Below are 57,245 nucleotides of genomic sequence, written 5' to 3' on the forward strand. Positions count from 1 at the left end.
TAATAAAAAATTTTCAAGGTCTTCAACTTTTGATTTATCTATTGTAATGCTGATAACCTGAGCAGTTCTTCCTACCATTTGAAGTTCAGATTCAGCAATGGGTACGATTCTTTCTTCAGACATCAGGTACTGAACTTCAGCGAACAGATTAACTTGTTTATTGTTTACCGTAACCAATTCCTCTTCCGCCAGCACTTTTTGTTTCGCAAGTTGTTCGCATTCTAGTTTAAGACTCACGTAGCCAACAATGACAAATCCTGTAACAACGAGAACAAATAATGAAAATACTATTGTTGGTTTTACACTTTTTTTCACACAGCCTCTGCAACTCGTAATTTTGCGCTTCGTGCTCGTCTGTTTTTTTGAATTTCAGAAATACCAGGAGTAATCGGTTTCCTAGTAATTATTTTTAACCTTGGCGTTTTTTCGCATTTGCATATCGGATATTCTTTTGGACAAATGCAGTCAAGAGTCTCATACTTAAAAACTTCTTTTACAATCCGGTCTTCAAGGGAATGATATGTGAGAATTGCTATTCTACCGCCTGATCTGAGCAAGGTAATTGACTTGTCGAGAAACGATTTGAGTTTGCCCAATTCATCATTAACATAAATTCTTAAAGCCTGGAATACTCTTGATAAAGTTTTGCTCAAATAATTCGGCGGAGTCAATTTTTCAATTATAGAACTGAGTTCAATGGTTGTTTCAATTTTTTTCTCTGCACGTGCTTCACAAATTTTTTTTGCGATCTGTCTTGATTTTTTTTCCTCACCGAATTCAAATAATATTTTAGAGATACTCTCTTCGCTAAAAGTATTAACTATATCAGAAGCATTTAGTTTTTTCGTTTTGTCCATTCGCAAATCAAGTTGCGCGGATGATCGGTAAGTAAATCCTGATGATGCATTATCAAGTTGAAAAGAAGAGACACCTAGATCAGCGAAGATTCCATCGAATTTATCGATTGACTCTATCTTCGAAATTGTATCTATTTCTGAAAAATTATAGTTGTACAATTTTACTCTTTTATCATCTTTAAATTTGTTATAAGAAAAATTGAAGGCATCCGTATCAACATCCGTTGCAATTAAAACTCCGTTAGTGCTTAAATGTTTCAGAATACCTTCCGTGTGACTTCCGAATCCTACCGTGCCATCAAAATAAAAACCATCACTTCTGGTTATCAGATGAGTTATACTTTCATCCAACAGTACAGGAGTATGATGATCACTCATTTAATTGTCATAACCTTTGCAGCTATTTGCTCATAGCTTTCTTTAGTTTGACTTATATAATTCTGGTAAATCTGCGGGTTCCAGATTTCAATTTTTTTCAACACACCAAGTATCAAAACATCTTTATCAATTTTAGCGTACTCTATTAATGGTTGAGGGATTAGGATCCTCGATTGTGAGTCCATAGTATCTTCAGTAGCATGCTGAAGCATCATCCGGATAAAAAGAGAATCATCAGGTGTGAATGAATTTAATTTCAACAGTCTTTCTTCAATTTGCTGCCATTCATTTAACGGGTAAATATCGATGCAAGTACCCGTGCCTTGAGTTATAACAAACGAATCATTTGCCTCAGGAGATATCTGCTTGCGGAGCTTAGCTGGTATGCTAATTCTGCCTTTAGTATCTATTGAATATGTAAATTGTCCTCTAAACAAATTGACCTCTTTGGGTTTTTCCTCCACTATTCCCCACTGCTACCCAAAATAATGGATTTTTTTCTGAAATGTCAAGAAAAATCTATAGGTATTCCCACAATTTTTTTGAGCCGACGGGATTAAGAAGTCTGATTAGTAAGTGGATTTAAAATGGAAAGAGCCAACTGCCGGAATCGAACCGGCGACCTACTCATTACGAATGAGTTGCTCTACCAGCTGAGCTAAGTTGGCTTCTTGTAGAAATGATTTAATTAGAAAAAACTACTATCTAAGTTTCTTTTTATGACGGTTCTTTCTTAGTCTTTTCTTTCTTTTATGTGTAGACATTTTATGTCTTTTGCGTTTTTTTCCGCAAGGCATTTTTATCTCCTTGTTAATTAATTATTTAATGTGACTTTAATAATTCCTGCGCTCTCTTACCTACTTCATTATTAGGATTTAGGTTGAATGCTTTTGTCAGCCATTCCTTTGATTTAGCAAGATTTCCCGCGCTTAAATTTACAATACCAAGATTGAGATGTGCTATTTGATGATCAGGCTTATAAGATAAAGCTTTTGTCATTTCTGAAATTGCATTTTCATAATCCTGCAGATTGTAATAACAGACTCCCATATCAACTCTTGCATCAGCATCATCTGGTTTTACTGTTAAATATTTTTTGTAATTACTGATTGCCTTTTCAAACATCCGGGAGTCATTTTGTAAATGAGCTAATTCCAGTAAAGATGCAAGATCAGTTGAATCGGCATCAACCTTTTTCTGTAATTCATTAATCAGATTTAATGAAGTAAGGTCAACACCCTGTGACTGTGTCGAAAAATTATTGCTTAATGTTACCGCAGCAGGTTCAGTTTGAAAAGCCCCGGTCAAAATTAAAATCACTAAGAGTATGATTACAACCCCGGCTGTGGCTAATAAAAAATTATTTGCACCAAGTGATTTCGGAGAATCATTAATTTGTTTACCGGATTTATTTTGATGCTGCAGATTTACTTTATTCGATGTCTGCTTTTTGGTTTCTTTGATCTTCGGTTGATCACGTCTAGCTGTTGTAGTGGAAATACCTTTGCTGCCTTCTAATTTTACTCCACAACTTTCACACACTGCATTTTGCTCTGAATTTTCTTCACCGCAATTATCACATATTATAATGTTAGTAGCTTCAACTTGTGGAAGTGTTGATGGCTTTGGTTCTTTTTCTTCTTCAGCTTTCAATTGATAACCACAGAAGGGACAAAACTTAAATTCTCTTTCTAACTTAGAACCACACCCTGGACAAAAATTTGACATCTTAACCTTTCTTTTCCTTCATACCTTTATCAACTAAATCCTTAAAGTCCTTTGAGAATTTGAAGGTCGGAACAAAATGTTCAGGAACGAATACCTGTGCACCTGTTTTAGGATTCCTTGCCTGGCGAGCATTTTTCTTTTTCACTTTATAACTTCCAAATCCGCGAATTTCTATACCATGACCTTCCTTCAGTGCTTCAATCACAGTTTTAAAAAATCCTTCAATAATTGCTTCGGTCTCCAATTTAGTGAGCCCGGTTCCCGATGCAACCTTATCGACTATGTCTGCTTTAGTCATGTTCCACCTTTTCAATCATTAAAAAATTTTATAACTCTTTGTAAATTAAAGGTTTAAATTATCAAACAATGTCCGAAAAAACAAACTTTGCTTTGCGTATTTATGAAAAAGGTTGTAGACTGCCTCTGCATTTTTTAACATCTCTCTTAATCTCAAATTGATAAAATTCTCGGTTTTAGTTTTGTGAATATGCGATCCTATTCAATTATTTAGATTATTTGAATGGTATAATTATTGGAAATTTGTAAATGTTTTCTGCTTAATTGAGGGTGCTATGGAACTATTAGATATTATTATCATTGCTCTAAGTATTGTACTTGTCCTTCTTTTGATATTATTACTATTCTCCTTTATAATCTATAAGGTTAAAGGAAAGGATAGTTATTTGTTACTTAGAGATAATTCTGATTCGTTATTGTTCGGTCAAAAGGAATATCTGCACGAAGTAGTAAAACCGCGCAAACCTCAGCTTTATAAAGTTGTTAATGAAAACACAGAGCTAATAACTGTTAAAGCAACTGATTCCAAAATAAAAATCAATGATAGATTTGTAGTTTATAATTTTTCAGGTAAGGATTTTAATTCTCCTAAAAGACGAAAAAGATTTACAAGCTGGTCTGAATAAATTTAAATTTTGGGCAGCCTTTCTAAATATGAACTGTTGCTTAGAATAGCATATGATTCTGTCCGTCTTAACTCATCAAGATTAATACTGTTCATATAACTCATTGCGCTCCGTAAGCCATCTGAAATTCCATCGATAACATTTTTTACAGCTCCTTTATACGCCACCATTGTTTCTTCACCCTCAATAAATTCGTTTCGCATTTTCACACCAAAAGAAGCTGAACCGCGATATTTTTTCCACAACTGTCCATTGTATTTAATAACCTCCCCGGGTGTTTCCCTGGTTCCGGATAACATTCTGCCAAGCATTACTACATCAGCACCGAGTGAGATTGCCTTTGCAATATCACCTGAACTTTTAATTCCGCCGTCGGCTATTATTTTGATCTTCATTTTTTTATGATTGCGTTGTGATACGACGTTGAGTAAGGACGATACTTGTCCGATTCCTATGCCTGTCTGAATTGACGTGCTGCAGACTGAACCATTTCCGATTCCAACACGCACGGCATCTGCACCAGAATTTTCTAACTGATCAAGCGTTGAGAAATGTGCAATATTTCCAACAATTACTTTCACATTGTACTTCTTCTTAATTGTTTCTGTCTTGTTAAGTACTTCTTTATTATTTGCATTTGCTGTATCTATACAGATCAGATATCCCCGCTCAACTAATTTTTCTATATCTTTTTCCGGAGTGTTAAGTGCGATAGAAACTGCACTGACAAGATTTCCATGACCATTTGAATTCATTATTGAAGATAGTGATGAATCAAACCTGTTAAGTATTCCAATACAGCCAAGCCTTGAAAGTTCTTCTGCCATATCAATTCCTGTTACAGTATCCATTGGACTTGACAGAACCGGTAATAACAATTTCTTTTCCAGAAAATTACATGTTGTATCTGCTTCGGTTCTGGATTTAATCCTGGATATTTCGGTTGGGATAAGACTTATATCATCATAAGTGAGAGACATATGATACTCATTCAATTCTCTCTTGGAATAGATCTTCATTTTTGTGCCTTAGTGTTTTTTTCTTTTTAGAATCGTAAAAATAGTTGGCGTTATAATTCCAGTTCATCAAGTAGCAGGTTCATTTTTGCAGCAACAGCCTGCACCGGTGTACTGGAACTCATATCTACACCAGCATCGCGTAGTATGTTAATTGAATAATCCGAATTACCGGCCTTAAGAAAGTTTAAATACTTTTCAACAGCCTGTTCTCCGCTTAACTTAATTTTATTTGATAAAACTTCAGAAGCTGCGAACCCTGTTGCGTATTGAAAAACATAAAAGTTATAATAGAAATGTGGAATCCTTGCCCAACTGTATGACTCTTCTTCATCAACGACCATTGATTCACCCCAGTATTTTTTAAACAGCCTGCTATAAATGCCACATAAATCCTGAGCCGTTAAAGCTTCGCCTGCTTCAGTTTTTTCATATACGACTTTTTCAAATTCAGCGAACATTACCTGCCTGTAAAATGTTGAAGTAATGTTGTTCAGATATTTTTCAACCAGGAATAATTTTTCGTGTTTTGATTTTGTATTAGTGATTAAATATTCAAGCAGCAAGGCTTCATTAAATGTTGATGCTACTTCAGCAAGAAATATTGAATAGTTTGCGTAGATATAAGGCTGAGTTTGTCCTGTATAGTAAGAATGCATATTGTGACCCATCTCATGCGTAAGTGTAAACACATCATTCAAAAGATCCGTCCAATTAAGTAAAACATAAGGATGAACACCAAACGTGGTGCCGGATGAATAAGCACCGCTTCGCTTGGATGGAGTTTCATACACATCAATCCACCTGTTATTAAATGCTTTTTTGATTGAAGCAAGATAATCATTACCCAAAGGTTTTAAGGATTCCAGTACAATTCCTTTTGCTTCATCAAATGAATATTTTTTTTCTTTGTCAACTGAAAAGAGTGTGACATAAACATCGTAAGGGTGCAATTCATCCAACCCAAGAATTTTCTTTTTTATTTCTGCCCATCGGTGCAGAGGTTTAAGATTTTCATTTACAGTCTTAATAAGATTTTCATATACACTTACCGGAATATTATTCCGGCTGAGAGATGTTTCCAGCGCTGAGCTATAGTTCCTTGCCCGTGCATTAAATACATTCGCTTTAAGGTTGCCATTAAATAACGACATGAAAGTGTTATTGAATTCTGTGTAAGGTTTAAGATAGTTTTTAAATGCGCGTTCCCTGTATTCCCTATCCTTGGAATACATTGCGGCGTAATATCTGCCGTGAGTTATCTCAATATCATTTCCGCAATCATCCTGGATAACAGGGAATTTAAGATCGGCATTGGTCATCATTGAAAACACATTATAAGGTGTCATCGAAAGTTCACCTGATAGTGCCAGAATTTTTTCTCCTTCTTCGCTCAGGGTATGAGCTTTGAATCTTGAAAGATCATCAAGATAATGCGCATAAACATTAAGATCCTGATTTGTTGCAATCATTTCTCTAAGTGTGTCCGAAGGAATATTTAATATCTCAGGTTTTATGAATGAAGATTCGGCTGAGAGTTTTACTGATAGTGATTTAATACGCTCATCCATTGACTGATAAACCGGGACTTTCATATCACTATCTTTGGAAAGCATTGCGTAGAGATAAAGTCGTTCCAGTTTGATTCCTATTGAATCATCAAACTGAAGACACTTCAAGAGATTTTCAGAATCCTGTCCGACTAATCCTTTAAACTTTTTGTATCCTGCGAGATTGTTTTCAACCCATTTAAAATCATTTTCCCAATCAGCATCTGTTTTATAGATATGAGATAAATCCCATTTGTATTTATCATCAATATCACTTCTCTTTAACAATGATGCCTGTTCCGTTTGAATTTCCTGATTACTGTTTAGTATAGAATTATATGACATAAACTTCCTTCTGCCCGGAGCCGGGGATAATTATTTTTTTCTTATTTAAAAATAATAAAATTTTTGTTGATTAAATCTTAGCTTTTCAGAAACCTTAATGTTCGTTAGTTACTAATCCATAACCGTTATCATTTAATAAAGATCATTTTCTTGGTAATGCTGTTGATCCCTCCGGCAGAACTACCTGAATTAATTTCAAGTCTGTAGAAATAAATTCCGCTCGTCAGATTTAGTTCATCTTTTCCATTCTGTAAAGGAAATTCAGTTTCATAAGTACCGGGAGATTTATTTTCATTTACAAGTATCTGTACAAGGTTACCAAGAACATCATACACAGATAACTTAATATCAGAATGATCTGCAACAGTATATTTGATTTTTGTTTTTGGATTAAATGGATTCGGATAATTCTGTTCAAGTTTAAAATCTATTTCATCCGGTAACAACTCAGATACATCAGTCGGCGGAGTTAAAATTTCTGCAGTGTATCCAGGAATTGTAAATACCGAGAAATTAAGTACGGACAAATCAATAACTGTCGATGGAGCAAATTCCTTTACAATCCAGTTTGATGGCGCAATCCAAACGGAATCATTAAAAGATAAAATAGGTACAGCAACAGGTGGAAATGGTGGTATTGTTACAACATAACTTATAACATTACTCATTACAAATTTTTTGCAATTAAATTCCCCGATGGCTGTCTGCAGATTTTCATCGCTTAACCGATTGCCACTGAAAGTAAATCTCAATGGAAGTGTAATTGAATCATATGTTATCGAAGTATCGTATGAAAAAATTGTGTAGCTGGTATTAATGTTTGATCCCATCCTGTATTTTGAATACCATCCTTTGAATGACTGGAACAAATTCACAAAACTGAATGAACTGTCCAATTCAAGTGAATCAAGAAGATTTAAAACACCTGAGAAGCCTCCGTTCCTGTAATATTCAAAAGCTTCTGAGCCTGATAAATTCAGAAAGATTGAATCACTGTATGGCAATGAAGGAAGAATTTGTTCCGCTCCTGTTTTTGAAACAACATATTTCGCTTCCCTGCCGAAATAGTCAGCAGTGGTTGCGAATGAATCCACTTTGAATGTAATAGCAGAAGGAACCGGCTGGTTAAGCGAATCAAGCAGGGTCAGCTTATAATTCCACTTATGACCTGATGAACCGGGGAAATAATCTGATGCCTGTTGTGAATAAATTAATCCTGAACTAAAAATAATTATTAAAAGAAGTAAGATATTTTTTTTCATTTAGAATTCTCCCGTTTCTTTAAAACCATTTTTTCTTTCTGAACACAATGAAAAGACCGACCGCAATAATCACCATCAAAAACATTACGAATACATAACCATACTTCCAGTTCAGTTCCGGCATATTTAAGGGACCGGCATTAGTATTAAAATTCATTCCATAAATTCCTACGATAAATGTAAGCGGGATGAATATCGTCGAAATTATCGTCAGTACTTTTACAACCTGATTCAACTTAAAACTTGAGTTTGAAATATAGATCTCGTGCATACCATTAATTATTTCGCGGTAGTTCTCCAGAGATTCCATAACCTGTTTAACATGGTCATTCAGGTCCCTTAAAAATAACAATGTGGATTTATGTATCATCTCTTTCGGTTCTTTTTCCAGCGAATAAATTATTTCTCTTAACGGCGCTGCAGCACGCCGGATCTTCATCAGGTCTTTTCTTAACTCGTGAATTGATTCAAGAACATTCTGATCAGGGTTATCGAGTAAATTATCTTCAATTGATTCAATTTTTTCATCAAGATGTTCAAGCACTAACATATAATTATCTGTTAAAGCATCTAACAACCGGTACAACAAATAATCTTCGCCTGATTTTCTTACTCTTCCTTTATTTTCACGTATCCTTACTCTAAGGAAATCAAAAACATCATAAGCGTCTTCCTGAAAAGTCAGCAAATAATTTTTACCGAGAATGAAACTTACCTGCTCAATTTTAATGCATTCCTGTTTTTTATCATAATCAATCATCTTGGTAACAATGAACAGATAGTGGTCATAGTCCTCTATTTTGGGACTTTGATTGACATTAACAATATCCTCAAGCACTAAAGGATGAAGATTAAATATCACCCCGATTTTTTCAATAGCAGCTATATCGTGTATACCACTTATGTTTATCCAGTTTACCCGTTTATCAAAACTAAGCTTGTCCAGTTCATCAATATTTTTTATTTCTTTCTCAACAAAATCGGAGGAACTATAATCAAATAAACTGATCCTTATGTTATCAATCTTCTGCCTGCCGGTGAATATGGGCGTCCCCGGAGATGTTCCCTTCTTTTTTCTTATACTGTGCCGTTTGTACATAAGTTGAAAGTTTATGATTGAATATCTTGATTATAATTTGGGAAAGATATTCGAAACAATCAAAACACTTAACAGTTACATCGGCGCAATAGTTCAATAAATAAGCTGAGTTCACTGGTAGCATCAATTGTCAGTTAGTAATTGAACATTGAATTTTTTTCATATAATTTTGGTATGTGAATATGATTATTGTTTTGATTTAGTCTGTTTCATTTTCTGTGATTGAGTTCTGCGCTGAATGATCTTTTACTAACCTTAAAAAATGGGAGAAGTCATGGAAAATGAACCCGCCGTTGTACAAGTTTCATTTCTTATAGTCGCAATAATAATTGCGGCATTCACATTACTGCTGATAATATTTAAATCACTAAAGAGCATTGGTCCTACCGAAATCGGTTTGGTGAATAAGAGATTTTCATTTTCTAAACTTGGCGATGATAACCCGATAGCGTTTAATGGTGAAGCAGGATACCAGGAAGAGCTATTAATGCCGGGCTTACGTTTTAAATTCTGGCCGGTATTTTATATTGAAAAACATCCGTGGGTACAGGTGCCCGCAGGTGAAATAGGTGTTGTTATTGCTCAGGTTGGAAAGCCTCTTCCAATGGGTGCCAAATCCGCGGTGTATAAAAAAGAGTTCGGGAATTTTTTGAATATAAAAGAATTTATTTCACTCGGCGGACAGAAAGGTGTTCAGCGTCCCGTATTGCCTCCCGGTTCACTTGTACCGATTCACCCGGTTGGATTTTTGGTGATAACCAAAAAACAAGTTTACGGATTACCCGTTGCACCGGAGATACGTGACCTTGCAATAAAGCGGAACGGAGTTCTTACACCTGAAGCATTTGGTTTAAAACCAAACCAGCTTGATGTTGTTTATATCGAACCGCAGAATGATTCAGACGGAAGAGTACAGGATGTTGTTGGAATTGTTACGGTGAACGACGGCGATCCGTTATCATCCGGAGATATTGCAAGCAGGCTTGGCGGGTTTGAGGATATTTCGCAGCTTGAAAACACAGCCAACACATCAGACATGCACCTGATGGAAACGATACTCGGAAATAAAAATACAGTTCATAACAACTACCAGGACTTCCAGTCATTCATTGATAACGGCGGAAGAATCGGTCTGCAGCATGATCCATTGCTTTATGGTATGTACAACCTGAATCCATTCCTTGTTAATGTTGAAATAGCACCGATGCTGGTTATTGAACAAGGTGAAGTAGCAGTAATAAAATCTTATGTCGGTCTGCCTTCACAGGATACTTCCGGAACAGAATTTAAGTTTGGTTCCATTGTAAGACCGGGACACAGAGGTATATGGAGAGAAGCTTTACGCACGGGCAAGTATCCTTTAAACCCTCATTGCTACAAAGCTGAAATTGTTCCGACTGCAATATTAAATCTTAACTGGGCAGAAGCTTCGTCACAGGCGCACAATCTTGACCAGAGTCTTAAGCAGATTGTCGCAAAGTCGCGTGAAGGATTTGTGTTCAGGATTGATCTGCAGGTGCAGATACATATTCCGGATACACAGGCATCAAAAGTTATTTCGATGGTCGGTTCGGTGAGAAATCTTGTTAATGAAGTTTTACAGGCGGCAGTGGGAAATCACTTCCGTGATAAACTTCAGTCAATGCCGGCTATTTCGTTTATCGAAAGAAGAAATGAAATACAAACCGCGGCAACAGAATATATTGAAGCAAAGCTAAGAGATTATGTTGTTGAAACACGCGGCGTGTATATACAGGATGTTATTCTTCCTGAAGAGTTAGTGATGGTCCTTACACAAAGGGAAATTGCCAACCAGGAAATACAAACGTATAAGAAAAAAGAAGAAGCACAGCAGCAGAGGATATCAACTGAAAAAGCAAAAGGTACGGCAGATATGCAGGCGGAACTTGCAAAGTCCGCTGTTAATGTTGATATAAAAAAGAATGAAGCGGCGCAGGTAAAGATCCAGGCTGAAGCTTATCAATATAAAAAAGAAGCTGAGGGTCGCGGTGATTCCTTCTATGTAAATGAAACCGGTAGAGCAAAAGGCGCGGAGATTGAAGCTGTGGGACTTGCAAGAGCAAAAGCCGCAGAGGAATTGCGCAAAGCTGTCGGTGAGCAAGGAACGACTCTCGTTAACGTAATTGACGCTGTAATGAAAGGTGATAAAAAGATAATGCCCGATATACTTGTTGCAGGCGGCGGCACCGGCGGCTCACTCGACGGACTTGCAGCAACGTTAATGAAATTTTTACAGACGAAGTAAGAACACTTAACATATCGATTCCCTCAGAGCAATTCCGTTTTGAGGGAATAGATTTTACTGATGATGGATATTGATGCTGGATACTGGATACTGGATGCTTGCTCTCTGATGCCGGATAATTCCTAAATCACAAATCGTTGATCTTCATTCGTTAATCATTCCTAAGTAATCCTATTCGTCTTTACCTCTGTATTCTGCTGCGTAATAGTACACTGAACCGCATTCAATCAACAATTCTTTATGATGATTATGATTTTGACAGATAAACCCACAAAAAAACTACTGACTATTGTTTGAGTTCTTCTGTTTGAACTATTTGTCTATTTATCAGCTACAGGTGGAATCGTTAATCATATATGATAATGGTTCAGTTTGAGTGCATTTCTCATCACGTTTAGCATATTCCCGTTCACATTGAGTACATTCCCGTTCTCGTTTAGTACATTTCTGTTCACGTTAAGTACATTTCTGTTCACGTTGAGTACATTTCTGTTCACGTTTAATACATCCCGATTCACATTAAGTACATTTCAGTTCACATTAAGTACATTTCAGTTCACATTAAGTACACTTCCGTTCAAGTTAAGTACATTTCTATTCACGTTAAGTACATTTCCGTTCACATTAAGTACATTCCTGTTCACGTTTAGTACATTCCTAAGAGAATTTTATTTGTTTTTGTTAAATAAATGAGGAAAAAGGTTGAGTTATGTTAAAGTTTAATTTCAAGTCTGTGTTCGCTGCACGCGGGATTCAGAGTCCAACAGGGTTTTTAAGAAGGGCTGGGTTTTCTCCGCATACTGCTTCTTATATAGCAACGGGTAAGGTTGAGAAGTTGAATTTAAAGTTGTTAGAGAGGTTGTGCATTTTACTTAATTGCACTCCGCACGATTTGCTTGAGTGGGTTCCGGACACTAAGCTGGCTGACCCAGGCAGGTTTGAGTTGAGCAAGTTGGCTGGTGAGAGGAAAGTACATTCGCTGCAGGATGATTTGAGCGAACTGACGCTGGGGAAGGTGGAGGAGGTGAAGAGGTTTATTGAGGAGAAGAGGAAAGAAACAACCTCACCCCCGCCCCCTCTCCTTGGTAAGGAGAGGGGTGAGTGATGAGAAGATTTTTTTATTTAAATTTACGGCGGTAATTGTTGTTCACCGGGACGCCTTGAACAACATCTGCAGAATTACCGACCCCCAGCCCGGTGACGTTCCTGCCCGGCGTCCCGGGCGTTTTTATTTTAAATATTGAAAGTACTTATGAATTAATATAAGTTGGAATTGATTTTATACGCCCCTTTAGAATCCTTTAAATCCCGGGGCAGTGCTTTGAGGCAGTTGTACAGGTTTGGCTTGTATGTGGAAAGCGGATCGGGAGAAAAAATAGTTAAGAGTTTAAAATTATGAGTTATGAATTGAAGGACAATTGGAACATATATCCACCTAAGGCGGACAAGTATGCAGCCGCGTGCGGGTCTATGTTCTTTATTTAACTAATTCACGCAGGTTAATTATAAGTTATATTACTAAGAGGAATCAATGCAAGAAGAAAAAATTAAAAAAGGTTTTACGATAAACCAAAAATGGATATTCGCAATCGTATTCAATATCCTTTTATTGTTGATTGGATACAAAATAGTATTTGCAGATTATCTTATTGATTTAACAAAATTTACATTTTCAGATTTTCTTGCACTATTTCTAGCGCTTTTCTCAATTGCTATTTCAGTAGCCTTCTATTTTAAAGCAACAGATTCTAGCAGTCGCTTTTATGATAATACATATAAATTCACAAAAGACATTGCAGAATTACTGGTTAAAATCGAAAGTAGTTTTGGGGAAAGATTAAAACATCTTGATGAGGGATATACAAGTATTAGGGATAAGTTTGATAAAATACCAAGTTCGACTATTACTAAAGAAAAGGTTCAAACTCAAGAAGAGTTAGATGAGGTAAAAAAAGAATTTGAAAAGAAATTGAAAGAGAAAGAGACATTATTAAATGATACTCTACAAAAAGCACATTCAAATGAAAAGGATAGAAAGTTTATAATAAATCAACTTAACAAAAAAGAAGTTGAGCTACAGCTTGAGAAAGAGAAAGTTGAATTATTAGAAGAAAAATTGATGAGTTATAATAATTTGGAAAGAGAAAGAAGCAGAAAGTTTATTCCACCATCAACGAAAATGTTATGGATGCACTCGATTTTAATCCCCTTAGGAGAAAAATTTATTAAAAATGCTTCTTATACTGAATTAAATAAAAAATTTCAAGAAAATTTAAAAAACTTTTCAGAGAAAGCACTTCTAGATGTATACAGATATGGAATGATGGATAAAGATAAAAATTTAACCGAAGAAGGTTTTCATTATTTAAAAGAACTAGCAAATAATACTGGCGTAATATAACAAGTGCTTCAACCCGACAGCGTTTTCGCATTTGGTTTTTTTATAATTTTAGCGTTTAGTGCTCCGTTTCGGGTAACTTGTTCAAAGTGTTCTTACTAAATTAATTTACTTGCAAACCGTGCTTGCAAAGAAAGATAAGCACGGTTTGCTAAATCATCGGCAGTTGTAGTTTTATTTGGCAGTCTTGTTCTGGGCTGCGGGTTAAGCACAAAGCCGTTAGCAAGCTTAAAGAGCATATATAAATGGAAACTATAATTGCAGTTACAATAGCAGTATTTGGTTGGTTGACAAATCATTTCCTTACTTTGAGAGCCCAAAGGAAATCCTTTATGGATCATTTGATCAATAATGCAAGAATAGAAATATGTAATGGAATCCGTGACTATATAGATTGGTTGAATAAACTTGTTCAACATAATGCTACAATAAGCTTAATTATTGATTTCCCCGGTCAAATTGATAAACTTGAAAAGCCCTATAAATTTTATATTATCGAAATTAGAAAAACACTTAAAGAAGTATTTCTTGATCCAAGATTTATAACATTACTAAGTGAATATGAAACACTATTTCCTGAAACAAAACAAATAAACTCATATATACATAGAAAGCATATTGCATTATACATAAATATTGAAAGTGCAATTATGTTTGAAAACGAAAATGAGATTGACAAAAATAATTTTTTAAAGGCCATAAAAAAATTAGATTTTAATCTTGTTGGAGCTCAACAAGCAGCAGTTAGAGATTTATTAATTGTTTTACAAAACTTAACCTTAGGAAAAATTAAAAAGTATAAAAAAGAATTTTCTGCATATCCAATGACAAAGCATCCAAGAATATTGTTGGATAAAAATCGGAATATCAAAATAGTTCAATATGGCGAAAAAGATTATCCAATTAATGCTGAATTAGATAAATTATTAGAAAATAAATAGCTTGCTAACCTGTTGCTCAACGCCGACCGCTTCGCTTTAGCGGTGGTTTTCAAGTTTTCGGGTTGGTTCTTTTTAGCTGGTTACTTGTTCAAAGTTCTTTAGTTAATTAACCGTTTTTTTAATTTTAATTGTGGTGCTTTTCGGCTGCTTTCAAGTTATGGGCGGCGCGTTAGCAGCCACGCCGTTATAAATAAAAGGATTTGTAAATGGAGTTTAAATATCCTAAGGACTTAATAAAAATTTTAAAAGAAAGATGGTTTAATTTTCAAAAAACGTTAGATACACCTTCGAAGAAGTTTAAAAAACAAAAGGATAAAGATTTTCCTAATGATAGAAATTTAAAAACGATATTGAATGTCATTTACCATGCGTCATTTTTAACCGAGGAAAGTCGAAGGATTGCTTATAGAATAGGTTATGTGTCACCAGAAAAATGTGAACAAAAAATATCTGATATTAATATGATTAGTGAGCCAATAAAATTATTAATTCCAGTTCCATTCACAGTTCAAGAGATATTAAAAATAGCACCTTCTGTTAATCCAAATCAGTCTCTAGTATTAATTTCTGAAGGGGATAAAATTCAAACTAACTTAGAAAATAGTGAATTGTATATATGGGGAATACTTGATTTAGGTTCTGAATGGTGGGAAGTTGTCTCTGGTTTATCATCTGCTGCGATGTGTCCGCCAAATATTTTGACTGTAAGTTCCACTTCACCTGGAAATATTACGGTCACTACAATTGGTTCTGTATTGTTTCGGCTTTCAGCTGGTAAAATCTTGGGAACACCTTTAGAAGATTTAAGTTTGGGCTTAATTGGTGGATTTTTAGATAATAGCGCGAAGGCATTATATAGTGATTCGGTAAAAAGAATTAAAGTGGAAAAATATGATGAAAGAGAGGATTCAGATAAATACCCATACCAGACTTATTATCAAACATTCAACAGTATTCTGAATTTTGCAAAAGATAAATTACATGGAGCCACATTTATCGTAATTCCAGACGAAATAAATTACAATGATACTCGTTTAACAGATCGAATTAATATAAAATATATTTTCGATAAAGATATCATATGGGATAAGTTAATAGACTTATGTGAAGCCAATTATTTTTATTACAAGACATTATTTTATGATAAATTCAAAATGATTCTTGATAAAAGGAAAGCATCACCGAAAGAATTAAAGGATCTAATTAAATGGGAAAATTCCAAACAGCAGCTTGAAAAAAAAATAATTGATATTGAAAAATTTATTGCTCAGTTATCTTGTGTTGATGGCGCTGTTGTTCTTACATCTAAATTAAGAATAATTGGTTATGGAGGTGAAATACTAGCTCAATCTTCTAGTTTGACCTCAATAAAATCTGCAAATGATCCGGATGCCAAATCTTATATAGAAGTAGATATAAATAATTTTGGAACTCGACATCGTTCAGCATTCAGAATGTGTTCAAGTTTTGATAATTGTGTCGCTTTTGTAATTTCCCAAGATGGAGGTATCAAGGCAGTTAAACGAAATGGACCCAATTTAATTTTGTGGAATAATGTTAATCTTGGAGAGACTAGTATTTAGGTATCACCTCTTTAATCCGTCAAGACCGGACAAGTAAGTAAAGAGTCCATAAAGTGGCAAGCAATGGTACAAACAGTAAAAGTATATCAGTCCGAATAATTTAATTTTATGAGCAAATTATTTTTAACTCTTGTTGTATTAGTGATTGTTACATCGCTCTCAGTTCCTTCATGCACATTTTCAAAGATAATATGGCATAACTTTTCTTCTATTGACGATTATAAAATTTTTGATAATGCTGAGCTAAGTCCTTCCAGCAAACCTTTTCATTTTTATGAATCTGATAAAAGTGAATTGATAACTGAATTAATTAAAAACGAAATATTAAAAACTGATATCGACAGCCTGCTGAGTTCAAACTCAACCACGGCTTTTTTAGTGATAAAGAACGACACTATTATTTTTGAAAAATATTATAATGAATACAATGACAGTTCTCTTTCTTTATCTTTTTCAATGGCAAAGTCTTTTTTGTCAATGTTAACCGGCTGTGCAATTGACGACGGTTATATTAAATCAGTTGAACAGCCTGTTACAGATTTTGTCCCTGAACTTACTTCAAAGGGATTTGACAAAGTAAAGATCAAACACCTGTTACAAATGACATCAGGAATGGACTATAGTGAGTCGGATAATCCTTTCGGGATTCATCCTCACTTTTACTATGGTTCTGATCTTGAGAAAAAACTACTCTCGCTTGAACTGGCAACAGAACCGGGAAAGGAGTTCCGTTATAAAAGCGGAGAAGCGCAGTTACTGGGGCTGGTACTAAGCAGAGCACTGAAATCAAAATCCATTACCGAATACACACAACAAAGGATATGGAACCCTCTTGGAATGGAGTACGGCGGGTTGTGGAGTGTTGATGATGAAGAGAATAAACTGGAAAAAGTTTTCTGCTGCCTGAGTGCAAGAGCTAAGGACTTCGCTAAAATCGGCAGGCTTTATTTATTTAATGGCAACTGGAATGGAACCCAGATAGTATCACAAAGCTGGGTTGAGCAATCAACCAAGATAGATACCAGTGAAGGCAGTGCCTGGTTCTACCAGTATATGTGGTGGTTAGTATCAGCGGATGAAAAAGATTTTATGGCAGTGGGTCATCTTGGACAGTATATATTTGTTTCACCTGAAAAGAATTTGGTGATTGTGAGACTCGGTGAGAGTGAAGGAAGTTTGACACGGAAAGATTGGACCAGGATTTTTAATGCGTTAAAAAAAGTCATCTGACAAAACGGAAACATCAGAAAATAAATTTTATTATGGATTGATCTATTCGATGACGGATGAGTGTTGATTTACTATTCTGGTCGGGATTAATCCCGACCAGAACCCACAAACAAAAATATCAGTTTACACTCTGCAATAAATTTATATTCTTTACTTCACCGGCAATTAAAAGTGTGTCATCAATTTTTATAACGTAGTCAGGATTAGGAATTGCGTTAATCCTTTCACCTTTCTTCTCCTTGGTTTTGATCGAGAGAACATCAACCCCATATTCCTTACGGATATTTAATTGGCGGATCGATCTGCCGATAAAAGATGCGGGAGGTTTTATTTCAACTATTGAATACCCTTCCATAAACCTGTGGTGATGTTCATCATCCTTCATACTTATGCTGCTGGCAAGTGTTGAGGTGATGTCGCGGTTTTCAATTTCTTTCTGGTATGCGTCCTGTATATCCTTACGCCAAAGCATACCGAGTATTTTTTTGCTTCCGGGTGATTCAACTACCGGGATTCCTTCGTAGTCATGTTTTTTCATTTTGTCCAAAGCTGCCTGGCAGTTCTCATCAGGAAAGGCTGTGTTAAAAACGGGGTCGGCAAAATCACCGGCGATGAGTAAATCCTTCAATGATTCTTTTTCAAAAAGATGTTCTTTGATATCATAGATAGATATCATTCCTTTTATTTCATCTTCTGAATTCAAGACGGGAAATTCAGGACTTTTACTTCTCAACACCCTGTTAACAACAAGGTTGAAATTTTCGTGTTCTCTTATCACATCAAATTCTTTTGAAAAAACATCACGCACATAAATAGATTCCATCACATTTATTTCAGCGCCTTCTCTTATCCCTATATTCTTCAGCAATAGTTTAAGAGTATAAATTGATTCGCGCGAAAGTTTGGATGAAACAAGTGTACTGATGATACATGTCACCATCAAAGGAAGGATTATCCTGTAATCATTTGTAAGTTCAAACACGATGATGATGGCGGTTAACGGGGCTCTTGCGGTTCCGGCGACAAGTCCGCCCATTGCAACAACAGCGTAAGCGCCTGCGGGCGCTGTAATGTCGGGGAACAGATTATTGGACAGAACACCAAACGCATAGCCAAGCATCGCGCCCATATAAAGTGAAGGTGCAAATATACCTCCAGATCCTCCTGAGCCAAGTGTAATAGACGTGGCGATGATCTTAACAAAAATTAATATGAATGCCGTATGCCACAACAGGTTTCCGTAAAAAGCATCATCCATAGTTTCATAACCAACGCCCATAATCTGAGGATAGAGTAAAGCGATTAACCCGATTGCCAAACCGCCAAGTACAGGTTTTAAGTATTCCTGCATCTGAATTTTGTTGTCAAAAAAATCCTCAAAGAAATAAAGCACTTTTATAAAGAGGTAGGAAACCAAACCACTTGCGAGTCCCAGCACTAAGTAAATAATTATTTCATAAGGCGAATAAAGATGAAACTGCGGAACAAGGAACGCAGCAAAGTTTCCTTCAAAGGTGTGTGAGATTAGTGTGGCCACAACCGCGGAAATAATTATCGGCGCGAATTGAACAACGGCATAATCCATCAGTATAATTTCAACAGCGAATAACGCTCCGGCTATCGGCGCATTGAATGCAGCCGCAATACCGGCAGCGGCACCGCATCCGACAAATGTTTTTAATCTTTTACTTGATATGCGAAGGAACTGTCCGACTAATGAACCAAGGCTTGAACCGATCTGAATTATCGGTCCTTCCCTGCCAACCGATCCGCCGGTTCCGATTGTAATTGCAGATGATATCGTTTTAATGAATGCAACTCTTCCGCGGATCTTTCCGCCTTTCAAAAGAATTGCCTGCATTACTTCGGGTACTCCGTGACCTTTTGCTTCAGGAGCAAAAAAATGTATCATCGGTCCGACAATTAATCCGCCGATCATAGGAACAAGAAGGATTATATACCACGCGGAGTTTGTAACATCCTGGAGAAAATTTCCTTCACCGGGGAATGCTATATCCGCAACGAAGTGGATCATCAAGCGGATAAGCACTGCGGCAAATCCGGCAAGCACACCAATGATAACTGAAATACTTATCATAAATGTGTATTCAGTCATCTTCAGTTTTTCTATTGAATCAGCAACTGAGCGGGAGAACTTTGTGTATAACTTTGTAAGACTTTTCATAAACAAAAAAAACAAGCAGTCCGAAGTAAAGAAGATTAAATTAATCCGCCCCGAACATTTTGTTCATCGTAATCAATATAAATTTTTCACGTGTAAACTTAAGATTATAATAAGTGCACGGCAAGTTCAGATGATTTTTTTATGAACCAAATTTTGTTATGCCGCATAACTTCAGACTCTCATTCCACAGCCTGTCAGTTGTATTCTGGTCATAACTTGACATTGAAGTCTCTTCAACTTTTTTATTGGCAAAATATTTTCCGGATATATTTTTCACTTCATCTGAAGTCGCAAGATATAAAGGAGTTTCCGCTCCTTTCTCAGGATTATCATTTTTAAGTTTGTGAATGAATCCGAGTGCTCGCGGTTTTCCCTGGAAGTCACTTAGCAGGTTTGTTGCAACGACTCCGGGACTGAGAGCGTTTACTGTTATTCCTGTCCCGTTCAATTCTTTTGCAAGTTTGTAAGTGAATAAAATTTGCGAAAGTTTTGTCATACTATAAACGCGGAGGTATTGATAGTCTTTTTCGGAGTGCAGATCATTAAAATTTATTCCCACTCCCCTGTGCGCGCCTGATGAAACATTTATTATTCTTGATGGTGATGCTTTCAATAATAAGTCCATCAGCAAGTGGATAAGCAAAACATTTGACAGATAGTTTGCAGCAAACTGGTATTCATAGCCATCAACTGTCACCTGGCGCTGATGAAGAATAATTCCAGCATTATTTATAAGAACATCTATCTTGCTGAACTTATTATGTATCTCTTCAGAAAGTTTTTTTATTTCATTCATTGAAGAAAGGTCAGCGACGAGCAGATGGACCAATTCATTTTTAGTTTGTTTGATGATCTGCCGTTTAGCTTCTTCGCCTTTTTCTTTATTGCGGCAAATCATTATTACTTCAGCGCCAAGTGATGCTAATCCTGCGGCAGTTGCTTTTCCAATTCCGGTGTTTGCGCCGGTTACTATACAAATTTTATTTTTCATTTAATTTTTTTGTTTTTAAAAGATGACATCTTTCAACAAAGATGTCATCTTTTTTTTATTTGTAACATAGATTAAAAATCAAAATCAGATTTCCAGAATTTTATTTCATCAAATCTTGCAGTAAGATCGCCAACTCCTTTATTGTAGCTGAATGAGTAAACAATAATTCCTGCCTGAAGTTTTGCGGGAAGATCAGGTCTTTCATAAGTTTCCATAACCTGCCATTCTTCAGCAGAATTTTTTCTTGCCATCATATAAAACAAATTGTCTTTGCGGCTGATCCTTACTTCAGCATCACCTGTTGGCCAGTCAATTCCGATCACGTCACTTTTATCATCTTTAGTGCTCTTCACTTCAACCTGAAGTTTTGAACCGCGATAACCGACGACAATAAAAACATAATTCTCCCCTTTCGATTCTTCATCAGAAGAAGGGGCACGAAGTATTATACCGCCGAACTGCCAGAGTTTATCAGGGTACGATGTTGTATCACTCGCCTTACGCGTTTCCACCTTTGTTGAGAAACTAAAATCACCTTCAACATTTTTATAAAACATCGGTCCCTGGTCTTTCATCCACCAGACTGATTCGATATTAGGCGTGAGAATTAATTTCCCGCCTGCCTGATTCATATCAAGCATATCATCATTAAATTTTGTCCATTCGGTACTTAGTGAATCAGAATTAAAATCATCGTTCAAATAACTAAGAGGATTTTCCTGGGAGAAATTTTCAACTCCAAGATATTCAGGAAAAATTCTTGCTTTAATTCCTTGTGGTATATAGCGGATTGAGTATAAGGCAACCATCAGCAATGCAGACATAACAATAAAATACTTTGCTGATTTGCCTTTTTTTAGCAGCAGGTAAAACGAAAAAATAATACTCACAGCTAACAATATTATTAGTACTGATCTCATTATCATCCTTGAATTGTTGGAGAAGATTATTTTGGCGGTTCAATATAAAAAACTGCCGCTAAATATTATATGCGGAATGTGAAAACCCGGTCGCAGCCGAAAAATTTATTTGTCCTTTACTCCAAATACGGAGTCCGGAATTCCCTCGTTTATTTTATAGTTGGAGTAATAAATAAATACCTGTCCGATTGTTGTTGGGCTTGAATCTTTCTTTTCCTTTTTCTTGCCAAGATCACCGCTCCAGGTTTTGGGAATATTCATCTTGTCGAGGTTAAAAGAAAATACCATTTCAGTCGGCAGGTTAAAGCCATTTGAAGGTCCGTCGTATTTTAATTCAATGGTAAATGTACCATTTGTTTTTGTTGTTGATTCAACCTTAACAACAACATTCTTTTTTGTATCAACCCAGAATGTGGATAAAATAATTTCTGTTTCATCCTCAAGAGGAATAATTTTTATCGAAGTCGTTTTGATACCGTTTATGATTTCTTCTTTATCAAAAATTGCGGTGTGTTTCTTCTTTAGTAAACCTACCGGCGAAAAATTTATTCCTTCTTTGGGCAGCATAGCAAACCCTTCTGATTCAATGTGGGTTTTATCCGGCTGCTTAAAAAATATTTTTGCTTTGGATTCAGGAACTTTTATAAACTCAACATCAACTTTAATGCGTACATCAACCTGGTAGTCTTCAATTTTTAAGAACTCATCCTGCACCCTTTTAAGTATTTTTTCGGGTTCATCCTGTTGAGCAAATAATAAACTGGATATGGTGAGTAAAATGAGAAAAATCTTTTTCATTCTTAATCCTTGAATCATAGTTATGTAAGAATATCTTTTTTTCTGAATAAATAAACTGTAAGTGAGAACAATCCCACAATGTGCCCCACAAGCACAAGTACTGATTGCAGAATATCATTGTAGTCTACCGGGTCATCAAAAAATGATCGCCAGCTTGACATATAAGTTGTGAACAGATATGGTTGAATCGTTTGAAATATATCAATCTGAATTGCTGAAATAATCAGGAAGACTATTATTATCGCCATCGTTGTAACTATAGGTCCGATCGCGTTTTCAACTAAAGAAGAAAAGAGAAAAGCAAGAGCGGTGACAACTGTCATACTTAATGTTGCAAAAGCGTAGCCAAACAGAAATCTCCAAATTATATCATCCGTCGCAAAAATAATTATTGTATTGTTGCTCAGCACCAACAATTCACCTGTACCAAAAATCAATGTGCCTAAACCAAGGCTCATCACAGCAAGAAACAGGATCAGCATTGCGGTGTAGATCATTCCCGCAATAAATTTTGATGCAACTATTCTGAACCTTGAAACGGGGCGCGTGATTAATAATCTGTAGGTTCCTGCAGTAGCTTCTCCAGCTAAAAGATCACCGGCTACAAGCGTTATCAGAAAAGGAATATGCACGGCAAGCGCACCAAGAATAAGATATGAAACGAAGTACCCGTTCAACAGGTTTCCGACAAACAAGAATGACTGCTGAATATTTCTTGTCATAAACTTTAGTGAGTTTGAACCTTCAAGCGCCATAGCAAGCTGAATAACACCAACCAGCAATCCTATGGCAATAAAACCAATATATGTTCTCCACTTTTTGAAAATCTTAAAAAGTTCAATTCTTATCAGGGTTATCATTATGATGCCTTTTCTGTTATCTGCAGGAAGTATTCTTCAAGCGAACGGGTTGGAATAACCGCACTCACCATAATATTATTTTCATTAAGATACCTGTTCAACGGAGCTATATCAGTATCCTGCATCGAAAAAATAAATTTATTATTGGCAACTGATTCCAGTTTACTACTCCACTGGCTATTATTTAAAAGTGACTGGACTGAACCGGGGTCACTTACCTCAAAGGTAACACGCAGTTTATTCGAATTAAGAAGTTCATTTACTTCGCCCTCTACTTTAGTCGTACCTTTACTTATTATTATCATCCTGTTGGCGACAAGTTCCACTTCATACAAAATGTGAGATGACAGAAAAATTGTTTTCTTTTTTTCATTGCTTAACATCAGGATGAGGTCGCGTATTTCCTTCATTCCCTGCGGGTCAAGACCTGTTGTCGGTTCATCGAGAATAATTAATTCAGGATCGTGAAGTAATGCCTGCGCAATACCAAGCCTTTGCTTCATTCCATGTGAATATGTTTTTACTTTACTCTTAAACCTTTTTTCCAGTCCTACCAGTTCGAGCAGTTCAAAAATTTTTTTTCTGGAAACATCCGCACCTGAAAGTCTTCCAAGTATCTCAAGATTTTTATATGCAGACAGGTAACCGTAAAAATCAGGCTTCTCTACAATCGCCCCGACTTTTCTTAGAATTTCGTTGCGGTTTTCATTGAGTGATTTACCAAATATTTTTATCGTACCCTGGTTTGGGCGAATGAGCGATAAAAGCATCCTTATTGTTGTGCTTTTTCCTGCGCCGTTAGGGCCAAGAAAACCAAAGACATCCCCGCGATGTACCGATAAATTAAGGCTGTCAACCGCTTTAAGGTCTTTAAACTTTTTACTTAACCCCGATACCTCAATAACTTTTTCGCCTGTCAATGAAATGCCTTTTATACTTGTTTAAAAAATCTGATTTGCAGATGCCTACAATATTTACGGTTGAATTTTAATTAACCGTGATTATATAATTGAAAACTATTACATAAACGGTAGAATTCAGTTACAGAAATTTAAGATTATCCCGTTAATAAAGTTAAATCTGACGACTGAAATTTTTTAATGGCTCAGGTGAAAATTTTTATAAAATTAATTTCGGATTAATACAAGTGAATGAACAAAAAAATATTTTTTTCTTCATGCGAAAATTAACTTTGCATTTTAGAAAAATTATTACAAATTGAGTCAGAGTTTTTGACAATAAAAATTCGTTCTGAAAAAAATTTTCTGGTGCAATTTTCTTTTTCTACGTTTTTTTTTAATTTGATTTTAGTCACAACAATTCTAAAAATATATCTGGATGAAAATAATACTAATACCACAGACAGCATTTCAAAATTCATCCAACCAAATATTTAAACAACCGATATTAAGCAACACATTATGAAACTGGAGTCATGAATGCAAATTAATAGACTGTTTACTGAGGCTGGTAAGGATCCTCTATCTTCAATGGAGTTTGAAAAAAGAACATCAGAGATAAAAAATCCTGATGGTTCAACTGTATTTAAGATGGAAGATGTTTACGTGCCGGCACAATGGTCGCAGGTTGCAACAGACATCATCGCGCAAAAATATTTTCGTAAAGCAGGGGTGCCAAAACTCCTGAAAAAAAATAAGGAGAAAGGAATTCCTTCATGGCTTCAGCCTGCAAAAGCTGATATTGAGAAACTTGAACAGCTTCCTGAGAAAGAAAGATTTTCATCAGAGACTGACTCACGTCAGGTGTTTCATCGTTTGGCAGGATGCTGGACTTACTGGGGATGGATTGCAAATTATTTTTCATCCGAAGACGATGCAAAAGCATTCTATGATGAACTGGTTTATATGCTTGCCAACCAGATGGCCGCCCCGAATAGCCCGCAATGGTTTAATACAGGTTTGAACTGGGCATATGGAATTTCCGGTCCTTCACAGGGACATTATTATGTTGATTACAAAACCGGAGAATTAACTGCATCTACTGATGCATACACACATCCCCAGCCTCATGCATGTTTTATTCAATCAGTAAAAGATGACCTTGTTAATGAAGGCGGAATTATGGACCTGTGGGTGCGTGAAGCCCGCCTGTTCAAATATGGTTCAGGCACCGGTTCAAATTTCTCCGACATAAGAGGTTCACAGGAAACACTTAGCGGCGGCGGAAGATCTTCGGGATTAATGTCTTTCCTTAAAATCGGTGACCGGTCTGCGGGTGCAATTAAATCCGGCGGAACAACACGCCGTGCCGCAAAAATGGTTACACTTGATCTCGATCACCCGGATATTGAAGAGTACATCAACTGGAAAGTTGTTGAAGAACAGAAAGTTGCAGCTATAGTAGCGGGTTCTAAATTATGTAATATTCATTTGAACAAAATTATGAAAGCCTGTTATGATGAACACCCGGAAAATGACAGGTTCAATAAAAATGTAAATAAAAGATTAAAGCAGGCTGTACTTGAAGCAAGAAAAGTTCAGATACCGAATAACTATATTGAACGTGTTATTCATCTTGCAAAACTTGGATTCAAATCGATTGAGTTCCCTGTGTATGATACAGATTGGAACTCTGATTCCTACGCGACAGTATCAGGACAAAATTCCAACAACTCTATCCGCGTTACAAATGATTTTATGCAGGCTGTACAGAATGACGGCAACTGGAACCTGTACTGGCGTGTAGAAAAGAAAAAAGCAAGAAATGAGAAACGTTCTCCTAAACCATGCAAAACTCTTAAAGCAAGAGAGTTGTATGATCAGATATCTTATGCTGCATGGTCATGCGCCGATCCGGGAATTCAGTTCCACTCTACTATTAATGAATGGCATACCTGCCCGGAAGATGGGGAAATAAAAGCATCCAATCCCTGCAGTGAATACATGTTCCTTGATGATACGGCTTGTAATCTCGCTTCACTAAACCTTGTTAAGTTTTATAATTCATCCGTTCAAAAATTTGATATAGAAGCTTACCGGCATGCAACAAAGATCTGGACAATGGTTCTGGAAATAAGTGTACTGATGGCTCAATTTCCTAGTAAGGAAATTGCAAAATACAGTTATGAATTCAGGACTCTGGGATTGGGTTATGCAAATCTTGGTTCATTACTTATGCTTCAGGGAATTCCTTATGACAGCAGCGAAGCGTTTGCAATCTGCGGAGCTATCACAAGTATAATGCATATGAGCTCGTATGCTGCGTCTGCTGAGATTTCTAAGGAGATCGGACCATTCCCCAAATACGACAGAAATAAAAATCATATGCTTCGCGTAATCCGCAACCACAGGCGTGCTGCATACAATGTTCCCAAGGAGGAGTATGAAGGGCTTTCTATTTACCCGGTCGGTATTGATCCAAAGCATTGTCCTTCCGATCTATTAAAAGCTGCCCGTGAAGACGCTGACAAAGCTCTGGAGCTTGGTTCACAATTCGGATTCAGAAATGCGCAGGTAACTGTAATAGCACCAACCGGTACAATAGGTCTGGTGATGGATTGTGATACTACTGGTGTTGAACCTGATTTCGCTCTGGTAAAATTCAAAAAACTTGCCGGTGGCGGTTATTTCAAAATAATAAATCAATCAATTCCTCCTGCACTTGAAAGATTAGGATATAATAAAGATCAGATTACTGAAATAGTGAAGTACGCAAAAGGTTCAGGCACATTAGCCGGATGTCCTTATATAAATCATGAATCACTAAAAGCAAAAGGGTTCACTCCCGAAGCTCTGACAAAACTTGACAAAGCAATTCCGTCAGCATTCGAATTGAGTTTTGCTTTCAACAAATTTACTCTGGGTGAAGAATTCCTGACTGCAAAACTTGGAATACCATCAGAGGAAATAAACTCATTCGATTTTAATCTGCTTACGACTCTTGGTTTTTCCAAACAGGAGATAGCATCAGCAAATGATTATGTATGCGGTACCATGACGATTGAAGGTGCACCATTCCTTAAACATGAACATTACCCAGTGTTTGATTGCGCAAACAGGTGCGGTAAAAAAGGAACAAGATTCATCCGTCCGATTGCGCATATAAGAATGATGGCTTCGGCTCAGCCCTTCATTTCAGGGGCTATATCCAAGACGATTAATCTTCCAAACCAGGCATCAGTTGAAGATGTTAAGGATGCGTATCTGCAGTCATGGAAAATGGGAATCAAAGCAAATGCTCTATACCGTGACGGTTCAAAACTTTCACAGCCGTTAAACTCCGTAAGTGAAGAAGAACTTGAAGCTTTGATGGATGAAAAAGAACGCAATGATATTGTTAAAGTAGCGGAAAAAATTATTCATCGTTACATCGCAAAGAGAAGAAGACTTCCGGACAGAAGATCCGGCTATACACAAAAAGCAAAAATTAATGGTCAATCCGTTTACATACGTACAGGTGAATATGAAAACGGTCAGATAGGTGAAATATTTATTGATATGCACCGTGAAGGCGCATCATTCCGAAGCCTGCTTAACTGTTTTGCAATTTCAATTTCACTTGGATTACAACACGGTGTACCGCTTGAAGAATTCATTGATGCATTTGTGTTCACCAAGTTTGAACCGAGCGGAATGGTAAGCGGTAACGATAAAATTAAAATGTCCACATCAGTGATTGATTATATCTTCCGCGAACTTGCGGTTACATATCTTGGAAGAAATGATCTGTCTCACGTTGACCCTGATGAAATAAAATCTAAAGCTTCTCCCGGAATAGTAAAAAAGTTATCTGAACCTGAATTTATCAGTGAAGAACTGATTAGTGAAAGAGTTGTAGAACTGGATGAAGAAAAACTTAGTTCTTACCGCAACAGTATGACGACTGTTGAAAATTCGGGGAAACGTTCCGAAAGCTTTAACAGGTCCGGTTCAAATTTCTCAAAGACAATCCGGCAGGCAATTGAACGGGGATACACCGGTGATATTTGTACTGAATGCCAAAGTGTGACAATGGTCAGGAACGGAACATGCTTAAAATGTATCACCTGCGGTGCTACTTCGGGATGCAGTTGATTCTAATTCAACACTGAAGATTAAAAAGCTGCTATACAAGGCAGCTTTTTTTATTTGCGCATAAGTCTTGTTGAATTTATAATGGCAAGCAGGGCGACACCCATATCTGCAAATACGGCTTCCCACATTGATGCGATACCTGCGCTGCCCATAGCTATAAAGATTGCTTTAACACCCATAGCAAAGAAAATATTCTGCCATACAATTTTACGGGTTTGTTTAGCCACATCAATTGCTTCACCTATCTTTGAAAGACTGTCTGTCATAATCACAACATCGGCTGCTTCAATAGCGGCATCGGAACCATACGCGCCCATCGCAATTCCTATATCAGCTCTTGAAAGTACGGGCGCATCGTTTATTCCGTCACCGACAAATGCAATCTTTCCCGAATGTTTTTTCTCTGAAATAATTTTCTCCAGGTGCGATACTTTTTCTTCAGGCATCAATCCTGAATAAACTTTATCAGCGCTGACATTTGAGGCAATCAAGTTCGCTGACTTTTCATTATCGCCTGTAAGTATTATTTGTTCATGAATCCCGGCTTCTTTTAGTTGTTTAAATGCGTCAGCAGAATCCGGTTTGATTTCATCGGAAACAGAAATGAAACCTGCATACTTATTATTCATCGCAATATGTACAACAGTTTCACTCAACTCACACTTGTCGTGTTCAATTGATTCTTTGTGAAGTATTCTGTCATTACCCGCTACAATAATTTTATCTCCTGATTCAACTTTTACACCGTGACCCGGAACTTCTTCATAATTCTTTATATCAGAATTTTGTATAGTTATTCCGGACTTATCTTTTATTGCAACGGCAATTGGATGATTCGAATTTGATTCAGCTATTGATGCATATCTGAGCAGTTCATTTTCACTAAAGCCATTTAACGGTTTTACACTTGTGACATCAAATCTTCCCTTTGTTATAGTGCCGGTTTTATCGTAGACAATTGTTTTTACTTCTGTCAGTGCATCAAGATAATTTGAACCTTTGACAAGAATCCCTCTTCTCGAAGCCGCCCCGATTCCTCCAAAATAACCAAGCGGAATACTTATAACTAATGCGCACGGACATGATATTACAAGGATTACCAATGCCCTGTAAATCCACTCTGAATATGTTTCACTGAATGGATAAAGTAGTGGAGGCAGAAAAGCTATCAATGTCGCGATTGCGACTACAGCGGGTGTATAATACCTGGCAAACTTTGAAATGAATTTTTCCGGTTCAGCTTTTTTGGAGACGGCATTTTCAGCGAGGTGTAATATTTTTGCAACAGAAGTATCACTAAATAATTTTATTGTTTTAATTTTTAGTAAAGATGATTTATTAATCGTTCCTGCCAGGACTGTGCTTCCGGGCTTAACAAATTTCGGAATCGATTCGCCTGTTAATGGCATGGTATCAAGATAGGACTCGCCTTCCGTTACAGTACCATCAAGAGGAATCTTTTCACCAGGTTTGACAATTATTTCTGATCCAATAGTGATTGCTTCAGGTGAAACTTTGATTACTTCACCATTTATTAACTGATTTGCAGAATCCGGTTTAAATTCAAGAAGTGATTTGATGGAGTTTCTTGATCGTCTTACAGAAAGCCCCTGAAGGAATTCACCAATATTATAAAAAAGCATTACAGCTACTGCTTCATTTAATTCATTAATAGCAATAGCACCAATTGTGGCAATAGCCATTAAAAAATTTTCATCAAATATTTTTCCGCGAAAAATATTCTTTATTGCTTTTAATAATACAGTCCAGCCGCTGACCAGGTATGCACTAATAAAAAGAAAAATTAAAACCAAAGATCCTGCATCAAAAATTCTTAATGATTCAAAAAGGATTGCACATCCAAATAGAATAAGAACCAAAACAATCCTTATTATCTCATTTCTCACCTTTTCATCGTCATCATCTTTCAAACTTTTAAATGAAGCTATCCTTTCAACAACAATATTGTCATCAACTTCAGCAATTGCAGCTTTGATCCTATCAAAGTCATCGTAATCAATTTTTAAAACAGATGTAAGTGTGTTGATACTGATATTTCTGACATTATCAATTTTGTTCAGTCGGGTTTCAATTTTATGAGCACAAGCCGCACAGTCTAAATTTTTAAGTTTGATTTCCATGTCGAAATAATTCTTTTAAGGAATTTACTTTTGTTACAATCAACAAAAAAGTTTTTTTAAGTGCAAAAATAGATTAGACTTTGTTAGGATAGAAATACAGATTAGAATGAACCGTTGTTCTCCATACGCCGACCTCCCATGAATCTTTTCGAATAGTAATCGAGATCAAGCGATGAAACAATCACACCTTTTTTTGAACTGGCATGTGCAAATAAATTATCCCCAATATAAATTCCCACATGTCCGGGTTTTACTCTTCTGCGGGTATTAAAAAAAACGAGATCACCAAATTTTAACTCTTCCCTGTTATCAATTTTAGTCCCTTGTGTATACTGCTCTCTTGCAGATCTCAGAAGCTGGATTGAAAGGGTGTTATTGAAAATAGTCTGTGTAAATGCGGAACAGTCAATTCCTTTTTTTGAATTACCGCCATACTTATAAGGTGTGTTGAGATACTCGATTATTTCCATCAAAACTTTTTCCTGCATGTTACTATAGTCAGCAGATATTTGAGAACTATTATCTGATGGATTAATTTTTCTAACTACTTCAGAAAAAGAGACTGCTGTTTCTTCATCTGGAAATTCATCGGAATCTGAATCATCTACAAGATAGTCCCATTCAAGCGAATCGGCATCCTCTATATCAACGGGGCTTGTTTGTACTGTATCGACTGAAGTGAACCGGACACTGTTCTCGTAGCGTTCTGAAATTGTCTCGCCGGATGATTTATAACGTAATGAATTTGAGGAGGAAGCACAGCCGGAATTGAAACTAATCCCGGCTATGATGATGATTGAAACAAAATATCTTTGAAGTTTAATCATTAAACCTCAACCCAGGTAAGTTCTCAGGTTTTTACTTCTGGAAGCGTGTCTGAGTCTGCGGATTGCTTTTTCTTTAATCTGTCTTACGCGTTCACGTGTTAAATTAAATCTTTCGCCTATTTCTTCAAGAGTAAGTGAGTGTTCTTTATTCAAACCGAAGTATAATTTTATTACCTCGGCTTCTCTTTCTGTTAAAGTTGAAAGTGCGCGGTCAATTTCTGTTTTAAGCGATTCAGTCATCAGCGTGTGATCCGGTGATGGTTGCTGATCATTCTGAATCACATCAAGAAGCCTGTTATCCTCCCCCTGCGCGAATGGCGCATCCATTGAAACATGTCTGCCGGAAATTTTTAAAGTGTCTGCCACTTCACTAACATCCATATCAAGTTCCTGGGCTAGTTCGGTAGCGCTTGGCTCTCTCTCAAATTCCTGTTCAAGGTTGCTGTACGCTTTTCCTATTTTATTTAAAGCTCCGACTCTGTTTAACGGCAGGCGCACTATTCTTGACTGCTCAGCAAGTGCCTGAAGAATAGATTGTCTGATCCACCAAACCGCATAAGAAATAAATTTAAATCCTCTTGTTTCGTCGAATCTTTTAGCTGCTTTTATTAACCCGAGGTTCCCTTCGTTTATTAAGTCACCGAGAGACAAACCCTGGTTCTGATATTGTTTAGCAACACTTACTACGAAACGAAGATTCGCTTTAGTTAACATCTCTAACGCAAGCTGATCACCCTTTTTTATTCGTATCGCAAGTTCTATTTCCTGATCCGGTACAAGAAGATCAACCTTTCCAATTTCCTGCAAGTATTTATCAAGAGACTGGCTCTCCCGATTTGTATATTGCTTGGTTATTCTCACTAAATCACCTCGTCTTTTCGTTCATTGATTTATTGTATCTACTATTCCGACTATCGAAGCATCAACCGGGGCAAAATCGACCGGCAGTGGTATTACAGCTTCAGATGCTGTTATATAAAAAATTATTTCACCCGGTCCCGCACCCACTGTATCAACTGCAATAAGCGGTTCGCCATTATTTTTCTTTTCAGAATTCAAGGGCTGAACAATCAGAAACTTGAAATTCTCTAAAGTTTCATATTTCCTTGTAGCCCAAACTGTTCCTATAACTTTTCCAAGGAACATCAGGATCTCCATATATTGTTTATGGAGTCGTTAAATCTATTGAAAACAGCCGGAAATTTAACATTAAATGGGCTCAAATAAAAGGTAAAAATCTTGTGAACCATCTATTTTGAGACCTCATTTACATCAATTTTATCAACAATAGCCATAATTACTGCGTCTACCGGTTTATTTTTTGTTATCTCAGTCTGACGTGAAGAACTTCCGGTCGCAACCAAAACAATTTCTCCTACACCTGCCCCAACACTATCCACTGCAACTACGAAGTCAGGTTTTTCAATTAAACTCAGATCTAATCTTTTAACAACAAGAAACTTTGAGCCAACAAGATTTTCATCCTTTTGTGTACTCCATACTGTTCCAATAACTTTTCCGATAAACAATTGTTACCTCTTTGGGATTATTACTTTAACCTGATCGGATACGTTTTTATATTTTTTATTATCCAGAGTTACAATTTTTAGTTTATTTATTTTTGCCAATACATAAACCAATGCATCCCTGTTTGTTCTTACTTTTTTATTCAGACCAGGAACTGATAAACTATATCTTGAATTCAATCCCAGTACTTTTAATGAATTTAATAATTGAATTACTGAATCCCTATCCTCAATATTATTCACTGAAAATAAAAGTTCAGAGGCATTAATAACGGATGTGTAACATATTCCTTTTTGCATAAACTTTTCCAGCGTCGACTCAGTCGCTTTTGTTTTATGAGTGAGATGCTCAATAAGTATATCAGTTTCAATAAGGAATTCCTGAGCTTTTACCAATTTCAGTTTTTAATATTTAATTTTTTGATACTTCCCTTACTCTTATAAAATCCTATCAGCAGTTCATCATTTAATGATTGTACTTGTTTTATAAGGCTCTTCTTTCTTTCTGGAATGAGATTCAGCATTTCATCTTCAGTAGAAATCGGAATTACTTCAATCTGAACTTTTTTAATCGCATATTGTTTTACATAGTCGACAAAGTCGACTGGCAAACTTTTAAATTGAATCTCATCAACTTTTTCTATCCAGGTAAATTTATTTTTTACTGAATTTTTATTCATTGAGAAAACTTTTTCCGTCAAGATTATTTTTCACATTATAAAAAGCGGCAACAGTTTTACCGACATCAGCAAATGTACTACGAACACCCAAATCTTTTCCGGTTTTGTTTTTACCATAGTACAAAATCGGAACATACTCCCGGCTGTGATCTGTACTTGGTGTAGTAGGATCATTACCATGGTCCGCTGTAATAATTAACCTGTCTGATGCATTTAAAGTTTCCAAAAAATCAGGCAAAAATTTATCAAATTGCTCAAGCGCTTTAGCAAATCCTTCTGGATCATTTCTATGCCCATAATAGACATCGAAATCCACCAGGTTTGCAAATATCAAACTATCTTTAGCTTTAGACGAATATTCCAAAAGTTTGTTACAACCTTGTTCGTTCGATTTTGTGAATTCAGGAGTAACTATGCCCCGATGATTAAACAGGTCATTTATCTTTCCGATAGCAACGGTTTTAATTCCATTGGATTTTAAAACATCCAGAACCGTATCCGATGGCGGTGATAGCGAAAAATCTTTCCTGTTTGTAGTTCTTGTAAATCGACCGTCACTTCCAATAAATGGACGAGCTATAACTCTGGCTACATTTAATGGTTCAATTAATACTTTGCTTCTTGTTGTCTCACAAATTCTGTACAGTTCTTTTAAAGGAATTATATCCTCGTGCGCAGCAATTTGAAAGACAGAATCCGCTGAAGTATAAACAATAGGGTAACCGGTTCTGATATGCTCTTCACCAAGCTGCTGAATTATTTCTGTGCCTGATGCTGCGATGTTTCCAAGGTATCCTTCAATCTGATTCAAATGCAAAAATTTGTCAATTATGTAGTCCGGAAATCCAGAATGAAAATATGAAAAATCCTTTTCGAGAATTATTCCGCCTAATTCCCAATGCCCTGTGGTCGAATCTTTCCCTTTTGAACTTTCAATCATTTTTCCGAAAGATGCTTTCGGCTGTTCGGTTTTATTCACACCTTTAATTCCCGTGATGTTGCCTAAACCCAGGTTACAAAGGTTTGGAAGGTTTAGTCCGTTCACTGCTTCGGCAATATTGACGAGAGTGTTACTGCCTTCATCATTGTATTTTTTAGCATCCGGCAATTCGCCGATACCAACTCCATCAAGTACAATGATAAAGAAATTATTCAAAGAAATCTTTCTAAGAAATTGTAAGGACTAATTAATATTTTTTACTGTATTTCCGCCGCGTTCAACAGCTTTTTGAAGAGCAAGATCTGCATTATGAATGACTTCATCAACATTTAGTTTATTTGTTGTGGATGCCACTCCGACAGATATAGTATATGTAGTTTGTTTAGTAACAACAGCAATCGGTTTACGTGCAATTTTAACTCGAAGTTTTTCAGCCCATATAAAAACATCTTTTGTAGTTGAGTTAAAGAAATAAACCGCAAAAACTTTCTCATCAAGTCTGCCGTAGATGTTTAACGGCGTCATTTCTTTGGCAATACTCTCTGAAATTGTTGAAAGAACTTTTGGAAATGGATTACCATCAAAAAGTGATTCCTGTTCAAGAAAATCATCAATCTTGATTAGGGCAAGAGCGCCGGGAATCTTTAATTGTTCAGATTTTATAAGATCAGAGCTTAGTCTTTCTTTAAATGTATCTGCATTCAATGCCCTTGTTTCAACATCAAAAGCCAGATAGCTTTGTAAAAGTTTTTGGGATGAGTATGAGTAAATGACGAACGAAATAATATTCAGTGCGCTTCGCAAAAACTGAACATCTGAATTTGTGAAAGCATTCTTTTTCAAACTTTCAAAACACAGCACTCCGTAATTCTGATCTTTATAAACCAGCGGCACTGCAAGAAAAGAACCGTCAAAACTTACATCCTCAACCTTGGAAAATCTTTTGAAAGTTCCATTTGATGTGTCATCAATCTTCACCGGAATACCTGTTACAATAGATTTACCCACAAGTGTTCCGGAAATTTCAATCGTAAGATTCTCACCAATATATTTTAATGAAGTGTTGTTAACTATTTTAATTGTCCTGAACTGCTTTTCAATCGGATCATAAAAAACAAATGCGAATGCGTCCCAGGGAATCAGCAAACTAACTGATTCATGCAAAGTCCTGATCAGATCTTCCTGACTTTCAAGTTTGTTATCAGGGCCGATTAGATTCAGCAAGGCCTTTAATCTCTGCTGTGAAACCGATTCATTATGTTTTTCCTCAAAGATAGTTATCAACATTGTAAGGACACGTACAAATCTTCCAAGTGCATAAATAGTTTCTATTCCAAATGCATCACCGACTTTTGAATCAACGGCAATTATTGCAATTAATGATTTTTCATAGAACAACGGAACACCAACAAAACTTCTTATACCTTGTGCTGAATCATAGTACCTTATAACATCCGCTTCTGCAGCGGGTGAAATATCGCTCAATAATTCTGGTTCACCCCTCTGAACTATCTTGCTGAGTATATCATCTTCCAGGTCAAATTTTCTGTTTGCTACTTCGGTTGATACAGATTTAAATCTTTCGATTGAAAGTTTTTCCTTATTCCTGTGATACCAGAAAAAGATTGCGGTATGAGCAGAGTAAGCTTCTTTGATAACGGTGAGCATTTTTTCAAGCACAAAACTAAATTGCCCGTTGTGACCCATTCCTGTTGGAAATGATTCGTTCGCTATTTCATCAAATCTCTCTTTAAGGTCAGGCGGCTTTAACGTTACTTTTGAAGGTCTGAATTCCGGTCTATAGTTATCAGCAGTTATAACATCAGGGTTCGTCTGACGCGAAATAATTTTAAAAGATTCATCAACAGGTGTTGGTTTGGATTCAAATCCATCTTCGGAAATATCATCCTCAAAATCTTTGTTGTTAAAATTATCTTCAAAACGGAGTGAGTCGCGAAGGAATATTATGAAAGCTATATATATCAGCAGCAAAGCAAGTGTAATCACCCTTATTACTGTATCGTCTGTAATAAAAAGGAAAATTGCTAAGACAGGAACAACTAAAAAAATGAGGATTCTTTTTTTCTGCCGGCGGTCCATATCCAGAAGTACGCTCACAGTTTAATAAATTTGTTGAGAAATATAGGTTTACGTTTTTTTAATAGCAAATAAACAAAAGCTATTAAAGTAATTCAATAAAATTTTTTATTAAGCCTGCTAAGAATTTCTTTTCTTCCATTCTTCTTAACGGCTGAGTATAAAAAAAGGTTTTCGTTGAATTGAAGTCCGGGTATCATCTCTGAAACTACCGACTTTGCTTTATTAAATTCGGATTGCTTTAGTTTATCGGATTTAGTAAGCACAACAATGCGATCACAGTTTACTGATAACAGATATTCATTAAGTTTTAGGTCAAGTTCAGTTGGTTTGTGACGGCTGTCTATCAAATGAAAAGCGAGTACAATTTTTTCTTCTGATTTGATAAAATCCTGAATTAACCTTCCCCAGTATTCTCTTTCTTTCTTACTTGTTTTGGCGTATCCGTAACCCGGAAGGTCAACTATAAAAAAATTATCATCGATAAGGTAGTAGTTAAGTGAACGTGTTTTACCAGGAGTTGAACTTATTTTTGCCAGATCTTTTCGATTGAACAGCGAGTTGATAAAAGAAGATTTCCCTACATTGGATCTTCCGCAAAGTATAACAACAGGATAATTATGTTTGGGTAATCCTTTAAGGTCAAATACTGATTGAATGAATTCCTGTTTGTCAAACATAAAACTGAATTAAGATGGTTGGATATTGTTCAAAATAAAAAACCCCGAATTCATCGGGGTTTGAATTTTTTCTTCAGAAAAGATTATTTCTCTTTTTTCTTTCGTTTCGGTTTGGCTTCGGTAGTTTCATCTACAACGACCGCATCCTCAATCTTTTCTTCTTTTTCTTTCTTTGATTCGGCTTTAGCTTTTCTCTTTTCCTTTTTCTCTTCAGCCTTTTCATTTATTACATCATTATAATCAACAAGCTCAATCAACGCCATTTCAGCAGCATCTCCAAGCCTGTTTCCTAGTTTAATGACGCGTGTATAACCACCGGGTCTGTCGCCGACTTTCTGAATTATTTCCGCAAAGAGTTCTTTTACAACTTCTTTATCATTCACAACGCTCATTATCTGACGTTTGGCATGGAGGTCGTTTTTCTTTGCTTTGGTAATCAAAGCCTCTACAAATCCTCTTGTCTCCTTTGCTTTTGCGAGTGTTGTTTTAATTCTTTTATGCTTTAAAAGAGAAGTAGCAAGTGAGTTCATCAATGCTGCACGATGGCTTGCGGTTCTTTTAAGCTTTCTTCCTTTTACTCTATGTCTCATTTAAAACCTTCGTCAAAAAAATTAGTGTGTTTCAGTTTCTTCTTTCAGGTATTTGTCAATATCCATTCCGAATTCCAGTCCAAGGCTTTCAACTATTTCCATAAGTTCTGCAAGTGATTTTCTTCCAAAATTCCTGAACTTCAACATCTCGGCTTCATCTCTTTTAACAAGCTCGGACAGATTCTTAATGTTAGCTGCTTTTAAGCAGTTGTGTGACCTGACACTTAATTCCAGATCATCAACACTTGTAAGAAGTATTTTTCTAACTCTTTCAGTCTCGCTGTCCTTCTGACTTACTGCCTGTTCTTCTTCCTGGTCAATATCAAAGTTGATAAATAACTGTATATGATCCCTGAGAATTTTTGCTGCCTGGGTTAATGCATCATCAGGTGTAATTGAACCATCTGTGCCGATTTCTATGGTAAGTTTTTCATAGTCATTCTTATCACCGATACGAACATTTTCAACTTCGTACTTAACGTTTTTAATCGGTGTGAAGATTGAATCAATTGGAATAACACCAATGGTCTGATCAGGCTGAACATTTTCCGCAGCAGGAATATAACCGGTTCCTTTGCCTACACGGACTTCTATATCAAGTTTAACATTTTTATTTATGGTTGCTATGTGAAGATCAGGATTCAGAATTTCAACTTCGTTGCTGTTCTTCTGAATATCTGCTGCTGTAAATTCACCGGCACCGTTGAATGAAATATCAATTTTATTCGGCTTTTTGCTTAGCAGTTTCATTCTAACCTGTTTAAGGTTAAGAATGATTTCAGCAACATCTTCAACTACACCATCAATTGTTGTGAACTCATGAAGCACACCGCTGAATTTAACTGATACAATTGCTGCACCGGGTAATGAGGAAAGCAGTACCCTGCGAAGAGAGTTTCCTAATGTTACACCATATCCTCTTTCAAGCGGCTGCAGAAAAAATCTACCAAATGTATTCGAATAACTTGCTTCATCAAGTACAACTGCTTCGGGCATCTTTAAATATGAAACGCTCATTTATTAATCCTCTAAAATTATTCTTAAAAAATTTTATTTTGAATAAAGCTCAACTACCAATTGTTCATTGGCATTTAGAGGAACATCAACTCTATCCGGCACCTGAAGAAAAGTTCCGGCAAGTGAGGCTTTATCAATTGAGAGCCACGAATACGTGCTGTCTTTAACTCTCTTTAGCGAGCTGTGAATTGCATCGAGCTTTTTACTTTTCTCTTTTATTTTAATTATATCACCGGCAGAGAGTAAAAATGAAGGAACATCAACTAATCTTTCATTCACAATAACATGACGATGTTTGATTAGCTGTCTTGCCTGTTTACGTGAAGATGCAAATCCAAGTCTGAAGACTACATTATCAAGTCTGCGTTCAAGGATTTGGATCAGGTTTTCACCGGTACGTCCTTTTTGTTTATTTGCTTTTTCAAAATAGTTTCTGAACTGTGTTTCCAGTAATCCGTATGATCTTTTTATTTTTTGTTTCTCTCTCAGCTGAATTCCATATTCAGAAACTTTTGATCTGCGGGATATTCCGTGCTGACCTGGAGGATAGTTCTTAGATTCAATCGGACATTTTTCAGTAAAGCATTTTTGTCCTTTCAAGAAAAGTTTTTGTTTTTCTCGTCTACATAATTTGCATACTGAATCTGTATATCTTGCCATTTAGTTAACTCTCCGTTAAAATTAAACTCTTCTTTTCTTGGGTGGTCTGCATCCGTTATGTGGTATTGGAGTAACATCTCTTATAGCGCTGATCTCCAAACCTGCAGTGTGTAATGCTCTGATAGCTGCTTCGCGACCTGAGCCCGGACCTTTGACAAATACTTCAACTTTTCTTAATCCAAGATCATATGCTTCTTTAGCTGCTGCTTCTGCTGAAACCTGAGCGGCAAATGGTGTGTTTTTTCTTGATCCTTTAAAACCATTTTTGCCTGCAGATGACCATGCAATTGTATTTCCATAAATATCAGTCAGCGTTACAATAACGTTATTGAACGTAGCTTTTACGTGTGCAACTCCGTTAGCATCAACGTGCGATTTCTTTTTTGCTTTCTTAACTACTTTAGCCAAGGGTTAAACCTCCAAGTTTTCAAACTTTATTTCTTAGTTGGTGTTTTTTTCTTTCCGGCAACTGTTTTTCTCTTACCTTTTCTTGTACGGGAATTGGTTCTTGTTCTTTGACCTCTTGCCGGTAAACCTCTTCTGTGTCTTATGCCGCGGTATGAACCAATATCCATCAATCTTTTAATATTCTGCTGAACTTCGGAACGAAGGGCTCCTTCAACCTTGTATTCAGCTGTCATAATCGCTCTGATCTGCGCAATTTCTTCATCATTAAGATCAGATACACGTTTGTCAGGATTTACTTTGGCTTTTTCAAGGATTGCTGCAGATACATGCTCACCAACACCAAAGATGTACTGCAGTCCGTAAAGGACTTTTTTATTTTTAGGTAAATCTACGCCAGCTATACGAGCCAATTCACTTCTCCTTAAATTTTAATTAACCTTGACGTTGCTTGTGTTTAGGGTTTTTGCAAATAACTTTAACAACACCCTTACGTTTTATCACTTTGCAATTATCACATATTTTTTTTACTGATGCTCTTACTTTCATACAAGCTCCGCTATTTATATCTGTAGGTGATCCTACCTTTTGTTAAGTCGTAAGGAGAAAGTTCAATAGAAACTTTATCTCCAACCAGAATTTTGATAAAGTGCATTCTCATTTTTCCTGAGATATGCGCCAGTATTTCATGCCCATTATCAAGCTTAACTTTAAAATGAGCATTTGGTAATGTTTCAGTTACAATGCCGTCAATTTTTATTGGACCTTGTTTTGCCATCAACAGACCGTAAGTATTTCAGGCTTACCGCCTGATATTAATATTGTATGTTCAAAATGTGCAGATGGAAAAGCATCTGCGGTTCTTACTGTCCATCCGTCCGAATCAGTTTTCACTTTTTCTTTACCGGCATTTACCATCGGTTCAATTGCCAGGGTCATTCCATTTTTTAATCTGCTTCCGGTTCCTCTTTTTCCGAAGTTCGGGATAGAGGGACTTTCGTGAAGGTATTTACCGACACCGTGTCCGCACAATTCCCTAACAACAGAGAACCCGTTCAATTCAACAAATTCCTGTATAGCAGCAGAAATATCATGAACCTTGTTGTCATTAACTGCGTTTTCAATTCCAACGTAGAGTGATTTTTCAGTAACATCCAGAAGCTTTTGTTTTTCTTCTGTTATTGGTCCTACTGCTACTGTAAGCGCAGCATCACCAAAATATCCGTTCTTTTCAACTCCAACATCGATTGAAATTATTTCACCACTTTTTAGAACTCTTTTTCCCGGTATACCGTGAACAACTTCATCCTCTACCGAAGTACAGAGAGCAGCAGGAAAATCAATTGAAGGACCACCTTGCGAGTATCCTTTGAATGCCGCTCTTGCATTGTTGCTGAGTATATAATCTTCGGCAATCTGATTTAGCTCCCCGGTAGTTACTCCGGGTCTTACATTACTTTTGACCAGTTGAAGTGTTTCTGCTACAATACGACAACTGGTTTTTATTAAATCAATTTCTTTCTGTGTCTTAATGTAAATCACAATTATCTGCGGGCTTTTATTTTACCGCTTTTCATAAAACCATCATAATGCCTCATCAACAGGTGTGATTCAATCTGCTGAAGAGTATCGAGTGCAACACCAACCATAATCAATAAACTTGTACCGCCAAAAAACTGTGCAAACTGACCTGAAACTCCCCACACAGAAACAAATGCAGGAAGTATCGCAATGATTGCAAGGAATATTGATCCCGGCAGTGTAATCTTTGTCAAAATATTATCAATAAACTCTGATGTTTGTTTACCCGGGCGAATTCCCGGAATGAATCCTCCCTGCTTCTTCATATTATCCGCAACATCTTTTGGATTGAATGCAATCGCTGTATAGAAGTAAGTGAAGAAGATAATCATCAATGCATATATGAACGAGTAAACCGGCGATGTATAAACAAAATAACTTGAAAGCGTCTGCAAAAATTCATTGTCAGGGAAGAAACCAAGAATCGTATTAGGTATAAACATAATCGATTGCGCAAAGATTATAGGCATCACACCAGCCGTATTCACTCTTAACGGAATATACTGGGTAACACCACCGTATACTTTTCTTCCGACAACTCTTTTTGCATACTGTACCGGAATTCTTCTTGTTCCCTGTGTTACAAGAACAACACCTGCTATTATAAAAACCATAAACACAACTATCACAACTTCAATAACAATACTGCGCAAACCACTTATGATAAGATTTATTTCATCCTGAATCGCAAATGGAAATCTTGCTATAATTCCAATAAAGATTATTAGTGAAATACCATTTCCAATTCCTTTATCTGTAATCTGTTCTCCAAGCCACATCATAAAGACGGTACCGGAGGTAAGTATCACTATAGTTGAGAATGTCCAGAAAAATCCCTGGACCGGTTCAGGAATTATTGGTAAACCCTGAACATTTAAATTCAATAATCTTACAGTTACACCCCATGCCTGCAATGCAGAGATAAGCACAGTACCGTAACGTGTAAGTTGAGTAATTTTCTTTCTTCCCTCTTCACCTTCCTGCTGAAGTTTTTGGAAGTACGGTATAACCGCACCAAACAACTGCAGAATAATTGAAGCGGAAATGTAAGGCATAATTCCTAATGCAAATATTGCAGCATTAGAAAAAGCCCCTCCGACAAAAAGATCGTACAATCCGAATAAACTGTTATCGGTTTGATTGCTCATACTTTGGGTTAACAAAGCAGGGTCAACACCGGGAATTGTAAGATGTGAACCGAGCCTTACAATAAAAAGTAACGCCAAAGTATAAAGTATCCTCTGGCGAAGCTCGTGAATCTTAAAAATATTTCTGAAGGTATCTGTAAGTTTTGCCATTGAATTCCAGATTAAATCGTTTTGATAGAGCCGCCTGCAGCTTCAACTTTTTCTTTTGCTGACTGGCTGAATGCATTTACTTCAACCTGAAATTTAGTTTTCAACTCACCGTTGCCTAATAACTTTACGGGTTTTTTTGAACTGGAAATTAATCCATACTTCTTCAGGAGTTCAGCATTTATAACTGCATCTGTAATTTTTTTATCTTCAGCCAGCTTTTGGAGTGAGCCAACATTTACCACTTGAGAGTAGACTTTAAATATATTTCTGAAACCGAATTTCGGAATTCTTCTCTGCAATGGCATTTGTCCGCCTTCAAACCATGCTTTATGTTTTGAACCGGAACGTGAAAGCTGACCATTCATTCCTTTTGTTGCAGTACCACCGTGACCGGAGCCTTCTCCGCGTCCAATTCTTTTAACTTTTTTTCTTGAGCCCGGTGCGTACTTTAGATTACTTAAAATATCCATCATAAATCCTAATTATTCTCTTTTAATTCCTCAACCTTAACAAGGTGAGTTACTTTTCTGATCATACCTCTAATCTGAGGAGAGTCATTATGAACTTTAAACCAGTTAGGTCTTCCTAAACCAAGCGCTTTTATTGTAAGCTTCTGATCATTTGGTCTGTCAATAATACTTCTTGTCTGTGTAACTTTTAACTTGATCATAACTTCCTCAATTAAGAATTGAACAATTCATTAACAGTCATCTTACGTTTGGTTGCCATCCTTCGGGCATCAATCTGACTTAATAATCCGTTAAGTGTTGCCTTAACCTGGTTGTGTGGGTTACTTGAACCAAGTGATTTGGTAAGGATATCCTGAACACCGGCTGCTTCAAGTACCGCACGTACTCCGCCGCCTGCTATCAATCCTGTACCAGGTGTTGCCGGTTTAAGAAGTACTCTGCCTGCACCAAACCTTCCAATAATTTCATGAGCAACTGTCCCTTTAATTACAGAGACGTAAACCAGGTTTTTCTTTGCGTCATCGATACCTTTCGAAATAGCATCGGTAACTTCATTGGCTTTTCCTAATCCAACTCCGACTGTTCCGTTTCCATCACCAACAACAACAATTGCATTAAAGCTAAATCTGCGTCCGCCTTTTACAACTTTTGCTACGCGATTAATATGAACAACTTTTTCTTTTAGTCCTTCTGTTTCGCTTGACTTTACTGTTTTCAAATTATTACTCCAGAAACTTCAAATTTTATTGTTAATGATTTTTTCAATTCAATCACTAAATTATTTAATTGAACCGGCATATAAACATTACTTGTTGCCGGGAGAGGATTCGAACCTCTACAGACGCCTCCAAAGGGCGTAGTCCTGCCATTAGACGACCCGGCAAGATTAGTTACTTCCATAACTAAAACTTCAGTCCTCCCTCACGTGCACCGTCAGCGAGTGCCTGGATACGACCATGATACCTGTATCCATTCCTGTCAAATACAACGGTTGCAATTTTCTTTTCAATGGCTTTTTGCGCAACTAATTTTCCAACTAATTTACATTTAGAAACTTTGCCTTTTGCATTTTTTAGTTCATCAGCAATTTCTTTGGATAATGATGAAGCTGCAACCAAAGTAACACCGGTTGAGTCATCAATTAGTTGAGCATATATATTGTCAAGACTTCTGTATACTGTAAGTCTCGGACACTCGGGTGTGCCGGAGATTTTTTTTCTGATTTTTGTTTTAGATCTTAATCTCAGATTTTTATCACGTTTAATCATAACTACTTCAACTCCAAAAATTATTTACCTGCAGTCTTACCGGCTTTTCTAACGATATGTTCGTGAGAATATTTAATTCCTTTACCTTTGTAAGGCTCAGGTTTTCTTATTGATCTTATTTTTGCTGCTACCAGACCAACTAACTGTTTATCAATGCCTGATATAACAATTTGAGTTTGTGTTGGTGCTTGCAGAGTAATTCCATCCGGAGGTGCAAAATATATCGGATGTGAATATCCAATGTTTATCAAAAGATTTTTTCCTTTAGCTTCAACTCTGTAACCAACGCCAATAATATCAAGAGTTTTGGAATACTCAGAGTTTACACCTGTAATCATATTCTGAATCAATGCTCTTGTTAATCCGTGAAGAGCTTTATTCTCTTTCAAATCATCCGGACGAGTTACATTTATCTCACTATCTTTTATTTCAATTCCAATATTTGGATGAAATGAATTGCTGAGTTCTCCTTTAGGACCTTTTACTTTAAGACTCAATCCGTTTTTAGTAACTGTAACTCCCTTTGGAATTGTTATTACTTTTTTACCTATTCTCGACACTTTAAAACTCCGATTTATATTTTACCAGATATAACAAACTACTTCACCGCCAACTGCTTCTCTGCGTGCTTCTTTGTCAGTCATAAGACCTTTGGAGGTGGATATTACAGCAATGCCTAATCCGTTCAGTACTCTCGGTAATTCAGTAGAATCTTTATAGATTCTTAAACCGGGTGTACTTATTCTTTTCAAACCGCTTATTGCAGGTTTGCCTTGTGAATACTTTAAATGAATTCTAAGAATGTTTTGTTTATTATCTTCAACAACAACATAATCATCAATAAAACTCTGGCGTTTAAGAATATCTGCAATTCCTTTTTTCATGTTTGAACTAGGAATTTCTACTCTCGGCTTCTTTGCTTTGCAAGCATTTCTAATTCTAGTTAATAAATCTGAAATTGGATCTGTAACCGGCATAAATCTCTCCTTCTACCAACTTGACTTTTTTAATCCGGGAATTTCACCGCGTAATGCCATCTCTCTCAGCACAAGCCTGGATATTCCAAATTTACGATAATACGAACGTGCTCTTCCTGTAAACATACACCTGTTTTTTAATCTAACTGGTGAAGCATCTTTCGGAAGTTTCTGCAAAGCATCGTAGTCACCTTTTTCTTTCAGTTCCTTACGAATCTTTTCAAATTTCTGTACGAGTTTACGCCTTTTTTCTTCTCTAGCTATAAGACTTTTTCTAGCCATTCATTCTCCTGCTTAGGCTGTTTTAATTTCTTTTTTTCTAAACGGAATACCAAACGCAAGTAATAGTTCGTATGCTTCGTTATCACTTGGTGCTGTTGTAACAAAAGTAATATCCATTCCCAAAACTTTTGTGATCTTATCAACATTAATTTCCGGGAAGATGATTTGTTCTTTAATACCGATTGTGTAATTGCCTCTTCCGTCAAATGATTTATCTGACAATCCACGGAAGTCACGCACACGCGGTAGAGCTATGTTTATTAATCGGTCAAGGAATTCATACATTCGCTCACGTCTCAAAGTAACCATCGCTCCGATATTAACACCTTCTCTTAATTTAAAATTAGAGATAGCTTTTTTTGCTTTTCTTATTGAAGCTTTTTGACCGGTGATTGTTTCAAGTTCTTTAACTGCTTCTTCAAGAATCTTCTGATCCGAAACCGCATCGCCAACACCCATGTTAACAACTATTTTATGGAGTCTCGGTACCTGCATAATAGTTTTGTAACTGAACTTTTTCATAAGTTCCGGAACTATTTCGCCTTTATAAATATCACCTAACCTTGAGGCGATTCTAATCTCTTTTTCAGTTGATCCTCCGGCAGACTTTTCACCTTTTTTAGGAGCTTTTGCCTTTGGTTCTGCAGTTTCTTTTTTATTTTTTTTCTCAGCCATTTTATCGTATAAACTTTAAGTATTAAATGAATTTATTATAACATTTCACCGCTGACACGACTTACGCGTGCTCTTCTTTTCTTGCCTGTTTTGTCATCAAGAATTATTTGTGAACCAACTCTCGTAGGTTCATTAGATTTTGGATCAAGAAGCATAACGTTTGAAGCATTTATCGGAGCTTCTTTTTCAATGATGCCGCCTTGAGGATTTTTCTGATTGGCTTTTGTATGACGCTTTCTCAGATTTATTCCCTCAACTATCACTCTTGAAACAGCCGGGAAAACTTTTAAAACTTTACCGGATTTTCCTTTATCATTTCCGGCGACTACAATCACATTATCATTTTTTCTGATTTTCATTTCTTTTCGATCCTTATAAAACTTCAGGTGCGAGTGATACAATTTTCATAAACTGTTTTTCTCTTAACTCTCTGGCTACCGGTCCGAAAATACGTGTACCTTTCGGTTCATTCTGCGGATTGATAAGCACAGCGGCATTTTCATCAAATCTTATATATGAACCATCTTTTCTTCTAACTTCTTTTTTAGTTCTTACAATTACCGCACGTGATACTTCACCTTTTTTAACAGTACCGTTTGGAATAGCAACCTTAACAGAAACAACAATTAAATCTCCGACGCTTGCATATTTTCTTCCGCTGCCGCCAAGTACTCTTATACAACGTACCTTTTTTGCACCGGAGTTATCTGCTACAACTAAATTGGTTTCTTCCTGAATCATTATTATAACTCCTTATTGACTACTTGGCTTTTTCAACAATTTCTACTAAACGCCATCTCTTCTTTAAACTCATCGGGCGTGTTTCCATAATCTTTACTTTATCGCCGATACTGCATTCATTTTTTTCATCGTGTGCAGTAAGCTTTGTAGTACTTTTGAAGTACTTCTTGTAAATAGGATGAGGAACTTTTCTTTCGATAGCAACGGTTATTGTTTTTTCCATTTTGTTGCTTACAACTACACCTATCCTGGTTTTTCTTAAAGCGCGTTGTTCCATGTTTAAGACTTAGCTCCTTCTGTATCTTTTACTGCAGATTTTTTTTCTGCAATTTCTCTTTCTCTTAGAATGGTTTTCATCCTGGAAATATCTTTTTTAACTAATCCAAGTTTTGATGTATTAGTTAACTGTTTTAATTCATGTGCAAATCTTAAGTCAATAAGATTCTTTTCTTCTTCTTCAATCCGTTTGCGAAGTTCATCGGATTTCATTTCTTTTATTTCATAAATTTTCATTTCAAATCCCTTGGGAATTAATCTAAATCAGGTCTTGCAACAACTTTTGTTTTAATCGGAAGTTTTGATGAACAAGTCATCAATGCTTCGTGCGCCAGTTCTCTTGATACACCTGAAACTTCAAACAAAACTCTGCCTGGTTTAACAACTGCAACCCAGAATTCAGGTGCGCCTTTACCTTTACCCATTCTGGTTTCAAGCGGCTTTTTAGAAACAGGTTTGTCAGGAAAAATTCTTATCCAGACTTTACCGTCTCTTTTCATTTTTCTTGATAGTGCAACACGACAAGCTTCAATCTGTCTTCCGGTTATCCAGTGTGGTTCAAGTGCTTTTAATCCGTAATCACCGAATGATATTGAACTGCCGCGATAAGCTTTGCCAGCCATACGTCCGCGTTGTGATTTTCTAAACTTTACTCTTTTGGGCATCAACATGGTTTAATATCTCCGGGTAATTATTCTGTAACTCTTTTTCCTAATACTTCACCGTTGCAGATCCAAACTTTTATTCCAATGGAACCATAAATTGTTTCTGCTCTACCGTTTGCATAATCAATTTGCGCACGGAGTGTATGCAGTGGAATTCTTCCTTCTTTATACTGTTCTGTCCTGGCCATTTCAGCACCGCCTAATCTGCCTGCACACATAATTCTTATACCTTCTGCACCCATTCTCATCGCTGCAGTGATAGCCATTTTCATTGCTCTTCTGAATGAAACTCTTCCCTGCAATTGATTGGCAATATTTTCTGCTACAAGATATGCATCAAGTTCAGGACGTTTAATTTCCGAAATCTGAACTTTAACATCTTTATCAGTAACTGATTTTAATTCCTGTTCAAGCTGTGTAATTTCTTTTCCGCTTTTTCCAATCACAACACCGGGTCTTGATGTATGAATGGTTAGAATAATATTTTTTGAGGTTCTGTCGATAACAATTCTGGAAATTCCTGCTTTCTTTAACCTGCTTCTGATGTAAGCTCTAAGTTTATCATCTTCTTTCAGCTTACCTGAATAACTTTTATTTTCGTACCAATTAGAGTCCCAACCTCTTATCACTCCGACTCTTAATCCAACAGGGTTTGTTTTCTGGCCCAAAAAATATCCTCCTACTAATTAGCTTTTGTAGCTACAACTATGGTTAAGTGGCAGCTTCTTTTTCTTATTCTGTATGCTCGGCCCATTGGTGCAGCCGAAATTCTTTTTAATGTGGGACCCTGGTTTACAAAAACTTCCTTAACCAGTAAATCAGATGGTTCCATCCTGGTTGCGTCATCTCTGTTCATAAGGTTTGCAACCGCTGATCTTAAAACTTTTTCTGCAGTTTTTGATGCATGTTTTGGCGAGAAGTGCAAAATCTCCATGGCTTTATCAACTGAAACACCACGTATAAGATCAATAATCAATCTCATTTTTCTTGGTGATGAACCTATATATCTATGTACAGCTCTTGCTTCCATTTTTTCGAATCCCTATTAAATTATTTTGCTTTAGTAGCCTTCTCAGCCTTTGTTCCAGGATGTCCTCTGAAAATACGTGTAGGTGCAAATTCACCTAACTTATGACCGACCATGTTCTCGGTAATGTAAACCGGAATCATTTTGTTGCCGTTATGAACCGCAATTGTGTGTCCTACAAAATCAGGAATTATTGTAGATGCGCGAGACCATGTTTTTATGATCTTTTTCTGATTGGTTTCATTCAGCTTAGTAATTTTACCTGCCAATTTATGATCGATGAAAGGACCTTTTTTAACTGACCTGGGCATATTCTACTCTACTTCTTACGTCTTTTAATGATAAATTTATTTGATTCTTTTTTACGCTTCCTAGTTTTCAAACCTTTAGCAGCCTGACCCCATGGTGAAACAGGATGACCGCCGCCGGATGTTTTACCTTCACCACCACCCATCGGGTGATCAACGGGATTCATTGCAACACCGCGGACGTGAGGTCTTTTGCCTAACCAGCGTGAACGTCCAGCTTTTCCAAGACTTATATTTTCCTGTTCAGCGTTACCTACAACACCGTAAGTTGCCATACAATCAAGGCGAACCATTCTAACTTCACCTGATGGCATTTTTAACTGAGCAAAATTTCCTTCCTTTGCCATAAGCTGTAGTGCAGCACCGGCACTTCTTCCAAGCTGTCCGCCTTTACCTGGTTTCAGTTCAACATTATGAACGAAACTGCCAAGCGGCATTTCTTTTAGCGGAAGCGCGTTTCCAACAACAATGTCGCTGCCGGTACCGGAAAGAACTTTACTTCCAACCTTTAAACCTTCCGGTGCAAGGATATATCTTTTTTCACCATCGGCATAATGCAGAAGTGCAATACGGCATGTTCTGTTCGGATCATATTCTATTGAAAATACAGTAGCAGGTATACCGGATTTATCACGTTTAAAATCTACAATTCTGTATCTTCTTTTATGACCGCCGCCGATAAATCTTGTTGTTATTCTTCCAAGATTATTTCTTCCGCCGGATTTTTTTAATGCAACGGTTAAAGATTTTTCCGGTGTTGTTTTTGTTACTTCTTCAAAAGTAGCATTTGATCTGAATCTTGTACCGGGCGTAACTGGTTTTAGTTTATTTATTCCCATTAAATCGTCCTAATAAAAACCTAAACTTGCTCGAATAATTCTATTGTTTCACCAGCTTTTAAAGTGATGATTGCTTTTTTAAATTTTGATGTTTTCCCCTCAAACTTTCCGCTTTTCCTAAATTGTGATTTAGTTTTTCCCGGATGATTGATGGTTCTGACATTGACAACATGTACATTAAATTTCTGTTCAATAGCTCTCGCTATCTGAATTTTATTAGCATCAGGGTTAACGAGAAATCCGTAAATACCTTTGTCAGCTGTAAGATTAGTAATCTTTTCTGTAATCAATGGTTTAATAAGTGTCTGATGCATATTAATTCACCGCTTCTTTCTTGTTTGAGAAGGTTCCGTTTATTACATCAACAGCGCCCTTCTGAACAATAAGCATCTGGTTGTTAAGTATATCATATGTTGATGCCTGTGCAGCTTCAAGCACTTTAACTTTTGGAATGTTTCTTCCTGATTTATAAACCAATGTCGAGTTTTCTTTTGTAAGTAATAAAACTTTTTTGCCTGAGACTTTTAATGCGCTAAGCATTTTTACAAAATCTTTTGTCTTTGGCTGTTCAAAATTAAAATCTTCAACGATCATAAACTGCTCATCTTTTACTTTATAACTGAGAGCAGATTTCCTGGCAAGTCGTTTTACTTTCTTTGGTAAATCCTGTTTATACAGATGCGGCTTGGGTCCGAAAATAGTTCCACCGCCAACCCATAATGGTGAACGGGATGTACCGGCTCTTGATCCGCCTCTTCCTTTTTGCTTCCATGGTTTTTTGCCGCCGCCGCTAACCTCTCCGCGCTCTTTTGACTTATGCGTACCTTGTCTCTGATTAGCACGGTATGCTTTTACTGCGAGGTATATAGCGTGATCGTTCGGTTCAATTCCGAATATATCATCAGCAAGTTCAAGCTTTTCGCCTGAAGTTGAACCATCAATTTTATAAATATCAAAAGTCATTTTAATCTCAACTTACTTCTTTAACAATTCAACAAAAGTGTTAACTGAACCGGGCACTGCGCCTTTTACAAGGATAATGTTTTCTTCAGGCAGAACTTTAACAACCTTAAGGTTCTGGACAGTTACATTTTCAAATCCTTTTCTTCCAGCCATTCTCTGACCTTTAAAAACTCTTGAAGGATATGAACTCGCGCCGATAGAACCGGGCGCTCTTAATCTGTCGCTCTGTCCATGAGTAGTACCGCCAACACCGCCAAATCCATGGCGTTTCATAACTCCCTGAAATCCTTTTCCTTTGCTTCGCGCACGAACTTTAATTTTTTCACCTTCACTAAACAGATCAACTTTAACTTCGTCACCTACTTTGTAACCGGATACATCATTTGATCGGAACTCTTTCAATACCCTTGAAATCGGCAATTCTTTTTTCTTGAATTGTGCAGCCAAAGGTTTGGTTACATTCTTTTCTTTTCTTTCTCCAAATCCTAACTGCAGTGCTTCGTAACCATCTTTTTCTTTTGTTCTGACTGAAACAACTTTGCAGGGTCCGGCAAGAATAACGGTAACGGGAATTAATTCACCATCATTTCCGAATACGCTTGACATTCCTATTTTTTTACCGATTAAACCTGTCATCTTAATTCCTCATTCATTAAAGCTTGATCTCAATATCAACACCCGCCGGTATATCAAGTTTACTCAATGAATCGACGGTTTTATTGTTGGAATTATGAATATCAATAATTCTTTTGTGAGCTCTGGTTTCAAACTGCTCTCTTGATTTTTTATCTACGTGAGGAGATCTCAATACTGTATATACAGTTCTTTTCGTAGGCAGCGGAATAGGTCCTGAAACCACAGCACCCGTACTTCTAACAGTCTTGATTATTTTTTCAGTTGATTTATCAATTAAGATATGATCATATGATTTCAACTTTATTCTAATCTTTTGTCCGGCCACTTAAAAATCTCCTTCTAATTTTCAGATAGAAAAAGGGAGATGCTCTCTCCCTTTTCCATTGTATTTTTTATTCAATAATCTTTGTAACAACACCTGAACCAACTGTTCTACCGCCTTCACGGATAGCGAATCTTAACTTCTCTTCCATAGCGATAGGGGTAATAAGTTCAACTGAAAGTTTTACATTATCACCGGGCATAACCATTTCGGTACCTGCAGGTAATGTTGCAACACCTGTTACGTCAGTAGTTCTGAAATAAAACTGTGGTCTGTATCCGTTAAAGAATGGTGTATGTCTTCCACCTTCATCTTTTGAAAGTACGTATACTTCGCCTTCAAATTTCATGTGAGGAGTGATTGATCCGGTTTTAGCCAGAACCATTCCTCTTTCGATTTCATTTTTATCAACACCTCTTAACAGGATACCTGCGTTATCACCAGCCATTGCTGAGTCAAGTTCTTTTCTGAACATTTCGATACCTGTAACAACAGTCTTTTTGTGCAGACCTAATCCTATTAATTCAACTTCTTCCTGAATCTTAACCTGTCCTCTTTCAACTCTACCGGTTGCAACTGTACCACGACCGGTGATAGAGAAAACGTCTTCAACAGGCATAAGGAATGGTTTTTCAGTGCTTCTTTCCGGAATCGGAACATAGCTGTCAACAGCATCCATAAGTTCCCAGACACAGTTATATCTTTCGTCAGAAGGATCTGCATTGCTTGCACCGGCTTCAAGAGCCTTTAATGCTGAGCCTTTAATGATCGGAATTTCATCGCCGGGGAATTCATAAGAATTCAATAAGTCTCTTAATTCAACTTCAACTAATTCGATGAGTTCAGGATCATCAACCATATCAACTTTATTCATAAAAACTACAATTTTAGGAACACCAACCTGGCGTGCAAGGAGAATGTGCTCTCTTGTTTGAGGCATCGGACCATCTGTAGCAGCAACAACAAGTATAGCTCCGTCCATCTGTGCAGCACCTGTGATCATGTTCTTAACGTAGTCAGCGTGTCCCGGACAGTCAACGTGAGCGTAGTGCCTGTTGGCAGTTGAATACTCAACGTGAGCTGTCGCAATAGTAATACCTCTTTCTCTTTCTTCAGGAGCGTTATCAATACTATCAAAAGTTCTGATTGCAGATAAGCCCTTCTTAGCGAGAGCCATGGTGATGGCAGCTGTTAAAGTAGTTTTGCCGTGATCTACGTGACCAATTGTTCCTACGTTAACGTGAGGTTTACTCCTATCAAATTTTTCTTTTGCCATCTAATACTCCTTTATAGATAATTCTTTTATAATACTAATTAAACTGTTGATTTTTTTCCTAATGATTTTTCCGCAATTTCTTCTGCAATAGACTTTGGTACTTCCAGATAATAAGCAAACTGCATTGTGTAAATCGCGCGCCCCTGCGTCATTGATCTTAAAACCGTTGCATAGCCGAACATTTCTGATAAAGGTACGGTTGCCTTAATTACCTGTGCATCTTTTCTTGCTGAGAAACCTTCTATTTTTCCACGGCGTGAATTTAAATCACCCATTACATCACCGAGATATTCTTCCGGTGTAACAACTTCAACATCCATTATAGGCTCAAGAAGAATGGGCTTTGCTTTTTTTGCACCTTCTTTGAATGCAATTGATCCGGCAACCTTGAACGAAATTTCATCAGAGTCCACATCGTGGTATGAACCATCATATATTTTTGCTTTGATATCAACTACCGGGAATCCGGCAACGACACCGTTTCTCATTGCTTCCTGAATACCTGCAGAAACAGCCGGAATATATTCCTTGGGAACAGTACCGCCTACTATTGCATTAGTAAATTCAAAACCTTTTCCAGGTTCATTAGGTGAAAATTCAACCCAGACATGACCATATTTACCGCGTCCGCCGGACTGTTTAACAAACTTGCCTTCAGAGTTGACAGTTTGACTGATTGTCTCCCTGTAAGCTACCTGAGGTTTACCAACGTTTGCTTCAACTTTAAATTCTCTCTTCATACGGTCAACGAGAATTTCGAGATGCAATTCTCCCATACCGCTGATAAGTGTCTGACCTGTTTCTTCATCAACCTTTACTCTGAATGTAGGATCTTCATCTGAGAGTTTTACAAGTGATTCAGACAGTTTATCCTGATCAGCTTTTGTTTTTGGTTCGATAGCAATCTGGATTACCGGTTCGGGGAAAACTATTTTCTCAAGAACCACAGGATCATTTTCAGAACAAAGTGTATCACCCGTCTTTGTATATTTCAAACCAACAGCAGCAGCAATATCACCTGCTTTTACTTCAGTAATCTCTTCGCGGTGATTTGCATGCATTTGTAATAATCTGCTTATTCTTTCTTTTTTTCCACTGACTGAATTATAAATGTATGAACCCGATTCCAATTTGCCGGCGTACACTCTAAAGAATGTCAACTTGCCGACATAAGGATCATTCATAATCTTAAATGCCAGAGCAGTGAATTTTTCTTTCTCATCAATTTTTCGTTTAACGCTGTCGTTAATACCAATGTGATGTGCTTCTATCTCCTTGAAATCTGTCGGTGCGGGTAGAAAATCAACAACACAGTCTAATAGTTTCTGTACTCCCTTGTTCTTAAATGCTGATCCGCAAAGAACGGGAATAATTTTAAGTTCAATAGTTGCCTGTCGTAATACAGTTTTTATCTCTTCCGGAGAAATTGGTTTTCCTTCAAGATATTTTTCAAGAAGAGTATCATCAACATCAGATACAGCTTCCAGCATTTGAGTTCTGTATTTATTTGCAAGCTCAAGCAGGTCTTTGGGAATATCGATTTCGTCAAAGGTTGCACCGTAGGTTTCTTCATGGTACATCCTTGCCTTAAAAGTCATTAGATCGATAACTCCAGAGAATATATCACCTTCACCAATCGGCAAATTAATTGGTATTGCATTAGCTCCCAACCGATCCTTCATCATCTGAACAGCATTATAAAAATCAGCACCGGTACGGTCCATCTTATTTATGAATGCGATTCTAGGTACTCTGTATTTGTCTGCTTGTCTCCACACGGTTTCAGATTGCGGCTCAACACCTCCAACAGCGCAGAACAGCGCTACGGCACCGTCAAGCACTCTTAAAGATCTTTCAACTTCAACAGTAAAATCAACGTGACCAGGTGTGTCAATAATATTAATCTGATGGTCTTTCCAAAAACAAGTCGTGGCCGCACTGGTTATTGTTATACCTCGTTCCTTCTCCTGTTCCATCCAATCCATTGTGGCGGCACCATCATGTACTTCTCCTAAACGATGCAGTTTACCGGTATAGAATAATATTCTTTCGGTAGTAGTAGTTTTACCAGCATCGATGTGTGCCATTATGCCAATATTTCTAACTTTCTCTATATTATGTTTTACAGCCATTCCTTCTCTATATTAATTCAAATCAAAAATTATAAATCACCATTTGAAATGAGCAAACGCTTTGTTTGCTTCTGCCATCTTATGAGTATCTTCTTTTTTCTTTACTGCTGAACCTTCACCATTTGACGCAGCGATTAATTCTGAAGCGAGTTTCATAGGCATAGATTTTTCATTTCTGGCTCTCGAATAAGTTTTAATCCATCTCATTGCCAATGCAGAACGTCTTTCAGGTCTTACTTCTGTAGGAACCTGATATGTAGCTCCACCAACTCTTCTACTTCTTACTTCAATCATTGGCTGGGTGTTATTAATCGCTTTTCTAAAAACTTCAAGTCCAGGTTTTTTTGTACGTTCTTCAATAATTTCAAATGCATTATAAACCACTTCTCTGGCTTTCGATTTTTTTCCATCATACATAATTGAGTTGATGAATTTCGAAACCAGTACATCATTAAATTTTGGATCCGGTTTTAAATATTTTTTATCTGATCTTTTCTTTCTCATACTGATTATTTCGCTTTCGGTTTTTTAGCACCGTATTTGGATCTTCCTTTTTTTCTATCTTCCACTCCACTTGTATCTAATGTACCGCGGATGATATGATACCTGACACCGGGAAGGTCTTTTATTCTTCCGCCTCTGATCAAAACAATTGAGTGCTCCTGCAGATTATGTCCTTCTCCAGGTATATAAGCCGTAACTTCCTGACTATTTGTAAGCCTGACTCTCGCAACCTTTCTTAAAGCAGAATTAGGTTTTTTAGGTGTAGTTGTATACACTCTTGTACATACTCCTCTTTTCTGAGGGCAGGCATCCAAAGCCGGGGCTTTCTTTTTAGCCAGAATCTGAAGACGACCTTTTCTAACTAATTGATTTATTGTTGGCACAAAAAACTCCTGATCTAGTCAAGTATAAAAAATTTCAGACTTCAAATATAGTCGTTACCTAAAAATGAGTCAAGAAATTCATTTGATTTTTTAAGATTTATTTATTCATTTTCTAACTGGCTTCAACTGATTCTTCCGTAACAGATGCTGCCTGTTCTTCGGTCTTTAAAAGAATGCCTGAATATTTCTTTAAACCTGTTCCTGCAGGAATTAAGTGTCCCATTACGACATTCTCCTTTAATCCTAATAATTTGTCAACTTTTGCTTCAGTTGCAGCATTTGCCAGTACTTTTGTTGTTTCCTGGAATGACGCTGCCGAAATAAAGCTTTCGGTTGAAAGTGCAGCCTGGGTTATTCCAAGAAGCATATGCTCAAAAGTCGCCGGTTCAGCATCTCTTGATATTACTGGTTTCTTTCCCTTTTTCTTAAGGTCAGAATTTAATTCACGAAGCTTACTTTTGGCAATAAGTTGGCCATCTTTATACTTAGAATCACCTTTATCCTCGATGTAAGCCGTGGTAGATATTTTATTATTTTCTTCGATAAATTCATTTCGGTCAACCAGATCTTCTTCTAGGAATCTGGTATCACCAGGAGAAACGATTCTGATCTTTTGAAGCATTTGTCTTACAATAACTTCAATGTGTTTATCATTAATCTTTACGCCTTGAAGTCTGTAAACATCCTGAATTTCAT

At 36.8% G+C, this 57,245-nt stretch carries 68 protein-coding genes and 2 tRNA genes (2 of these 70 running past the window's edge); 8 read left to right on the plus strand and 62 right to left on the minus strand.

Annotated features, from left to right (window positions below; genetic code table 11):
- From IPM56_11715 to IPM56_11740, 6 genes are all read right to left on the minus strand, one after another.
- Positions 1 to 315, minus strand: partial view of a hypothetical protein gene (locus IPM56_11715; protein QQS34927.1) — the 5' portion only. Its footprint begins 15 nt before the window's first position; only the first 315 of its 330 coding nucleotides appear in the window; its start codon is at positions 313 to 315; its stop codon lies off the left edge, out of view.
- The gene (gene rsmH, locus IPM56_11720; GenBank protein ID QQS34928.1) at positions 312 to 1,235 is read right to left on the minus strand and encodes a 16S rRNA (cytosine(1402)-N(4))-methyltransferase RsmH; all 924 of its coding nucleotides are present in this window, start codon (positions 1,233 to 1,235) and stop codon (positions 312 to 314) included. Before rsmH ends, IPM56_11715 begins: the two co-directional genes overlap by 4 nt.
- Positions 1,232 to 1,672, minus strand: a complete 441-nt coding sequence (gene mraZ, locus IPM56_11725) for a division/cell wall cluster transcriptional repressor MraZ (GenBank protein QQS34929.1) — start codon at positions 1,670 to 1,672, stop codon at positions 1,232 to 1,234. Before mraZ ends, rsmH begins: the two co-directional genes overlap by 4 nt.
- A 158-nt stretch (positions 1,673 to 1,830) precedes the next feature.
- Positions 1,831 to 1,903 (minus strand) — tRNA-Thr (locus IPM56_11730).
- A 154-nt stretch (positions 1,904 to 2,057) separates the two neighbouring features.
- Positions 2,058 to 2,963 carry a tetratricopeptide repeat protein gene (locus IPM56_11735; GenBank protein QQS34930.1) on the minus strand — a complete coding sequence of 302 codons (906 nt, stop codon included), beginning with the start codon at positions 2,961 to 2,963 and terminating at the stop codon, positions 2,058 to 2,060.
- Position 2,964: 1 nt separating this feature from the next.
- Positions 2,965 to 3,261 (minus strand): integration host factor subunit beta, encoded by a 297-nt coding sequence (locus tag IPM56_11740; protein ID QQS34931.1) that lies wholly within the window; start codon positions 3,259 to 3,261, stop codon positions 2,965 to 2,967.
- 274 nt (positions 3,262 to 3,535) lie between these two features.
- Between IPM56_11740 and IPM56_11745 the strand changes: the two genes are divergently transcribed.
- Complete coding sequence (locus tag IPM56_11745; protein QQS34932.1) at positions 3,536 to 3,886, plus strand: hypothetical protein; 351 nt, start codon at positions 3,536 to 3,538, stop codon at positions 3,884 to 3,886.
- A gap of 2 nt (positions 3,887 to 3,888) precedes the next feature.
- On the opposite strand, the gene IPM56_11750 is transcribed toward IPM56_11745, so the two are convergent.
- The 4 genes from IPM56_11750 to corA form a co-directional block, all read right to left on the minus strand.
- Positions 3,889 to 4,905, minus strand: coding sequence for a guanosine monophosphate reductase (locus IPM56_11750; GenBank protein ID QQS34933.1), 1,017 nt, complete (start codon positions 4,903 to 4,905; stop codon positions 3,889 to 3,891).
- 50 nt (positions 4,906 to 4,955) lie between these two features.
- On the minus strand, positions 4,956 to 6,797 hold the full coding sequence (pepF, locus tag IPM56_11755; protein ID QQS34934.1) for an oligoendopeptidase F: 1,842 nt from the start codon (positions 6,795 to 6,797) through the stop codon (positions 4,956 to 4,958).
- Positions 6,798 to 6,925: 128 nt separating this feature from the next.
- Entirely contained in the window at positions 6,926 to 7,465 is a 540-nt protein-coding gene (locus IPM56_11760; protein ID QQS38290.1) for a T9SS type A sorting domain-containing protein, read from the minus strand.
- Positions 7,466 to 8,078: 613 nt separating this feature from the next.
- Complete coding sequence (corA, locus tag IPM56_11765) at positions 8,079 to 9,158, minus strand: magnesium/cobalt transporter CorA (protein ID QQS34935.1); 1,080 nt, start codon at positions 9,156 to 9,158, stop codon at positions 8,079 to 8,081.
- A 274-nt stretch (positions 9,159 to 9,432) separates the two neighbouring features.
- On the opposite strand from corA, the gene IPM56_11770 reads away from it, so the two are divergent.
- The 6 genes from IPM56_11770 (at position 9,433) to IPM56_11795 (ending at position 17,576) form a co-directional block, all read left to right on the plus strand.
- Positions 9,433 to 11,424, plus strand: a complete 1,992-nt coding sequence (locus IPM56_11770) for a hypothetical protein (protein QQS34936.1) — start codon at positions 9,433 to 9,435, stop codon at positions 11,422 to 11,424.
- Positions 11,425 to 12,133: 709 nt separating this feature from the next.
- Positions 12,134 to 12,529: a helix-turn-helix domain-containing protein gene (locus IPM56_11775; GenBank protein QQS34937.1), complete on the plus strand. Its 396-nt coding sequence runs from the start codon at positions 12,134 to 12,136 to the stop codon at positions 12,527 to 12,529.
- A gap of 426 nt (positions 12,530 to 12,955) precedes the next feature.
- Positions 12,956 to 13,825, plus strand: coding sequence for a hypothetical protein (locus tag IPM56_11780; GenBank protein ID QQS34938.1), 870 nt, complete (start codon positions 12,956 to 12,958; stop codon positions 13,823 to 13,825).
- 242 nt (positions 13,826 to 14,067) lie between these two features.
- On the plus strand, positions 14,068 to 14,763 hold the full coding sequence (locus tag IPM56_11785) for a hypothetical protein (GenBank protein QQS34939.1): 696 nt from the start codon (positions 14,068 to 14,070) through the stop codon (positions 14,761 to 14,763).
- A 206-nt stretch (positions 14,764 to 14,969) separates the two neighbouring features.
- On the plus strand, positions 14,970 to 16,346 hold the full coding sequence (locus IPM56_11790) for a DNA integrity scanning protein DisA nucleotide-binding domain protein (protein QQS34940.1): 1,377 nt from the start codon (positions 14,970 to 14,972) through the stop codon (positions 16,344 to 16,346).
- Positions 16,347 to 16,454: 108 nt separating this feature from the next.
- A complete protein-coding gene (locus tag IPM56_11795; GenBank protein QQS34941.1) occupies positions 16,455 to 17,576 on the plus strand; it encodes a serine hydrolase in 1,122 nt (373 codons plus the stop codon).
- A gap of 118 nt (positions 17,577 to 17,694) precedes the next feature.
- Here IPM56_11795 and IPM56_11800 read toward each other — a convergent pair whose 3' ends face one another.
- The 6 genes from IPM56_11800 to IPM56_11825 form a co-directional block, all read right to left on the minus strand.
- A complete protein-coding gene (locus IPM56_11800) occupies positions 17,695 to 19,761 on the minus strand; it encodes a chloride channel protein (GenBank protein ID QQS34942.1) in 2,067 nt (688 codons plus the stop codon).
- 139 nt (positions 19,762 to 19,900) lie between these two features.
- Entirely contained in the window at positions 19,901 to 20,752 is an 852-nt protein-coding gene (locus IPM56_11805; protein QQS34943.1) for an SDR family oxidoreductase, read from the minus strand.
- A 71-nt stretch (positions 20,753 to 20,823) separates the two neighbouring features.
- Positions 20,824 to 21,672, minus strand: a complete 849-nt coding sequence (locus tag IPM56_11810; protein ID QQS34944.1) for a hypothetical protein — start codon at positions 21,670 to 21,672, stop codon at positions 20,824 to 20,826.
- A gap of 105 nt (positions 21,673 to 21,777) precedes the next feature.
- The gene (locus tag IPM56_11815) at positions 21,778 to 22,470 is read right to left on the minus strand and encodes a hypothetical protein (protein QQS34945.1); all 693 of its coding nucleotides are present in this window, start codon (positions 22,468 to 22,470) and stop codon (positions 21,778 to 21,780) included.
- Positions 22,471 to 22,490: 20 nt separating this feature from the next.
- Positions 22,491 to 23,330, minus strand: a complete 840-nt coding sequence (locus IPM56_11820) for an ABC transporter permease (GenBank protein QQS34946.1) — start codon at positions 23,328 to 23,330, stop codon at positions 22,491 to 22,493.
- Positions 23,330 to 24,250, minus strand: coding sequence for an ABC transporter ATP-binding protein (locus IPM56_11825; protein ID QQS34947.1), 921 nt, complete (start codon positions 24,248 to 24,250; stop codon positions 23,330 to 23,332). The genes IPM56_11820 and IPM56_11825 overlap by 1 nt, the downstream gene beginning before the upstream one ends.
- A 519-nt stretch (positions 24,251 to 24,769) precedes the next feature.
- Here IPM56_11825 and IPM56_11830 point away from each other — a divergent pair.
- The gene (locus tag IPM56_11830; GenBank protein ID QQS34948.1) at positions 24,770 to 28,363 is read left to right on the plus strand and encodes a vitamin B12-dependent ribonucleotide reductase; all 3,594 of its coding nucleotides are present in this window, start codon (positions 24,770 to 24,772) and stop codon (positions 28,361 to 28,363) included.
- 50 nt (positions 28,364 to 28,413) lie between these two features.
- Here IPM56_11830 and cadA read toward each other — a convergent pair whose 3' ends face one another.
- The 46 genes from cadA to rpoC all read right to left on the minus strand — a co-directional run.
- Positions 28,414 to 30,504 (minus strand): cadmium-translocating P-type ATPase, encoded by a 2,091-nt coding sequence (gene cadA / locus IPM56_11835; protein QQS34949.1) that lies wholly within the window; start codon positions 30,502 to 30,504, stop codon positions 28,414 to 28,416.
- A gap of 101 nt (positions 30,505 to 30,605) precedes the next feature.
- Entirely contained in the window at positions 30,606 to 31,331 is a 726-nt protein-coding gene (locus IPM56_11840) for a C40 family peptidase (GenBank protein ID QQS34950.1), read from the minus strand.
- 6 nt (positions 31,332 to 31,337) lie between these two features.
- Positions 31,338 to 32,192, minus strand: a complete 855-nt coding sequence (locus IPM56_11845; GenBank protein QQS34951.1) for a sigma-70 family RNA polymerase sigma factor — start codon at positions 32,190 to 32,192, stop codon at positions 31,338 to 31,340.
- A 21-nt stretch (positions 32,193 to 32,213) separates the two neighbouring features.
- A complete protein-coding gene (locus IPM56_11850; protein ID QQS34952.1) occupies positions 32,214 to 32,477 on the minus strand; it encodes a EutN/CcmL family microcompartment protein in 264 nt (87 codons plus the stop codon).
- A 104-nt stretch (positions 32,478 to 32,581) separates the two neighbouring features.
- Entirely contained in the window at positions 32,582 to 32,860 is a 279-nt protein-coding gene (locus IPM56_11855) for a EutN/CcmL family microcompartment protein (protein ID QQS34953.1), read from the minus strand.
- 3 nt (positions 32,861 to 32,863) lie between these two features.
- Positions 32,864 to 33,253, minus strand: coding sequence for a PIN domain-containing protein (locus IPM56_11860; GenBank protein ID QQS34954.1), 390 nt, complete (start codon positions 33,251 to 33,253; stop codon positions 32,864 to 32,866).
- A 2-nt stretch (positions 33,254 to 33,255) separates the two neighbouring features.
- Positions 33,256 to 33,537, minus strand: coding sequence for a hypothetical protein (locus tag IPM56_11865; GenBank protein QQS34955.1), 282 nt, complete (start codon positions 33,535 to 33,537; stop codon positions 33,256 to 33,258).
- Complete coding sequence (locus IPM56_11870; protein ID QQS34956.1) at positions 33,530 to 34,693, minus strand: phosphopentomutase; 1,164 nt, start codon at positions 34,691 to 34,693, stop codon at positions 33,530 to 33,532. Before IPM56_11870 ends, IPM56_11865 begins: the two co-directional genes overlap by 8 nt.
- 27 nt (positions 34,694 to 34,720) lie before the next feature.
- A complete protein-coding gene (locus IPM56_11875) occupies positions 34,721 to 36,577 on the minus strand; it encodes a GAF domain-containing protein (protein ID QQS34957.1) in 1,857 nt (618 codons plus the stop codon).
- A 92-nt stretch (positions 36,578 to 36,669) separates the two neighbouring features.
- Positions 36,670 to 37,254, minus strand: a complete 585-nt coding sequence (locus tag IPM56_11880) for a YihA family ribosome biogenesis GTP-binding protein (protein ID QQS34958.1) — start codon at positions 37,252 to 37,254, stop codon at positions 36,670 to 36,672.
- 83 nt (positions 37,255 to 37,337) lie between these two features.
- A complete protein-coding gene (rplQ, locus tag IPM56_11885) occupies positions 37,338 to 37,844 on the minus strand; it encodes a 50S ribosomal protein L17 (protein ID QQS34959.1) in 507 nt (168 codons plus the stop codon).
- A gap of 21 nt (positions 37,845 to 37,865) precedes the next feature.
- The gene (locus IPM56_11890; GenBank protein QQS34960.1) at positions 37,866 to 38,861 is read right to left on the minus strand and encodes a DNA-directed RNA polymerase subunit alpha; all 996 of its coding nucleotides are present in this window, start codon (positions 38,859 to 38,861) and stop codon (positions 37,866 to 37,868) included.
- A gap of 33 nt (positions 38,862 to 38,894) precedes the next feature.
- Positions 38,895 to 39,521: a 30S ribosomal protein S4 gene (rpsD, locus tag IPM56_11895; GenBank protein QQS34961.1), complete on the minus strand. Its 627-nt coding sequence runs from the start codon at positions 39,519 to 39,521 to the stop codon at positions 38,895 to 38,897.
- A gap of 21 nt (positions 39,522 to 39,542) precedes the next feature.
- Positions 39,543 to 39,929 (minus strand): 30S ribosomal protein S11, encoded by a 387-nt coding sequence (gene rpsK, locus IPM56_11900; GenBank protein QQS34962.1) that lies wholly within the window; start codon positions 39,927 to 39,929, stop codon positions 39,543 to 39,545.
- A gap of 26 nt (positions 39,930 to 39,955) precedes the next feature.
- The gene (gene rpsM / locus IPM56_11905; protein QQS34963.1) at positions 39,956 to 40,339 is read right to left on the minus strand and encodes a 30S ribosomal protein S13; all 384 of its coding nucleotides are present in this window, start codon (positions 40,337 to 40,339) and stop codon (positions 39,956 to 39,958) included.
- Positions 40,340 to 40,361: 22 nt separating this feature from the next.
- Positions 40,362 to 40,475 carry a 50S ribosomal protein L36 gene (rpmJ, locus tag IPM56_11910; GenBank protein ID QQS34964.1) on the minus strand — a complete coding sequence of 38 codons (114 nt, stop codon included), beginning with the start codon at positions 40,473 to 40,475 and terminating at the stop codon, positions 40,362 to 40,364.
- Positions 40,476 to 40,485: 10 nt separating this feature from the next.
- On the minus strand, positions 40,486 to 40,704 hold the full coding sequence (infA, locus tag IPM56_11915; protein ID QQS34965.1) for a translation initiation factor IF-1: 219 nt from the start codon (positions 40,702 to 40,704) through the stop codon (positions 40,486 to 40,488).
- Complete coding sequence (gene map / locus IPM56_11920) at positions 40,704 to 41,468, minus strand: type I methionyl aminopeptidase (protein QQS34966.1); 765 nt, start codon at positions 41,466 to 41,468, stop codon at positions 40,704 to 40,706. Before map ends, infA begins: the two co-directional genes overlap by 1 nt.
- Positions 41,469 to 41,470: 2 nt before the next feature.
- Positions 41,471 to 42,805 (minus strand): preprotein translocase subunit SecY, encoded by a 1,335-nt coding sequence (gene secY, locus IPM56_11925; protein QQS34967.1) that lies wholly within the window; start codon positions 42,803 to 42,805, stop codon positions 41,471 to 41,473.
- 11 nt (positions 42,806 to 42,816) lie between these two features.
- Complete coding sequence (gene rplO / locus IPM56_11930; protein ID QQS38291.1) at positions 42,817 to 43,275, minus strand: 50S ribosomal protein L15; 459 nt, start codon at positions 43,273 to 43,275, stop codon at positions 42,817 to 42,819.
- Between the two features lie 8 nt (positions 43,276 to 43,283).
- Positions 43,284 to 43,475 carry a 50S ribosomal protein L30 gene (gene rpmD, locus IPM56_11935; GenBank protein ID QQS34968.1) on the minus strand — a complete coding sequence of 64 codons (192 nt, stop codon included), beginning with the start codon at positions 43,473 to 43,475 and terminating at the stop codon, positions 43,284 to 43,286.
- Between the two features lie 11 nt (positions 43,476 to 43,486).
- Entirely contained in the window at positions 43,487 to 43,993 is a 507-nt protein-coding gene (rpsE, locus tag IPM56_11940; protein ID QQS34969.1) for a 30S ribosomal protein S5, read from the minus strand.
- A gap of 94 nt (positions 43,994 to 44,087) precedes the next feature.
- Positions 44,088 to 44,158 (minus strand) — tRNA-Gln (locus tag IPM56_11945).
- Between the two features lie 19 nt (positions 44,159 to 44,177).
- Positions 44,178 to 44,543 carry a 50S ribosomal protein L18 gene (rplR, locus tag IPM56_11950; GenBank protein ID QQS34970.1) on the minus strand — a complete coding sequence of 122 codons (366 nt, stop codon included), beginning with the start codon at positions 44,541 to 44,543 and terminating at the stop codon, positions 44,178 to 44,180.
- Positions 44,544 to 44,563: 20 nt separating this feature from the next.
- Positions 44,564 to 45,103, minus strand: a complete 540-nt coding sequence (rplF, locus tag IPM56_11955) for a 50S ribosomal protein L6 (protein QQS34971.1) — start codon at positions 45,101 to 45,103, stop codon at positions 44,564 to 44,566.
- Positions 45,104 to 45,124: 21 nt separating this feature from the next.
- The gene (gene rpsH, locus IPM56_11960) at positions 45,125 to 45,520 is read right to left on the minus strand and encodes a 30S ribosomal protein S8 (GenBank protein ID QQS34972.1); all 396 of its coding nucleotides are present in this window, start codon (positions 45,518 to 45,520) and stop codon (positions 45,125 to 45,127) included.
- A gap of 12 nt (positions 45,521 to 45,532) precedes the next feature.
- Positions 45,533 to 45,802, minus strand: coding sequence for a 30S ribosomal protein S14 (gene rpsN / locus IPM56_11965; GenBank protein ID QQS34973.1), 270 nt, complete (start codon positions 45,800 to 45,802; stop codon positions 45,533 to 45,535).
- Positions 45,803 to 45,814: 12 nt separating this feature from the next.
- Entirely contained in the window at positions 45,815 to 46,477 is a 663-nt protein-coding gene (gene rplE / locus IPM56_11970; GenBank protein ID QQS34974.1) for a 50S ribosomal protein L5, read from the minus strand.
- 35 nt (positions 46,478 to 46,512) lie between these two features.
- Positions 46,513 to 46,836 carry a 50S ribosomal protein L24 gene (gene rplX / locus IPM56_11975; GenBank protein ID QQS34975.1) on the minus strand — a complete coding sequence of 108 codons (324 nt, stop codon included), beginning with the start codon at positions 46,834 to 46,836 and terminating at the stop codon, positions 46,513 to 46,515.
- 13 nt (positions 46,837 to 46,849) lie between these two features.
- Positions 46,850 to 47,218, minus strand: coding sequence for a 50S ribosomal protein L14 (gene rplN, locus IPM56_11980; GenBank protein QQS34976.1), 369 nt, complete (start codon positions 47,216 to 47,218; stop codon positions 46,850 to 46,852).
- A gap of 19 nt (positions 47,219 to 47,237) precedes the next feature.
- Positions 47,238 to 47,495, minus strand: coding sequence for a 30S ribosomal protein S17 (gene rpsQ / locus IPM56_11985; protein QQS34977.1), 258 nt, complete (start codon positions 47,493 to 47,495; stop codon positions 47,238 to 47,240).
- A 2-nt stretch (positions 47,496 to 47,497) separates the two neighbouring features.
- Positions 47,498 to 47,731: a 50S ribosomal protein L29 gene (gene rpmC, locus IPM56_11990; GenBank protein ID QQS34978.1), complete on the minus strand. Its 234-nt coding sequence runs from the start codon at positions 47,729 to 47,731 to the stop codon at positions 47,498 to 47,500.
- Positions 47,732 to 47,748: 17 nt separating this feature from the next.
- Positions 47,749 to 48,165, minus strand: a complete 417-nt coding sequence (gene rplP / locus IPM56_11995) for a 50S ribosomal protein L16 (GenBank protein QQS34979.1) — start codon at positions 48,163 to 48,165, stop codon at positions 47,749 to 47,751.
- Between the two features lie 20 nt (positions 48,166 to 48,185).
- Positions 48,186 to 48,827: a 30S ribosomal protein S3 gene (gene rpsC / locus IPM56_12000; protein ID QQS34980.1), complete on the minus strand. Its 642-nt coding sequence runs from the start codon at positions 48,825 to 48,827 to the stop codon at positions 48,186 to 48,188.
- 14 nt (positions 48,828 to 48,841) lie between these two features.
- Positions 48,842 to 49,189, minus strand: a complete 348-nt coding sequence (gene rplV / locus IPM56_12005) for a 50S ribosomal protein L22 (GenBank protein QQS34981.1) — start codon at positions 49,187 to 49,189, stop codon at positions 48,842 to 48,844.
- Between the two features lie 20 nt (positions 49,190 to 49,209).
- Positions 49,210 to 49,497: a 30S ribosomal protein S19 gene (gene rpsS, locus IPM56_12010; GenBank protein QQS34982.1), complete on the minus strand. Its 288-nt coding sequence runs from the start codon at positions 49,495 to 49,497 to the stop codon at positions 49,210 to 49,212.
- An 8-nt stretch (positions 49,498 to 49,505) separates the two neighbouring features.
- Entirely contained in the window at positions 49,506 to 50,333 is an 828-nt protein-coding gene (rplB, locus tag IPM56_12015) for a 50S ribosomal protein L2 (protein ID QQS34983.1), read from the minus strand.
- 20 nt (positions 50,334 to 50,353) lie between these two features.
- On the minus strand, positions 50,354 to 50,647 hold the full coding sequence (gene rplW / locus IPM56_12020) for a 50S ribosomal protein L23 (GenBank protein ID QQS34984.1): 294 nt from the start codon (positions 50,645 to 50,647) through the stop codon (positions 50,354 to 50,356).
- A gap of 1 nt (position 50,648) precedes the next feature.
- Positions 50,649 to 51,296, minus strand: coding sequence for a 50S ribosomal protein L4 (gene rplD, locus IPM56_12025; protein ID QQS34985.1), 648 nt, complete (start codon positions 51,294 to 51,296; stop codon positions 50,649 to 50,651).
- Between the two features lie 12 nt (positions 51,297 to 51,308).
- Positions 51,309 to 51,932 (minus strand): 50S ribosomal protein L3, encoded by a 624-nt coding sequence (gene rplC / locus IPM56_12030; protein ID QQS34986.1) that lies wholly within the window; start codon positions 51,930 to 51,932, stop codon positions 51,309 to 51,311.
- Between the two features lie 16 nt (positions 51,933 to 51,948).
- A complete protein-coding gene (rpsJ, locus tag IPM56_12035; protein ID QQS34987.1) occupies positions 51,949 to 52,257 on the minus strand; it encodes a 30S ribosomal protein S10 in 309 nt (102 codons plus the stop codon).
- Between the two features lie 67 nt (positions 52,258 to 52,324).
- Positions 52,325 to 53,530: an elongation factor Tu gene (tuf, locus tag IPM56_12040; protein ID QQS34988.1), complete on the minus strand. Its 1,206-nt coding sequence runs from the start codon at positions 53,528 to 53,530 to the stop codon at positions 52,325 to 52,327.
- A gap of 38 nt (positions 53,531 to 53,568) precedes the next feature.
- Positions 53,569 to 55,662 carry an elongation factor G gene (gene fusA, locus IPM56_12045; protein QQS34989.1) on the minus strand — a complete coding sequence of 698 codons (2,094 nt, stop codon included), beginning with the start codon at positions 55,660 to 55,662 and terminating at the stop codon, positions 53,569 to 53,571.
- A gap of 36 nt (positions 55,663 to 55,698) precedes the next feature.
- Positions 55,699 to 56,166 carry a 30S ribosomal protein S7 gene (gene rpsG / locus IPM56_12050; protein QQS34990.1) on the minus strand — a complete coding sequence of 156 codons (468 nt, stop codon included), beginning with the start codon at positions 56,164 to 56,166 and terminating at the stop codon, positions 55,699 to 55,701.
- A gap of 5 nt (positions 56,167 to 56,171) precedes the next feature.
- Positions 56,172 to 56,549 (minus strand): 30S ribosomal protein S12, encoded by a 378-nt coding sequence (locus IPM56_12055; GenBank protein QQS34991.1) that lies wholly within the window; start codon positions 56,547 to 56,549, stop codon positions 56,172 to 56,174.
- A gap of 112 nt (positions 56,550 to 56,661) precedes the next feature.
- Positions 56,662 to 57,245 carry the end of a DNA-directed RNA polymerase subunit beta' gene (gene rpoC / locus IPM56_12060; protein QQS34992.1) on the minus strand. It continues 3,646 nt past the right edge of the window, so 584 of the gene's 4,230 nt are visible here — the last part of the coding sequence; its start codon lies beyond the right edge, outside the window — the gene reads right to left on this strand; it ends in the stop codon at positions 56,662 to 56,664.

Source organism: Ignavibacteriales bacterium, from assembly GCA_016700155.1.
Classification (GTDB): Bacteria; Bacteroidota; Ignavibacteria; order Ignavibacteriales; family Ignavibacteriaceae.

What these genes read in the sequence shown, in the direction of transcription:
- rsmH (QQS34928.1), bottom strand. Translation starts at nt 1,235, where the DNA reads ATGAGTGATCATCATACTCCTGTACTGTTGGATGAAAGTATAACTCAT.
- IPM56_11735 (QQS34930.1), bottom strand. Translation starts at nt 2,963, where the DNA reads ATGTCAAATTTTTGTCCAGGGTGTGGTTCTAAGTTAGAAAGAGAATTT.
- IPM56_11740 (QQS34931.1), bottom strand. Translation starts at nt 3,261, where the DNA reads ATGACTAAAGCAGACATAGTCGATAAGGTTGCATCGGGAACCGGGCTC.
- IPM56_11745 (QQS34932.1), top strand. Translation starts at nt 3,536, where the DNA reads ATGGAACTATTAGATATTATTATCATTGCTCTAAGTATTGTACTTGTC.
- IPM56_11750 (QQS34933.1), bottom strand. Translation starts at nt 4,905, where the DNA reads ATGAAGATCTATTCCAAGAGAGAATTGAATGAGTATCATATGTCTCTC.
- pepF (QQS34934.1), bottom strand. Translation starts at nt 6,797, where the DNA reads ATGTCATATAATTCTATACTAAACAGTAATCAGGAAATTCAAACGGAA.
- IPM56_11760 (QQS38290.1), bottom strand. Translation starts at nt 7,465, where the DNA reads ATGAGTAATGTTATAAGTTATGTTGTAACAATACCACCATTTCCACCT.
- corA (QQS34935.1), bottom strand. Translation starts at nt 9,158, where the DNA reads ATGTACAAACGGCACAGTATAAGAAAAAAGAAGGGAACATCTCCGGGG.
- IPM56_11770 (QQS34936.1), top strand. Translation starts at nt 9,433, where the DNA reads ATGGAAAATGAACCCGCCGTTGTACAAGTTTCATTTCTTATAGTCGCA.
- IPM56_11775 (QQS34937.1), top strand. Translation starts at nt 12,134, where the DNA reads ATGTTAAAGTTTAATTTCAAGTCTGTGTTCGCTGCACGCGGGATTCAG.
- IPM56_11780 (QQS34938.1), top strand. Translation starts at nt 12,956, where the DNA reads ATGCAAGAAGAAAAAATTAAAAAAGGTTTTACGATAAACCAAAAATGG.
- IPM56_11785 (QQS34939.1), top strand. Translation starts at nt 14,068, where the DNA reads ATGGAAACTATAATTGCAGTTACAATAGCAGTATTTGGTTGGTTGACA.
- IPM56_11790 (QQS34940.1), top strand. Translation starts at nt 14,970, where the DNA reads ATGGAGTTTAAATATCCTAAGGACTTAATAAAAATTTTAAAAGAAAGA.
- IPM56_11795 (QQS34941.1), top strand. Translation starts at nt 16,455, where the DNA reads ATGAGCAAATTATTTTTAACTCTTGTTGTATTAGTGATTGTTACATCG.
- IPM56_11800 (QQS34942.1), bottom strand. Translation starts at nt 19,761, where the DNA reads ATGAAAAGTCTTACAAAGTTATACACAAAGTTCTCCCGCTCAGTTGCT.
- IPM56_11805 (QQS34943.1), bottom strand. Translation starts at nt 20,752, where the DNA reads ATGAAAAATAAAATTTGTATAGTAACCGGCGCAAACACCGGAATTGGA.
- IPM56_11810 (QQS34944.1), bottom strand. Translation starts at nt 21,672, where the DNA reads ATGAGATCAGTACTAATAATATTGTTAGCTGTGAGTATTATTTTTTCG.
- IPM56_11815 (QQS34945.1), bottom strand. Translation starts at nt 22,470, where the DNA reads ATGAAAAAGATTTTTCTCATTTTACTCACCATATCCAGTTTATTATTT.
- IPM56_11820 (QQS34946.1), bottom strand. Translation starts at nt 23,330, where the DNA reads ATGATAACCCTGATAAGAATTGAACTTTTTAAGATTTTCAAAAAGTGG.
- IPM56_11830 (QQS34948.1), top strand. Translation starts at nt 24,770, where the DNA reads ATGCAAATTAATAGACTGTTTACTGAGGCTGGTAAGGATCCTCTATCT.
- cadA (QQS34949.1), bottom strand. Translation starts at nt 30,504, where the DNA reads ATGGAAATCAAACTTAAAAATTTAGACTGTGCGGCTTGTGCTCATAAA.
- IPM56_11840 (QQS34950.1), bottom strand. Translation starts at nt 31,331, where the DNA reads ATGATTAAACTTCAAAGATATTTTGTTTCAATCATCATCATAGCCGGG.
- IPM56_11850 (QQS34952.1), bottom strand. Translation starts at nt 32,477, where the DNA reads ATGTTCCTTGGAAAAGTTATAGGAACAGTTTGGGCTACAAGGAAATAT.
- IPM56_11865 (QQS34955.1), bottom strand. Translation starts at nt 33,537, where the DNA reads ATGAATAAAAATTCAGTAAAAAATAAATTTACCTGGATAGAAAAAGTT.
- IPM56_11875 (QQS34957.1), bottom strand. Translation starts at nt 36,577, where the DNA reads ATGGACCGCCGGCAGAAAAAAAGAATCCTCATTTTTTTAGTTGTTCCT.
- IPM56_11880 (QQS34958.1), bottom strand. Translation starts at nt 37,254, where the DNA reads ATGTTTGACAAACAGGAATTCATTCAATCAGTATTTGACCTTAAAGGA.
- rplQ (QQS34959.1), bottom strand. Translation starts at nt 37,844, where the DNA reads ATGAGACATAGAGTAAAAGGAAGAAAGCTTAAAAGAACCGCAAGCCAT.
- IPM56_11890 (QQS34960.1), bottom strand. Translation starts at nt 38,861, where the DNA reads ATGAGCGTTTCATATTTAAAGATGCCCGAAGCAGTTGTACTTGATGAA.
- rpsD (QQS34961.1), bottom strand. Translation starts at nt 39,521, where the DNA reads ATGGCAAGATATACAGATTCAGTATGCAAATTATGTAGACGAGAAAAA.
- rpmJ (QQS34964.1), bottom strand. Translation starts at nt 40,475, where the DNA reads ATGAAAGTAAGAGCATCAGTAAAAAAAATATGTGATAATTGCAAAGTG.
- infA (QQS34965.1), bottom strand. Translation starts at nt 40,704, where the DNA reads ATGGCAAAACAAGGTCCAATAAAAATTGACGGCATTGTAACTGAAACA.
- secY (QQS34967.1), bottom strand. Translation starts at nt 42,805, where the DNA reads ATGGCAAAACTTACAGATACCTTCAGAAATATTTTTAAGATTCACGAG.
- rplO (QQS38291.1), bottom strand. Translation starts at nt 43,275, where the DNA reads ATGGATATTTTAAGTAATCTAAAGTACGCACCGGGCTCAAGAAAAAAA.
- rpmD (QQS34968.1), bottom strand. Translation starts at nt 43,475, where the DNA reads ATGATCAAGTTAAAAGTTACACAGACAAGAAGTATTATTGACAGACCA.
- rplR (QQS34970.1), bottom strand. Translation starts at nt 44,543, where the DNA reads ATGATTAAACGTGATAAAAATCTGAGATTAAGATCTAAAACAAAAATC.
- rpsH (QQS34972.1), bottom strand. Translation starts at nt 45,520, where the DNA reads ATGCCGGTTACAGATCCAATTTCAGATTTATTAACTAGAATTAGAAAT.
- rpsN (QQS34973.1), bottom strand. Translation starts at nt 45,802, where the DNA reads ATGGCTAGAAAAAGTCTTATAGCTAGAGAAGAAAAAAGGCGTAAACTC.
- rplE (QQS34974.1), bottom strand. Translation starts at nt 46,477, where the DNA reads ATGGCTGAGAAAAAAAATAAAAAAGAAACTGCAGAACCAAAGGCAAAA.
- rplX (QQS34975.1), bottom strand. Translation starts at nt 46,836, where the DNA reads ATGAAAATCAGAAAAAATGATAATGTGATTGTAGTCGCCGGAAATGAT.
- rplN (QQS34976.1), bottom strand. Translation starts at nt 47,218, where the DNA reads ATGATTCAGGAAGAAACCAATTTAGTTGTAGCAGATAACTCCGGTGCA.
- rpsQ (QQS34977.1), bottom strand. Translation starts at nt 47,495, where the DNA reads ATGGAACAACGCGCTTTAAGAAAAACCAGGATAGGTGTAGTTGTAAGC.
- rpmC (QQS34978.1), bottom strand. Translation starts at nt 47,731, where the DNA reads ATGAAAATTTATGAAATAAAAGAAATGAAATCCGATGAACTTCGCAAA.
- rplP (QQS34979.1), bottom strand. Translation starts at nt 48,165, where the DNA reads ATGTTGATGCCCAAAAGAGTAAAGTTTAGAAAATCACAACGCGGACGT.
- rplV (QQS34981.1), bottom strand. Translation starts at nt 49,189, where the DNA reads ATGGAAGCAAGAGCTGTACATAGATATATAGGTTCATCACCAAGAAAA.
- rpsS (QQS34982.1), bottom strand. Translation starts at nt 49,497, where the DNA reads ATGCCCAGGTCAGTTAAAAAAGGTCCTTTCATCGATCATAAATTGGCA.
- rplB (QQS34983.1), bottom strand. Translation starts at nt 50,333, where the DNA reads ATGGGAATAAATAAACTAAAACCAGTTACGCCCGGTACAAGATTCAGA.
- rplW (QQS34984.1), bottom strand. Translation starts at nt 50,647, where the DNA reads ATGCATCAGACACTTATTAAACCATTGATTACAGAAAAGATTACTAAT.
- rplD (QQS34985.1), bottom strand. Translation starts at nt 51,296, where the DNA reads ATGACTTTTGATATTTATAAAATTGATGGTTCAACTTCAGGCGAAAAG.
- rplC (QQS34986.1), bottom strand. Translation starts at nt 51,932, where the DNA reads ATGACAGGTTTAATCGGTAAAAAAATAGGAATGTCAAGCGTATTCGGA.
- tuf (QQS34988.1), bottom strand. Translation starts at nt 53,530, where the DNA reads ATGGCAAAAGAAAAATTTGATAGGAGTAAACCTCACGTTAACGTAGGA.
- fusA (QQS34989.1), bottom strand. Translation starts at nt 55,662, where the DNA reads ATGGCTGTAAAACATAATATAGAGAAAGTTAGAAATATTGGCATAATG.
- rpsG (QQS34990.1), bottom strand. Translation starts at nt 56,166, where the DNA reads ATGAGAAAGAAAAGATCAGATAAAAAATATTTAAAACCGGATCCAAAA.